Below are 57,671 nucleotides of genomic sequence, written 5' to 3' on the forward strand. Positions count from 1 at the left end.
AGCCCTTTATTTTCAAGGCTTGAAAGCGGTTTTCATCAACACATTTTGTCCTATAACTCTATTTCTGCTTTCTGATTTCAGTTGCAGCTTTAATAAAGCCTTTGAATAAAGGATGTGGACGGTTTGGTCTGGATTTTAATTCCGGATGTGCCTGGGTTGCTACGAACCAAGGGTGTCCAGGAATTTCTACCATTTCTACGATACGTCCATCCGGAGAAAGACCACACAGCTTCATACCGTTTTCAGTAAGAATGTTACGGTAATCATTGTTCACTTCGTATCTGTGACGATGTCGTTCATGAATGGTTTCTTCTCCATAAACCTGATAAGCCAGAGAAGCAGTATCCAGAACACATGGGTAAGAACCAAGACGTAAGGTTCCGCCGATATCTTCAATACCATCCTGATCCGGCATCAGTGCAATAACAGGATGTGTGGTATTCGGGTCTAATTCAATACTGTGGGCATCATTGAGCTTGCAGACATGTCTTGCATATTCAATGATAGCAACCTGCATACCAAGACAAAGTCCTAAGTATGGAATTTTATGTTCTCTTGCATATTTTGCAGCAGTAATCATTCCTTCTACACCACGGTCACCGAAACCACCCGGTACAATAATTCCGTCAGAATTACCAAGAATTTCTTCTGCATTTTCATCATTTAATAATTCGGAATCTACCCAGTTTAAATTAACGGTTGCACGCTCGGCAATTCCACCATGTTTTAATGCTTCTACAACAGAGATATAAGCATCATGAAGCTGTGTATATTTTCCAACTAAGGAGATATTTACTTCCTGAATCGGATTGCGTAATGCTTCAACCATATCGGTCCAGTCTTTTAAATCCGGCTCCGGACATGGAAGATGAAGAGAATCACAGGCAACCTTTGCCAGATTTTCTTTTTCCATGGCAAGTGGTGCTTCGTAGAGATATTCTACGTCCAGATTCTGCAGCACATGGTCATTTGGCACATTACAGAATAAAGCAATTTTATCTTTTAAGCCCTGGTCTAAAGGATGCTCGGAACGGCATACGATAATATCCGGCTGGATACCCATTCCCTGTAATTCCTTTACACTGGACTGTGTCGGTTTGGTCTTTAATTCACCGGATGCCTTGATATAAGGAATCAGTGTTACATGAATCAGAATTGCATTTTCATGTCCGACTTCATGCTGGAACTGTCTGATAGACTCTAAGAAAGGCTGGCTTTCAATATCTCCAACAGTACCACCTACTTCAATGATGGCAATATGGGTATCATTGGAAGTAAAGTTACGGTAGAATCGGCTCTTGATTTCATTGGTAATATGTGGAATTACCTGAACAGTACCTCCACCAAAGTCTCCACGGCGTTCTTTCTGAAGTACAGACCAGTAAACCTTTCCGGTAGTAACGTTAGAATTCTTGGTAAGACTTTCATCAATGAAACGTTCATAATGGCCTAAATCCAGGTCGGTTTCTGCTCCATCATCGGTAACGAAAACTTCACCGTGCTGGATTGGGTTCATGGTACCCGGGTCAATATTGATATACGGGTCAAATTTCTGCATAGTAACCTTGTAGCCTCTGGCTTTTAACAGACGGCCAAGTGATGCAGCAGTAATGCCTTTTCCGAGACCGGAAACAACTCCACCGGTGACAAAGACGTATTTTACAGGCATGGTAGTTCCTCCTTAAATGTGTGTATATGGTTAAAACTTAGATAGACCGACAGTGAATGCGCCGTCGGTCTCATTTTTTCTCAAACTTAGTCTATTATACAACGACAGTAAAAATAAATCCACAAAAATTTATAAAATATTTAGAAAAGAAAGGAAAACTTAACAGAGTTATTATTGATTTATCCGGGCAGATTACATATAATAAGAACTATATTTTGGGAGAGTTTCGAGAATCATATACGGAGGATACAATGGATAACCTGTTTAATAATGGAAATAATAATCAGAATGGTGGAAATAATAACCAGAATAATGGGAATAATAATCAGAACGGCGATAAAAAGGGCGGTAATGGCCAGATGATACTGGCATTTGTTATCATTACTCTTGTGACGCTGTTCTTTATGAGTCTTTTAAACCGTTGCAGTGCAGATATGACTTCCCAGCGGATTACCTATACGGAATTTGTCCAGATGGTAAAGGATGACAAGGTAGAAAAGGTCGAAGTAGGTGCAAACCAGTATAATATCACACCAAAGTCAGATGATAAGACGCTGGTAAAGATGACCTATTATACCGGATTTATTAAAGATGAAAATTTATTAGACCTCTTAAATAAACACAATGTAGAAATTGATGGATATATTCCGAATAATACATCGACATGGGTATTTAATATTTTAAGTATTGTATTGCCTTTGATTATTATCTGGATTATTTTTGGCGCAGTCATGAAGAAGGCCGGCGGCGGAATGATGGGAGTCGGCAAGAGCAATGCCAAAGTATATGTAGAAAAGACAACCGGTGTAACCTTTAAGGATGTTGCCGGACAGGATGAAGCAAAAGAATCTTTACAGGAAGTGGTAGATTTCCTGCATAATCCGAAAAAATACCGTGAAATCGGAGCAAAACTTCCGAAGGGAGCATTGCTTGTAGGACCACCTGGAACCGGTAAAACGCTGCTTGCCAAGGCAGTTGCCGGAGAAGCAAATGTTCCGTTCTTCTCACTGGCCGGTTCTGACTTTGTAGAGATGTTTGTAGGTGTCGGTGCATCCCGGGTAAGAGATTTGTTTAAGGATGCCCAGAAACAGGCGCCATGTATCATATTTATTGATGAGATTGATGCCATCGGCAAGAGCCGTGACAGCAGATTCGGCGGTGGAAATGATGAGCGTGAGCAGACCTTAAACCAGCTGCTGGCAGAGATGGATGGATTTGATACTTCAAAGGGACTTTTGGTTCTGGCAGCAACAAACCGTCCGGAAGTACTGGATAAAGCGTTACTTCGCCCAGGCCGGTTTGACCGTAGAATTATTGTAGACAAACCGGATTTGAAGGGTCGTCTTGAGACGCTGAAGGTACACTCCAAAGATGTGCATATGGATGAATCCGTAGATTTGGAAGCAATTGCTCTGGCAAGTGCAGGACTGGTTGGCTCCGATCTTGCAAATATGATTAATGAAGCTGCTATTAATGCAGTAAAACATAACCGTAAATTTGTAAATCAGAGTGATTTGTTTGAAGCCTTTGAAATCGTGGCAGTTGGTGGAAAAGAGAAGAAAGACCGTGCCATGAGTAATCATGAGAAGAAGATTGTTTCTTATCATGAAGTAGGTCATGCAATGGTTACTGCATTACAGAAGAATACAGAACCGGTACAGAAAATTACTATCGTACCAAGAACCATGGGGGCATTGGGATACACCTTGCAGACACCGGAAGAAGAGAAATTTCTTGAGACCAAGGATGAATTAATTGCCAAGATAACGACTTATATGGCAGGCCGTGCAGCAGAAGAACTGGTATTCCATTCTGCAACCAGTGGAGCAGCAAATGATATTGAAAATGCGACCAAGATTGCAAGGGCAATGATTACACAGTTTGGTATGTCAGATAAATTTGGCATGATGAGTTTGGCTTCTGTAGATAATGCATATCTGGATGGTGCAGCACATTTGAATTGCGGCGATGAGACAGCGGCACAGATTGATGAAGAAGTCCGTACCATGATTCATAACTGCTATCAGGAGGCATATCAGCTCTTAGAAGAGAATCGCGAGGTATTAGACCATATTGCGGATTATTTATATGAACATGAAACCATTACGGGTAAAGAATTTATGAAGATATTCCGTGAGTTAAAAGGGCTGCCGGATCCGGATGAGGAAAAGAAGGAAGAAGAAGACCAAAAAGAAGAGAACGGGAATGACGTTTAATATTAAAGAAGAATTAAAGAAGCTTCCGGATCAGCCGGGGGTCTATATCATGCATGATACCAGTGATGCCATTATCTATGTAGGTAAGGCAGTAAGCCTTCGGAACCGGGTACGTCAGTATTTTCAGGCGTGTCATGACGAAGGAATCAAGAAAGACCAGATGGTAAAGAAGATTACCCGGTTTGAATATATTATCACTGATTCGGAATTAGAAGCACTGGTATTGGAATGCAATTTAATAAAAGAGTACAGACCGAAGTATAATACCATGCTCCGGGATGATAAGACTTATCCCTATATAAAGGTGACTCTGGGGGAAGAATTCCCCAGGGTTCTCTTTTGCCGTCAGCTGAAAAAAGACAAATCCAGATATTTTGGTCCATATACCAGTGCCGGTGCGGTGAAAGATACGATAGATTTGTTGAAAAAAATTTATCATTTAAGAACCTGCAACCGGGTATTGCCAAGAGATATTGGAAAAGAACGTCCGTGCCTTAATTACCATATTCATCAGTGTCAGGCACCCTGTCAGGGGTATATTTCCAAAGAGGAGTACCGGGAGAAAATCAATCAGGCAGTAGATTTCTTAAATGGCAATTATCAGCCGGTTTTAAAAGAATTAGAAGAGCGTATGATGCAGGCATCGGAAAATATGGATTTTGAGCGGGCAATTGAGTACCGGGAACTTTTAAACAGTGTAAAACAGGTGGCACAGAAGCAGAAAATCACCAGTTCCGATGGAGAAGATAAAGATATAATAGCTCTTGCAGCCGATGACCGGGATGCAGTAGTCCAGGTATTCTTTATCCGGAGCGGAAGGCTTATAGGAAGAGAACATTTTTATGTAACTATTGCCAATGAAGACAGTAAGGAACAGATTCTGACGACATTTTTAAAGCAGTTCTATTCCGGAACACCATATATCCCGAAGGAAATCATGCTGCAATATGCAGTTGAGGATGCAGCAGTTATTGAAGACTGGCTGACTAAGAAGCGTGGTCAGAAGGTAGTACTCCGGGTACCGCAGAAAGGAATGAAGGAAAAACTGGTGGAGCTGGCAGAGAAAAATGCCGCACTGGTATTGTCCCAGGACAGGGAAAAACTAAAGCGTGAAGAAGGCAGGACAATCGGTGCAATGAAAGAAATTGCATCCTGGCTGGATTTAGAAAAGTTAGAACGCGTGGAAGCCTATGATATTTCCAATATCAATGGATTTGAAACGGTAGGTTCCATGGTGGTTTATGAAAAGGGAAAACCACAGCGTAGTGATTACCGGAAATTTAAGTTAAGAACTATCACGGGACCGGATGATTATGCATCCATGCACGAGGTTCTGACCCGCAGATTTACCCATGGACAGGAAGAAAGGAAAATTTTACAAAAAAAAGGGCTGGATGACCAATATGGGGGATTTACAAAGTTCCCGGATTTGATTATGATGGATGGTGGAAGAGGTCAGGTAAATATTGCTCTTCAGGTGCTGGATGAACTGCATCTTTCCATACCGGTCTGTGGAATGGTAAAAGATGATCATCACAGGACGAGAGGATTATATTATCAGAATATAGAGATACCGATAGACACTTCCGGTGAAGGATTTCATTTGATTACAAGAATACAGGATGAAGCACATCGGTTTGCTATAGAATATCATCGTTCTTTACGAAGTAAGGAACAGGTACATTCTGTGCTGGATGATATTCCGGGAATCGGTCCGGCACGAAGAAAAGCGCTGATGCGAAGGTTCCAGTCCTTAGACGCAATTCGCAGTGCATCCATAGAAGAATTGTCTGGGACAGAAGCGATGAACGAAAAAGCAGCGGAAGAAGTATTCCGCTTTTTCCACAGGGGAGAGGAAAAATAAAAAGAAAAAGGAGAATCACTATGACCAAAGAAGAAAAATTCAAAAACAAAAGTATCAAGAAAAAAGTTAATGATGCATTTAACATGATATTCAGGCTGTATTTTGCAACAGTAGCACTAGCCAGTCTGGGATTGATTCTGCTGGCAGTGGTGCCGGATGCGTTCCGTATTCCGGTTCTGGTTATCTGCATTGTGATTATGCTGACAATTGTAGTAGTAAGTGTTACTTTAACTGGTCGGGAATCCAAGTGGTTAATTTATTATATTGTAAAACCAATCCGGGAATTAGAAGATGTAGCAGAGCATCTTTCCCATGGAGAATTGCATGAGAAAGTAACTTATCAGTCTGAAGATGAAATCGGAGAACTGGCAAACCGGTTCCGTAATATGGAAGATACTTTACAGAAAATTGTTGGCGATTTACAGAATATTTTAAAAGAATTTGCACAGGGTAATTATACCGTACGTTCTTCATGCAAAGAAGCATATGTGGGAGAATTTGAAACAGTGATGGAAGAACTGGTAAGCACCATCCAGAACGTAAGCAGTACATTATGTCTGATTAAGGAATCATCTAATCAGGTAGCCGCCGGCTCTGAACAGCTTGCAATCAGCTCCCAGGATCTGGCAAAGGGTGCAACAGACCAGTCTATTGCAGTAGATAATCTGGTGGAGAATGTTTCAAAGGTTACAGAACAGGTTGTTGCAAACAGCAAGTCAACAGATATTGTACATGACCGTGCAAAGAGCGTAGGAATAGAAGCAAATGTCAGCCAGAACAAGATGCGGGAACTTATGGAGGCAATGGAACGTATCTCGACAACATCCAAAGAGCTGGAAAGAGTTATTACTGAAATTGATGGTATTGCAAGCCAGACCAACCTTCTTTCCCTGAATGCATCCATTGAGGCTGCAAGAGCCGGAGAAGCAGGAAAGGGATTTGCAGTTGTTGCGGAGCAGATTCGTATGCTGGCTGAAAGCAGTGCAGAATCTGCAGAGACATCCAAGCATTTACTGGAGACAAACCAGGTAGAAGTAGAACATGGAAACGAAGTAACACAGCAGACATCGGAATCATTAAATAAGGTTATTACAGAACTGGATGCTATTATTACAGAAGTTGCTAATATCAGAATTGCATCTGACCGCCAGGCAGTGTCAGTAAAAGAAATTGAAGATGGTGTAAAACAGATTGATGATGTTATTCAGACCAATTCTGCAGCATCCCAGGAAGCATCAGCAACCAGTGAAGAATTGTCTGCAGAGGCAACTTCTTTAGATGAACTGGTAGAACGTTTCAAATTATTAGAACAGTAAAGAATTATAAAAATACAGGGGTGAAGATAAGGAAGGAGTCATGCCATGGAAGGTGTAGGAATTGAGAAAATTGTAAAAAAACTGCAGTTAAAGAAATATATTGAGGATATGGAATTAAAGGGACACCGCATCAGACTTGCGGATGTAAACCGTCCGGCGTTACAGCTGAGCGGATATTTTGAACATTTCGAGCAGTCCCGTGTACAGATTATCGGTATGGTAGAATATACATACCTGCAGCATTTGAATGATTCAGAAAAGGACAGCATTTACAGCCGGTTCTTAAAATATGATATACCATGTGTTATTTTCTGCAGGGATTTACAGCCGGATGACCTGTTCTTACAGAGGGCAAAGGAAAATAATGTTCCGGTATTCGGAACAGGCAGAAGCACATCAGAATTCATGGCGGAGCTGATTTATCTTTTGAGTGAAGAGCTTGCTCCGTGTATTACCATCCATGGTGTGCTGGTAGACGTTTACGGTGAGGGACTTCTGATTACCGGTGAAAGCGGAATCGGTAAGAGTGAAGCAGCACTGGAACTGATTAAGCGGGGACATCGTCTGGTAACAGATGATGTGGTAGAAATCCGTAAAATCAATGAGCATACCTTAACCGGCACATCACCGGATATCACCAGATACTTCATTGAGTTAAGAGGTATCGGAATCATTGATGTAAAGACTTTGTTCGGTGTTGAGTGTGTAAAAGAGAAACAGAATATCGACCTTGTAATAAAACTGGAAGACTGGAAGAAAGATAATGAGTATGACCGCCTTGGCCTTGAGGAAGAATATACAGAGTTACTTGGAAATAAAGTAGTATGTCATTCCCTTCCAATCCGTCCAGGCCGAAATCTGGCAGTTATCTGCGAGGCTGCAGCCGTTAACCACAGACAGAAGAAGATGGGTTACAATGCAGCTCAGGAATTGTATCGTCGTGTACAGGCAAATCTGAACAAGAAGGACGACGAGGAAGAAGAGTAAAAGGAGATTCATTCATATGGAACGAGAAGTAGCATGGAATCATTACAGTGAAGAAGAGAAGAAGAAAGTTTTTGAATTTGCAGAAGAGTATCGTAAATTTATATCAGCATGTAAGACAGAAAGAGAATGTGTACGCACTTTTGTAGAGCGGGCAGAGGCAGCAGGATATCTTGATATAAAGAAAGTGATTGCAGAAGGAATAAAACTGGAATCCGGTGCAAGAGTGTATGCAGATAATAATGGAAAAGCACTTGCTATGTTCATTGTAGGAAAGAAACCAATGGAAGAGGGCATGCGGATTCTCGGCGCACATGTGGATTCTCCGAGAATGGATTTAAAACAGAATCCATTCTATGAAGATACCGGGCTTGCTATGTTAGATACCCATTATTATGGTGGTGTGAAGAAATACCAGTGGGTAACACTTCCGCTGGCATTGCATGGTGTAGTGGCAAAGAAAGACGGAAGTGTAGTAGAGGTAAATATTGGAGATAAGCCGGGAGATCCGGTATTTGGTGTCAGTGATTTACTGATTCATCTTGCCGGTGAGCAGATGGAAAAGAAAGCAGCAAAGGTTATTGAAGGAGAAAACTTAGACCTTCTGATTGGAAGTATTCCGCTTGCAGGTGAAGAAAAAGAAAATGCCAAGGATACGGTAAAAGAAAATATCCTTGGAATCTTAAAAGAGGAATATGAAATTGAGGAAGAAGATTTCCTGTCCGCAGAGATTGAAGTGGTACCAGCCGGAGAAGCAAGAGATTATGGACTTGACCGGAGCATGATTATGGGGTACGGACATGATGACAGAGTCTGTGCGTATCCATCCTTTGAGGCAATGCTGGCAAAAAATGAAACACCGGAATATACCAGTGTATGTCTCCTGGTAGATAAAGAAGAAATCGGCAGCGTGGGAGCAACCGGGATGCAGTCGAGATTTTTTGAAAATATGACAGCAGAAGTGATGGCAGCAGCAGGACAGTATACAGAACTTGCACTGCGTCGTGCATTGCAGAATTCCCATGTATTATCCTCTGATGTCAGTGCGGCATTTGACCCCAATTATCCGTCCGTTATGGATAAGAAAAATGCAGCATATTTTGGAAAAGGAATGGTATTTAATAAATATACCGGTTCCAGAGGAAAGTCAGGTTCTAATGATGCCAGTGCAGAATATGTTGGAAAATTGCGTGCAGTGATGGACGATGGTAATGTATTTTATCAGACTGCAGAATTAGGTAAAGTAGACCAGGGTGGCGGCGGAACCATCGCGTATATTCTGGCAAATTATGGAATGCAGGTAATTGACAGTGGTGTGGCAGTTTTAAATATGCATGCACCATGGGAGATTATCAGTAAAGCAGATTTATATGAAGCATATAAAGGATATGTAGCATTTTTGGCTTCATAGAGAAATAAAAAATGGGAGAAGCAAATTGTGAGAGAAGACTGGATAGAAGCCATTAAGACAATTGTAGATGAAAGCAGAATACGCTTGCAGGAGCCGATGAGCCGTCATACCACATTCCGGATTGGGGGCATGGCAGAGATTTTTCTGATGCCGACCATAAAAGAGGCAGTGGATGTTATCACATTGTGCAGAGCAAAGAAGATTCCGTATACGATTATTGGAAACGGAAGCAATCTTCTGGTGGGCGATAAGGGAATTCCCGGAGTGGTCATTGAATTTGGCGCAAATGCTTCTTCCATTGAAGTAAAGGAAAATATGATCCGTGCTGAAGCGGGAGCATTGCTTTCGAAGGTTGCGCACAAGGCACTGGAAGCATCCTTAGGCGGCATGGAATTTGCAGCAGGAATTCCGGGAAGCATCGGAGGTGCAGTTGTGATGAACGCCGGTGCTTATGGCGGAGAGATGAAGGATATTTTAGTATCTGCGGATCTTTTGACCAAAGATGGTGAAGTGGTAGAAGTTCCGGTAGAAGAGATTTCCTTAAGTTACAGACACAGCCGTGTTATGGAGACCGGGGAAGTAGTGCTGGGTGTAACGTTAAAATTAGTATCCGGAGAAAAAGAGAAAATTGAAGCTGTCATGCAGGAACTCCGCCAGAAACGGCAGGAGAAGCAGCCGTTGGAATTCCCAAGTGCAGGAAGTACCTTTAAGCGGCCGGAAGGCTATTTTGCCGGAAAGCTGATTATGGATGCCGGGTTAAGAGGCTATCGTGTGGGAGATGCCCAGGTATCTGAGAAACATTGCGGCTTTGTTATAAACCGTGGGCAGGCAACTGCAGCAGAAGTGGAAGAGCTGATGCGCAGGGTGCAGGAGAAAGTAGAACAGGAGTTTCAGGTAAGACTGGAGCCGGAAGTAAGAAGGTTAGGAGAATTTTCATGAAACTGGTAATTCTGACAGGAATGTCCGGGGCGGGAAAGAGTACAGCACTTAAGATGATGGAGGATATCGGATTTTATTGTGTCGATAATCTGCCGATTCCGCTGATTGAAAAGTTTATAGAGTTGGCAGATTTAAGAAATACCGAGCTTCAGAAGGTTGCTGTGGGTGTGGATATCCGAAGCGGACAGGCATTGGAAGATTTGCAGGATATTCTTGACCACCTGAGAGGTGAAGGAAAAGAATTTGATGTACTGTTTTTGGATGCAGAGGATGGTGTGCTGGTAAAACGTTATAAAGAAACCAGAAGAAGTCATCCACTGGCAGGAAGCGATCGTGTCGATAAAGGCATCGAAGAAGAAAGAAGAAGATTGGAATTCTTAAAGAAACAGGCAAATTACATTATAGATACCAGTCATCTTCTGACCAGAGAATTAAAAACAGAATTAAATAAAATATTTGTAGAGAATCAGGAATTTAAGAATTTATTTATCACAATTTTATCCTTTGGATTCAAGTATGGAATTCCGGCAGATGCAGATCTGGTGTTTGATGTACGTTTTCTGCCAAATCCGTATTATGTGGAAGGATTACGCCCAAAGAATGGTAATGATAAAGAGATTCAGGATTTTGTGATGCAATATAAGGAAGCCCACGTATTTCTGGATAAATTAGAAGATATGATAAAATTTCTGATACCGAATTACATAACAGAGGGGAAGAGCCAGCTGGTAATTGCCATTGGCTGTACCGGAGGCAAGCATCGTTCCGTAACCCTTGCCAATGAATTGTTTAAACGGTTGGAGAAACAGAAACAGTTTGGAATTAAGATAGAGCATCGTGACATTGAAAAGGATACGATGCGGCACTAGATGGAGATATGAGATGTCTTTTTCGGGAGAAGTAAAGGCGGAACTGGAGAAGCATATAAGTAAAAGCAGACACTGCCAGTTAGCAGAACTTGCAGCAATTATAAGTTTTTCCGGAAGAATGATATTGACGGGAGCAGATCCCAGATTGGAAATTGCAACAGAACATGCCGGATTGGCAAAAAAGTGCTATACGCTTTTGAAGCGGGCATTTGACATCAGTGCAGAGTTATCTGAACAGAATCCGGGTGTGTTATATATAGAAGAACAGGATGCCATGCGCAGGGTATTAATGGCACTTAAATTTTTGGAAGAGGACGGTTCACTGCATCCGTTCCGACAGGCAGTAAATGGAATGTTGCTGCAGAAGTCCTGCTGTAGAAGGACGTTTGTAAGAGGAGCATTTCTGGCTTCGGGTTCCATGAGTGACCCGCATAAATCCTATCATTTTGAAATTGTATGTGCAACGCCACAACAGGCAGAACAGCTCAGGACGGTAATCAGTGACTTTGGCATGGATGCGAAAGTGGTGGAACGTAAGAAGCACCATGTGGTATACTTAAAAGAAGGTGCACAGATTGTGGATATGTTAAATATCATGGAAGCACATGTGGCACTGATGAACCTTGAAAATGTACGCATTTTGAAAGAGATGCGTAACAGTGTAAACCGGCAGGTAAATTGTGAAACTGCCAATATTAATAAGACAGTGAATGCTGCAGTAAAGCAGATTGAAGATATTAAGTTTATCCAGGAAAAGGGACGACTGCAGGAATTGCCGGATAATCTTTACGAGATGGCACAGGTACGTTTGGAGCACCCGGAAGCGCCTCTTAAGGAACTGGGGGCATACTTAAATCCACCGGTGGGAAAATCGGGTGTGAATCACAGGTTAAGAAAGATAAGTGAAATTGCTGAAAACATGAGAGTATGAAAAGGATGAGGAGGAATACATATGATGAAGAAAGAGGTGACCATTAAATTTGTCAATGGTGTCGAAGCAAGTCCCATTGCATTGCTTGTTCAGACTGCAAATCGTTTTTCCAGCAGTATTTATATTGAATCCGGAGATAAAAAAGTAAATGTGAAGAGCATTATGGGTATGATGTCACTGGCAATGAATTATGAGGATATGGTAACAGTTGTTACTGAGGGTGAGGACGAGAAGGAAGCCTTGGATACATTGGAACAGTTCCTGTCTGAGGGCTAGAAGGAAAAGAGAGGTTATGTAAAAAATGAAAAAGAAATTACTTTTTATATTTAATCCACATTCCGGCAAGGGACTGATTAAGAATAAACTGTTAGAAATTGTAGACATTATGGTAAAGGCAGATTATGAAGTAACCATATATCCGACACAGAGCAAAGGGGATGCGCAGAACCATGTCAGAGAAGAAGCGAAGAATTATGATTTGATTGTCTGTAGTGGTGGAGACGGTACTTTAGATGAAGCAGTCAGCGGAATGATGGAAAGTGAAGAAAAGACACTGCTTGGCTATATTCCGGCAGGAAGTACCAACGACTTTGCCAATTCTTTAAGAATACCTAAAAGCATGCTAAAGGCAGCAAATGTAGCGGTAAAGGGAAGACGGTTTCCGGTAGATATAGGATATTTTAATGGAGATTCATTCGTATATGTGGCAGCATTTGGACTGTTTACTGCAGTATCTTATCAGACCAGCCAGCAGTTAAAGAATGTATTAGGACACGCAGCTTATATTTTAGAAGGAATGAAACAGCTTTTAGACATTCCGGTCTATAAGATGCGGGTAGAATATGATGATGAGGTATTAGAGGACGAATTTATCTATGGTATGATTACCAATTCTATTTCTGTGGGGGGATTTAAGAACCTGACAGGTAAAAATGTACTCCTGGATGACGGTGTTTTTGAGGTGACACTGATTAAAGCACCGAAGAATCCACTGGAGTTAAATGAGATTATTGCAGCATTAACCAGCCGCAAGGATGATACCGACCTGGTATACTCATTTAAGAGCAGCAATATTAAGTTTTATCCGGAAGAAATTATTCCATGGACTTTAGATGGTGAGTTTGGGGGAGACCATAAGGAAGTGGAAATAAGAAATATGCACCAGGCTTTGGAGATTATGGTCAAGAATAAAGAAACATCTGTAAAATGATTGTTATATTTTTAACTTTATTTTTGGGAAAAGCCATGGTACAATGAAAAAAAACAATGGAGGAATCAAAATGTTAGTATCAGCAACAGAAATGTTAAAAAAAGCAAAAGCTGGTCATTATGCAGTAGGCCAGTTCAATATCAACAACCTTGAGTGGACAAAATCAATACTGTTAACTGCAGAAGAATTAAAATCCCCTGTAATTCTTGGTGTATCTGAAGGTGCAGGAAAATATATGACAGGTTTTAAGACCGTTGCAGCTATGGTAAAAGCTATGGATGAAGAACTTGGAATCACAGTTCCTGTAGCACTTCACTTAGATCATGGAACATATGAAGGATGTTATAAATGTATCAAAGCTGGATTTACATCTATCATGTTTGATGGTTCTCATTATCCATTTGAAGAGAACCTTGCTAAGTCTACAGAGCTTGTAAATGTAGCTCATCAGCTTGGACTTTCTATCGAGTGTGAGGTTGGTTCCATCGGTGGAGAAGAAGACGGAGTAGTTGGAATGGGCGAGTGTGCAGATCCTAACGAGTGTAAGACAATCGCTGATCTTGGTGTAGATATGCTTGCAGCAGGTATCGGTAATATCCACGGAAAATATCCGGCAAACTGGAAAGGACTTTCCTTCGAGACTCTGGACGCTATCCAGCAGAAGACAGGAACTATGCCATTAGTACTTCACGGTGGTACAGGAATTCCTGCAGATATGATTAAGAAAGCTATCTCTCTTGGCGTATCTAAGATTAATGTAAATACAGAGTGTCAGTTATCTTTCGCAGATGCTACACGTAAATATATTGAAGCTGGTAAGGACTTAGAGGGCAAAGGATTTGACCCACGTAAATTATTAGCTCCAGGTGCAGAAGCAATCAAAGCTACTGTAAAAGAAAAAATGGAATTATTTGGTTCTGTTGGAAAAGCAGAATAAGAATGATTTTTATAAGGGCCGCCCATTAGAGGGTGCAAGTAAGGGATTTTTATCCTTTGAAAAATCGGCATAGTTTCGGAGAAATCCGGCTATGCCATTTTTTTCTTTTGCTTGCAGGAAGATTAACTGCACCAATGCAGTTGTAGATAATTTGGATTTCCTGCTGTCTGCGACCATTCATTTTCTCTGCTTTGAATATAATAATCTTGTCATCGAATTCTCGTATAATCTCAGCATTTAATTCTGTAAATTCAGCATATTTCTTTACTAAGGATAAGAAGTACTGTGCATTGAGGTTTTCTTCCTTAGCCTATGATAAGAATAATTTCAGTTCAGAGACTCTTCATATTCTTTCTTGCCTGAAGTGCCGGAAACCACGGAATGCGTACATTAAAAAGCACAGAAGAGGGTACGGAAAAAGTAGTTGCAGATGAGAATGGATATGCAGTACCGCCTGGCAGCAACTGATTTCGAAACCGGCGATTGATAAAATCGACAAAAAATGTATATTATTTTGCACAAATTTGTAGAATGTATCAAAAATAAAAAAATTATAAACTTTGACTTGATTTTTTAGAAAGTTTCATGTATTTTAGATATAGCAGATGAAATGTGCGTGACGAACAAGGGTGTTCCAAAAGAATTGGAATGCCCTTGTTTCTATATCTGGGGAATTACCGGAGGAGAGAAGTCATACATTGATTGCAGAAAATAAAAATCATATTTCTCAGGGGATTTATGGTGAGAGGCAGAAAGGATGTATAGTATGAGTGAGACAGAATATTTCAATGTAGCAGATATTTTCGGCGAGAACGTATTCAATGATGCAGTAATGCAGGAACGTCTTCCGAAAAAGACCTACAAAAAGTTAAGAGAAGTAATCGAAGAGGGAAAAGAATTAGACCTTGAGACAGCAGACGTAGTGGCACATGAGATGAAAGAGTGGGCAATCGAAAAAGGAGCTACCCATTATACACACTGGTTCCAGCCATTAACAGGAGTAACTGCTGAGAAACATGATTCCTTTATTACAGCACCAATGCCAAATGGTAAAGTTTTGATGAGCTTTTCCGGTAAGGAATTAATCAAAGGTGAGCCGGATGCATCTTCTTTTCCATCCGGTGGATTAAGAGCAACCTTTGAGGCAAGAGGATATACAGCATGGGATTGTACTTCGCCGGCATTCGTAAGACAGGATGCAGCAGGAGCAACTCTTTGTATTCCTACCGCTTTCTGCTCCTACACAGGAGAAGCATTGGACCAGAAGACACCGTTACTTCGTTCCATGGAAGCAATTAATACCCAGTCTCTCCGGCTTTTAAGATTATTTGGAAATACAACATCTAAGAAAGTAACTCCTTCCGTTGGACCGGAGCAGGAATATTTCATCGTAGACAGAGAAAAATATTTAAAGAGAAAAGATTTAATCTTTACCGGACGTACCTTATTTGGAGCAATGCCTCCAAAAGGACAGGAAATGGATGACCATTACTTCGGAATCATCCGTGAGAGAATTGCAGCATACATGAGAGATGTAAATAAAGAATTATGGAAACTTGGTGTATCTGCAAAGACACAGCATAACGAAGTTGCTCCTGCACAGCATGAGTTAGCTCCAATCTACTCCGAAGCAAACGTAGCAGTAGACCACAACCAGTTAGTAATGGAAACCTTAAAGAAGGTTGCCGGCCGTCATGGCTTACAGTGTCTGCTTCATGAGAAGCCATTTGCAGGTGTCAATGGTTCTGGAAAACATAACAACTGGTCTATCACAACAGATGATGGAATTAACTTATTAGAGCCGGGCAAAACACCTCATGAGAACGTACAGTTCTTATTAGTGCTTACCTGTATCTTAAAAGCAGTAGATAAACATGCAGACCTGCTTCGTGAATCTGCAGCAGACGTTGGAAACGACCACAGATTAGGAGCAAACGAGGCACCGCCAGCAATCGTTTCTATCTATCTTGGAGAACAGTTACAGGATGTATTATCACAGCTTATCTGCACCGGAGAAGCTACACACAGTTTAGCTGGTTCTAAATTAGAGACTGGTGTTAAGACATTGCCTGACTTCATGAAAGATGCAACAGACCGTAACAGAACTTCACCATTTGCATTTACCGGAAATAAATTCGAGTTCCGTATGGTTGGTTCCCAGGATTCCATCGCACAGCCTAACGTTGTATTGAATACAATCGTAGCAGAAGCATTTTCTGAGGCGTGTGATGAACTGGAAAAAGCAGACGATTTCGATATGGCAGTACATGATCTGATTAAGAAATATGCAACTGAGCATCAGAGAATCGTATTCAACGGAAACGGATATTCTGATGAATGGGTAGAGGAAGCAGAGCGTCGTGGACTTCCAAACATCAAGTCCATGGTAGATGCAATCCCGGCACTGAATACAGAAAAAGCAGTTTCTTTATTCGAGCGTTTTGGTGTATTTACCAAAGCGGAGCTGGATTCCCGTGTAGAAATCGAATATGAGACTTACGCAAAAGAGATTAACATCGAAGCAAAAGCTATGATTGATATTGCAGGAAAACAGATTATCCCGGCAGTTATCAAATATACAACAGAGCTTGCAACTTCTGCAGCAGCTGTAAAATCTGTATGTGATGCAGACATCAGTGTTCAGACAGAATTACTGGCAGAAGTATCTGACCTCTTATCTGAGACCAAGGTTGCTTTGGCAAAACTGGAAGAAGTAACAGAAAAAGGTGGAACAATGGAAGAGGGAAGAGATCAGGCTGTATATTACAGAGATGTTGTAAAAACAACAATGGATGCATTAAGAGCTCCGGTTGACAAGTTAGAGATGCTTGTTGACAAAGATATATGGCCAATGCCATCTTATGGAGATTTAATCTTCGAAGTATAAAAAAGAACTTTAATTGCAGGGCATTCTCCTTAGAACAGACGGAAAAAAGAGGCATAAAAGGGAGGATGCCAGGCAACTTAAGTTACCTGGCAGATTATGAAAAAGAATATTTAAAGTTATGTTTTTCTTTTGCGTATGACTATACTATATCAGCCTAATTTGAAAAAAGCGTGTTGATAAAGTGAATCATCTTTGAATGCCAGGTGAATAAATTGTGAACAATAATAAGAAGGAGGACGAGATAATATGAAAAAGCTGGAAATTATTATCAAACCGGAAAAGCTTGAAGACTTGAAAGCAGTCTTGGAAAGCAGTGAAGTCAATGGCTTAAACATTGTAAACAGCATGGGATATGGTAATCAGAAGGGTATTATCAAGAATTACCGTGGAGCATCTTATAATGTAACATTACTTCCGAAAATCAAAGTAGAGACTGTTGTCTCAGATGAAGTTGCACCAGGATTAATTGATAAGGTAGTAGATGAGATTAATACCGGTAACTTTGGTGATGGTAAAATCTTTGTGTATGATGTAGAAGATGCCGTTCGTATCCGTACCGGCGAACATGGAGACAAAGCATTATAAAAGATGCAAAGAGGAGTAAGGCGCAGATAGGAATCTGTCTTGTGGATATTGAAAAATGAATATCGCAAATAAATATTATCGAAGGAGATAAGCAGACAAGGAGAGAGCCTTGTTTGATATCTCTATTTTTTTTACTTTAATATTTATTTTGGTAAAGGAGGAAATGATTATGGATATGAGTGTTTGGTTCCTGATGGGAGCAGCGTTAGTATTTTTTATGCAATGTGGATTTGCAATGGTAGAGGCTGGTTTTACCAGATCAAAAAATACAGGTAATATTACAATGAAGAACCTGATGGACTTCTGTATTGGTACCGTTGCATTTTATTTATTAGGATATAATATTCTTTGTGGTGATGGAAAATTTGTAGGATGGGGTTTAAATCCATTGAAGAATTTTGGAACAACAGACTGGTCCAATTTCGTATTTAACCTGGTATTCTGTGCAACAGCTGCAACAATTGTATCTGGAGCAATGGCAGAGCGTACCAAATTCATTACATATTGTATTTACAGTTTTGTAATCAGCCTGATTGTATATCCGGTAGAAGCACACTGGGTATGGGGCGGAACTCCATGGCTTACAGACCTTGGATTTACAGATTTCGCAGGTTCTGCATGTATTCATATGGTAGGTGGAATTACCGCATTTATCGGAGCCGCTTTATTAGGACCTCGTATTGGTAAATATGACAAAGATGGTAAATCAAGACCTATTATGGGTCACAACATTTTAATTGGTGCGTTAGGAGTATTTATTCTCTGGTTTGGCTGGTATGGATTTAATGGTGCAGCAGCAACTGATACCTTACAGCTTTCGCAGATTTTTGCAACAACAACCATTGCACCGGCAGCAGCAACTGTTACAGCAATGATTTATACCTGGATTAAGAATGGTAAACCGGATGTGTCCATGTCCTTAAATGGTTCCCTGGCAGGTCTGGTAGCAATTACAGCAGGATGTGCAAATGTTGATGCAGTAGGAGCATTCATTATCGGTGGTTTAGCTGGTATCCTTTGTACCATGTCAGTATACTTTGTAGAAGACAAATTAAAAGTAGATGATCCGGTTGGTGCTGTATCCGTACACGGTGTCTGTGGTCTTTTTGGAACATTGATGGTAGGTCTTTTCGATTATACAGATGGTCTTTTCTATGGTGGAGGAATTCATCATCTGGCTATTCAGGCACTTGGTGTCGTATGTATCGCAGGCTGGGTAATTGTAACCATGAGCATTATATTTATCGTATTAAAGAAGACAATTGGTCTTAGAGTATCAAAAGAAGAAGAGTTAGAAGGTCTGGATTCTACTGAGCATGGCTTAGAGTCAGCTTACCCGGATTTTGTAACAAGAGAACTTCACTAATCATGTACTAATCTAATTGTGATTAGGTTAGTAATTATCTAATCCCCTTAGTAGTATATACATCAACAACGAAAGTCCTGGCGTATGTCAGGGCTTTTGTTGTTGTCTGTGCCCGGCATCAGATAGAAAAAATAGAAGCTGCCTTTGGCAGCTTCTATAGGTGTCTGATTATAGAATAATGATTTGGTTAATTCGTAGTGTTTCCATCAGAGCCGGTACCGGAACTTCCACCGCCGGTTCCTGTACCACCACCGGTTCCTGTACTGCCGCCGGTTCCTGTACCACCACCGGTTCCTGTACCACCACCGGTTCCTGTATTGCCGCCGGTTCCTGTACCACCATTGGTTCCGGTATCACCACCGGTATTTGTGCTGGTTCCGGTATTACCATGATCTGGTGTAGTATTATCCCCACCACCGGTAAGACTTCCACTGGTTGGATTAGAGGTATCTGTTGTATTAGTAGATGGGGTGGAAGGCTGTGTAACGGAACTTGAAGTGTGTACGTTACAGGTGCTGTTGGATAATTCATCTGTCATAAGATATGGAGAATCATCCGTACCTTCAGAACCGCCAACGATATAGATACCAGTCTGTCTTGTTTCTTCCGGACAATATTCATTTGCAAGCATTCCGGAGGAAGTACAGATTGTTGCACTGACATGATGGTCACATACTTCTGTTGGAACTGTGCCGGTTGCAAAATATTCTGTTTCAACCATGCTGCCACGCGGATCACAGTCACATAAACCTTCTACGGCAAGTTTCCCGGATTTCTTACATACGACAGCAGAAGTAATTCCGCTTGGCATAGTAAAGTCTTTATATTCCAGATTTTCATGAACACGGGACATAACTGCTTTCCAGATTAACTTTGGATATCTGGTGCTGGAAAGTTCGCTGTTATCATCATATCCGCCCCATACACCACAGGTATAATATGGTGTGTATCCTACGAAAAGAGCATCGCGGTCAGAGGTTGTAGTACCTGTTTTACCGGCAATCGGCATAGAACCGAAGTTAACGATTGTACCGGTACCGGAGGTAACAACATCTTCCATGGCATTGGTTAAGAGCCATGCAGTGGTGTCCTTTAATACAGTATGGGTCTGCGGAGTATTGTCAATTAAAACATTTCCGTCATGGTCTAAAATCTTGGTATAGAATCTTGGTTTGGTATAAGTACCGCCATTTGCAACGGTCGCATAGGCGGCAGTTAATTCTAAGTTGGTAACACCTTTATAGATACCTCCAAGGCAGAGAGCCTGATTATTATCGTGTTCAGCATCTAAGGTGGTAAATCCGAAGCTCTGTAAGTAACTGTAACCTAAATCGGTACTGATATCAGTGAGGGTCTTAACGGTTACAATATTGATGGAGTGGCAGATTGCTTCTCTTAAAGTAGTAAATCCACGATACTGGTCATCGTAGTTACGAAGAGAACGTCCATTGGTATAAGAATAAGGAGCATCATCTTCTACAGAGGCTAAGGTCATTCCACCACTGTCAAGAGCAGGTGCATAAGCAGCTAAAATCTTGAAGGTGGAACCCGGCTGTCTGGTGGTATCAGAAGCCCGGTTTAAGGTTTTGTTTGCGGTTTTATCACCACGGCCACCAACTAATGCTTTCACTTCACCGGTAGCCTGATCCATCAGCGTAAGGGAAGCCTGTGGCTGAATCGTAAAGGTAACGGATTCGCCGCTGCCCGGGATGGTATCTCCCTCTTCCATAATATCTGCTTTATACTGGTCAATGGCAGCCTGGGCATCTTCTTTGGAACTGAAGTTGATGTTGTAGCTGTTATTACCGGTTTTTTCACGATAGTAGGTGAGCATGGTCTGTTCACTGTAATTCTGCAGTGTACCATCGGCTTTCTGGATGGAAAGACGATAGGAGAAAGAATATTCCACCTGACCGTTGTAGTTATCTAAGTTATTGACTTCCTCATCACAAATCTGCTGGAGATTAGCATTCTGGGTGGAGTAAATGGTAAGACCACCACCATAGAGTGCATTGAAAGCCTGTGTCTCGGTATAACCTAATTCATTGATTAAGTCATCCATTACCTGGTCGGTAAGGGTATCCACAAAGTAGGAGTTGACATTTGCAGTAGAAGAAGTGCTGTTATCTACAATCTGAATACGGTCGTAGACATTATCTGCTAATGCTTCGTCGTGTTCTTCCTGCGAAATATAACCCTGGTCTAACATATTGTCTAAGACATCTTTACGACGGGATGCGTTGTTGTCCGGGTTAGTAATCGGATTATACTTTGTCGGACTCTTGGTAATCGCTGCAATTACTGCACACTCAGAAAGTGTTAAGTCAGATACATCTTTGTTAAAATATCGTTTGGATGCAGCCTGGACACCAAGGGTATTCTGACCAAGGTTAATGGTGTTTAAGTAATTTTCCAGAATCCAGTTCTTGGATTCTCTTTTTTCAAGCTGTACAGCCAGATACTGTTCCTGTATTTTACGCTCAAACTTATCAGCCATACTGTCTTCGCTTGTCCAATCGGTGAAGACGTTGTTTTTCAGAAGCTGCTGTGTAATTGTGCTGGCTCCCTGATTAAAATGAAAACCGGATGCAATGCCTTTGAAGCCGGCACGGATGATTCCTTTGATATCAATTCCGTTGTGATCGTAAAAACGTTCATCTTCGATGGCTACGAATGCATGCTGAAGATTAATCGGCATCTTATCAATGGTTACCGGATCACGATTTGTACCGGAAGTAACCAGAGTGGCAATTTCATTACCCTCATCGTCAAGAACGGTAGAGAGCTGTCCGGTAGGACTTGCATCAATATCATCTATATCTGGTGCAGAATCAATGATTCCTTTGAAGATTCCGATTCCTGCACAAATACCGACGACAGCTACTAAGAAAAAGCAGATCAGTAGAGTCTTGCAGAAAATTACGGAAAACTTCTTACGGACCATAGTACCTTTGGAAGTGAGCTCTTTTTCCTTCCTGGCGGTACTCTTCTTTCCATAATTCATAATGTGCCTCCTTTGGATTAATAACATTATTTTCTTATTATAGCAAAAAGATACCATATAATAAAGAAAAAAGTAAAAACGCAAGGTTTTGATAAGAAATTCTTAAGGTTTCCTTGCAGGAAAAATGGAAATCATGCTACAATAAGGAAACGAAAAAAGAGGCAGGAGCAATGCAATATGTCAGAAGTTTCAAACGGAAAAGTAATATATGAAGGCGGCAGTGGTGAGATTGAAGAGAAAAAATCGCGGTTTATTGCAAATATTGCACCAGTTACCACAGAAGAGGAAGCGGTAGCATATATCAATACTATGAAGAAAAAATACTGGGATGCAAGACATAACTGCTCCGCATTTATAATAGGAAGAAATCAGGAGCTGACCCGCTGCTCGGATGACGGAGAACCTTCCGGCACGGCAGGCCGTCCGATGTTAGACGTACTTTTACGGGAGGGCATCCGGGATGTAGTGGTAGTAGTAACCCGGTATTTTGGTGGAACACTTCTGGGAACCGGTGGACTGGTGCGTGCTTATCAGGGTGCTGTACAGGAGGGCTTAAAGAATTGTACCATCATTGAAAAGAGACCGGGAAAGCGTCTTAAGATAAGTACGGATTATACAGGACTTGGCAAGATACAGTATCTTCTGGCAGAACAGGGCGTTACGATTATGGATATCGAATATGCAGAAGGTGTGGAACTGGATGCAGCAGTACCGTTAGAACAGTGTCTGGAATTAGAAAAGAAACTTACGGATTCCACCAGTGGAAAGGCAAAGCTGATGTGGGAAGAGACCATTGAATTTGCAGATTTGAACGGTACAATCAAAGTTTTTTGATGACCTGTAAAAACTTTTTGCAAAAAATCGAAAAAAAATCGAAAAAGTGCTTGACGAATGGAATGTTTTCATGTAGAATACCCATTGTTGACACAACAAAGGGCTATCGCCAAACGGTAAGGCAACGGACTCTGACTCCGTCATTTCAAGGTTCGAATCCTTGTAGCCCTGCTCATGAAAACACCACAGCAGCGTGGTGTTTTTTTACTTTACAGGAAATTGCTTTCCCGCAAAGTAAAAACGATCCGCGAGGATGCGCACTGCGACGTATAAGGTAGATGCCGCAAGCGGCCGCCGCAGGCGCGAGAATGTGCCCAGGCACATTTTTTTTAATAGCCAGGCATTTACAAGGAGGACACATCTATGTATTCCATGAAAAGCAGAGTAAGATATAGTGAAGCAGACAGCGGACAGAAGATGACATTTCAGGCATTGACTAATTATCTGCAGGATTGTTGTATATTCCAGTCAGAGGATCTTGGAATTGGCGTGGACTATTTGAAGGAGCATGCACAGGCATGGTTTTTGGCATCCTGGCAGATTGTGGTAGAACGGCTGCCGGTTCTTGGAGAAAAAATAACAGTAAAGACCTGGCCATATAACTTTAAAGGTTTTTATGGTTATCGTAATTTTACCATAGAGGATGCTGAGGGAAAAATCTGTGCTTATGCGGATTCCCAGTGGATTTTTATGGATTTAAAGAGGGAAAGACCGGCACGGATTTCTGATAAGATGTTAGAAGAATATCAGATGGAAGAGCCTTTCAAAATGGACTATGCGGACAGAAAGATAAAACTTCCGGAGAAAATGCAGGAACAGGAAAGCTTTCAGATTCGCCCGGAGCAGATTGATACCAATCATCATGTAAATAATGAACAGTATATTGCCATGGCAAAGAATTATCTGCCTGAGAATTTTAATATCCATAAAATGCGGGCAGAATACCGGAAAGCAGCAGTATTAGGAGACAAGGTATTCCCATTTGTATATGCAGATGATAAAATGTATCTGGTATCACTGGCGGATGAAGAGCAGAAACCATATGCCATTGTAGAATTTGAACAATAGAAAGCAGGAAAATATGAATCTTGGAGAAAAACAGGAACTAACAGCAGTAAAGAAAGTTGAATTTGGAATGTATCTGGCAGAAAATCCGGAGGATGAGACCAGAGTGCTTTTGCCGGCAAAACAGGTGCCGGAGGGACTTTGCATTGGAGATAAAGTAGAAATCTTTTTATACCGGGATTCCAAAGACCGCCTGATTGCAACCACCCATGAACCGAAATTGGTACTGGGACAGCTTGCAGTGCTTCCGGTATTGGAAGTTGGTAAAATAGGAGCGTTTTTAGACTGGGGACTGGAAAAGGATTTATTCCTTCCTTATAAGGAGATGACCCGCAAGGTAAATGCCGGGGATGAAGTCATGGTAACTTTATATATTGATAAGAGTCGCAGACTTTGTGCCAGCATGAAGAATCTTTATGACCTTTTAAGCAAAGATTCTCCATATAAAGCCGGGGATGAAGTAGAAGCAAGAATCTATGAATTCAGTGATAATTTTGGAACCTTTGCAGCGGTGGATGATAAATATTCTGCAATGATTTCCAAGCATGAGGACAGCAGCCATCTTCGGATAGGGGATGTAATTGCTGCCAGGGTAGTCAATGTAAAACCGGATGGCAAACTGGATATTACCCTTCGGGAAAAAGCTTACCTTCAGATGGACAGCGATGCACAGAAGGTAATGGAAGTGATAGATTCCTATGCCGGCGTACTGCCATTTACAGAAAAGGCATCACCGGAAGTAATCATGAGGGAAACCGGACTCAGCAAGGCAGCATTCAAGCGCGCTATAGGCAGACTCTATAAGGAGAGAAAGATAACCCTCAGCGAGCATGCAATCCGTAAAAACAGTTAATTTACGCGAGCAGCCAGAAAAACTGCATGTTTGCATGCAGATTTGGCGAGCACCGCGAATAGTTATTATTTAAATAAAGAAAGAAGGAACGAGACATGAAGAAAGTAATCGCAACAGAAAAAGCACCGGCAGCAATCGGACCATATTCACAGGCAATTGAAGTAAATGGAATGGTATATACTTCTGGTATTATTCCCGTTGTACCGGCAACCGGCGAGATTCCGGAAGGCTCTGTAGCACAGGCAAAACAGGCACTGACCAATCTTTCCAATCTTTTAGAAGCAGCAGGCACAAATATGGACAAAGTGGTTAAGACGACGGTGTTCATCAAAGAGATGAATGATTTCGCAGCAATTAATGAGGTTTATAAGACATTCTTTACCACCGATTTCCCAGCAAGAAGCTGCGTAGAAGTAGCACGTCTGCCAAAAGACGTTATGCTTGAAATCGAAGCAATCGCAATCAAATAGCAGGATGTGAATTTCACTATCTGCGTAAAAAAGAGACTGGAAAGTTGTAATCAGGAAGAATCCAGACTGCAATTTCCAATCTCTTTTTCTGTGATGGCACCTGTAATCTTAGCATGCTGCCCTAATTATACGGAAACATCAAAGTTACCGCCAACGGCAGGATTCACAGATAATTCCATGGCGCGGATCAGACTGTCACTCATACTCTGACTGACATCCAGCTGGTTACTCAGCATTGCAACTCCAATCGCTTCGCTGGTTGGAGTAGAGGCACTGCTGAGTGCGCTTAAAGCAGTATTGTTTAATGCTGCAATATCCATATCAGTCACATCCTTTCTGCTTTGATATGTACTTTCATTATGGCATGGCAGATTAGAAAAAGCAAGGAAACATTCATATATTTTGGAAAAGGTGGTATACTTATCCTACTGAAGAAATGGAGGAGCCACAACATGTATGATGTGATTATAATAGGAAGCGGCCCTGCAGGGCTGTCGGCGGCAATTTATGCAGGAAGAGCAAAATTTGATACACTTATAATAGAAGAAAAGCCAATGAGCGGAGGTCAGATTGTCAATACCAGTGAAGTGGACAACTATCCGGGACTGCCAGGAGTGGGTGGATTTGAACTGGCACAGAAGATGCGGGAGCATGCCCAAAAGAGCGGCGTGACTTTTGTAAAAGAACAGGTCGTATCGGTAGAGGATAAGCAGGAAAAGAAGCTAGTAACAACCAATCAGAACCAGTACGAAGCAAAAGCAGTAATCATTGCATCAGGAGCATCTTACCGGAAGCTTGGGGTACCGGGGGAGGAAAGACTTACCGGTATGGGAGTTTCATATTGTGCTACCTGCGATGGAGCATTTTTCCGGAATCGGACTGTTGCGGTGGCAGGCGGTGGTGATGTCGCGTTAGAGGATGCACTCTTTTTGGCAAGAGGTTGTGAAAAAGTATACCTCATTCACCGGAGAGACAGTTTCCGTGGCGCAAAAGTGTTAGCGGAGCAGGTGCAGACAAATGAAAAAATTGAAATTTTATATGATACCGTAGTAGAGGAAATCTGCGGTGAAGGAATGGTAGAGAAAATCAAAATATTAAATAAGAAGACACAGGAAGAAAAAATGCTTCCGGTAAATGGCATTTTTGTTGCTGTGGGAATGGTGCCGAATACCGTAAAAGTAATACCGCATCTGGCATTGGATGATACAGAATATATCAAAGCCGGAGAGGATGGAAGGAGCAGTGTGCCTGGCATATATGCAGTGGGGGATGTCAGAACCAAACAGCTGCGCCAGGTCGTAACGGCAGTAGCAGATGGCGCCAATGCCATTGCTTCTATGGAAAGTGATGGAATGATTTCGTAAAAGAAAGGAAAGAATGTTGTAAAAAAAGCGGGAATTTTAGGTTGACATGACAGGTTAGCTGCGCTATAATGACTCTGTAATAAATGTAATAAATTTGTAACAAATCGTTAGGTTTGGAGGTTTTTATGTATAAGAAAGCGTTAAGATTAACAGCCTGCGGACTCGCAAGCGCATTATTAATCACTGGAAGCAATGCAACAACATATGCAGCACCAGTCGCAGGTGTTACTTCAGCAATGGAAGTGGGGGCTTCCAATGACACATTAGTAGCAGGTTTTTCTTTGACATTCAGCAATTATATGGCAAGCAGTGAGCTTGTAGCAAAGGCGAATGTGGCAACTGCACAGAATAATGATACACCTGTTGTTACAGAAGGGGATGCAGCGCAGCAGGATACAGCAGAAGAGGCACAGCCGGTAGAAGAAAATCCATTTGCAAATGTGGCAATTGCACAGGTTGATAACTATGTAAATATCAGAAGCGAAGCATCAGAAGACAGTGAGGTGCTTGGTAAGCTTTATAATAATTCAGCAGCAACCGTCCAGCAGACCGTAGATGGCTGGTATCAGATTACATCCGGTACCGTTACCGGTTACGTTAAGAGCGAATATGTAGTAGTCGGCAATGAAGAACTGGCCCGTTCCGTCGGACGTCGTGTGGCAACGGTAAATGAAGATGCAGTTACTTTGTTTGTGAGAACAGAGCCTTCTACCGATTCTAAGAAACTTGGAATGGTTGCAGGACTGGATGATTTGACAGTTACAGATGAGTCCGTAGATGGATGGGTAAAAGTTTCCATCGAAGAGGGCGAGGGATATGTATCCGCTGATTATGTAACATTATCTACTGAATTCGTTCAGGCAGAATCCAAAGAAGAAGAAGCGGCTAGACTTGCAAAAGAAGAGGCTGAAAGAAAAGCAGCAGAAGAAGCAGCAAAGAAAGCAGCAGAAAAAGCTGCTAAGAACAGCAGTTCATCTTCCACTACATCTGGTGGTACATCTACATACAATGCACCATCCGGATCTGATGGAGCAGCAGTTGCAAACTTCGCAAGCCAGTTCGCTGGTAATCCATATGTAGCAGGTGGAACAAGCTTAACAAACGGAGCAGACTGTTCCGGATTTGTAATGAGTGTGTATGCACAGTTTGGAGTATCATTACCACATTCTTCAGGAGCAATGAGAGGCTGCGGATATGAAGTTGGTACAGACCAGATGCAGCCGGGCGATATCGTATGCTACAGTGGACATGTTGCAATTTATGTTGGTAACAACACAATCGTACATGCCAGCACACCGTCATCAGGAATCAAATTTACATCACCGATTGACTATAAGCCAGTTCTTTCTGTAAGACGTATTTTCTAGGATGTCCGGATTTGATTTACGCGAGTAGCGAGAAAAATCGCATGCTTGCATGCAGATTTGGCGAGCGCCGCGATAACTCGAGAAACTCGCAAAGCGTGTTTCTTGTAGTTTATGGTAAAATTAAGGATGAAATAATATTGAAAAGGATAAACAGGGACTGTTGCGGTTGCAACAGTCCTTTTTTTTGCTTTACAGGAAATTGCTTTCCTGTAAAGTAAAAAACGTTCCGCGAGGATGCACACTGCAGGTAGACATTTGGAAAAAAGCAGATATAAAAATTTGATACGTTATTAAAAGATATTCTATTTTTATCTGGAAAAACTGCAATTATAATAAAATCAGCCAATAAAGTGGCGGAGGTGCATTATTATAGAATGAAAGGCAGGTTACCACAGATGGAATATACAGCATCAGAACAAAGATATGAAACCATGAAATACAGAAGAGTAGGAAAGAGCGGATTGTTGTTTCCAATATTGTCCCTTGGTTTCTGGCATAATTTTGGAACCAATGATAATTATGAGAACATGAAAGCAATGTGTTTTACGGCATTTGACCATGGAGTCACACAGTTTGACCTGGCAAATAATTATGGCCCGGAATATGGCAGTGCAGAGAGTAATCTTGGCAGGATCATGCGGGAAGAATTGCATGCCTACCGCGATGAATTGTTAATTACAACGAAAGCAGGTTTTGATATGTGGCCGGGACCTTATGGGGATCATGGCAGCAGGAAGTATCTGATTGCGAGCTTAGACCAGAGCTTAAAACGTATGGGACTTGAATATGTGGACATTTTTTATCATCACAGAATGGATCCGGATACGCCATTGGAAGAAACCATGCTGGCATTAGACCAGATTGTAAGAAGCGGAAAAGCATTATATGTAGGAATATCCAATTATGATGGCGTGCATATGAAACAGGCAGCTGAAATCTTGGAAGATTTAAAGTGTCCGTTTGTGATAAACCAGAACCGCTATAATATCTTTGACCGTACGGTAGAGAATAATGGCTTGCTAGAAGCTGCAAAAGAGAAGGGGAAAGGTGTGATCGCATTTTCTCCACTTGCACAGGGAATGCTGACAGATAAGTATATCGATGGAATTCCGGAGGACAGCCGGATTAAAAGAGATGGCAGATTCCTTCATGCATCCGACCTTACGGAAACAAGAATGCAGCAGATTAAGAGCCTGAATGAAATTGCAAAGCGCCGTGGACAGACACTGGCACAGATGGCATTAAGCTGGATATTAAAGGATGAGACGGTAGCAAGTGTTCTGATTGGCGCATCCCGTCCGCAGCAGATATTAGATAATTTAAAGATTGTAGATGCACCGGCATTTACCACGGAAGAGTTAGAAGAAATCGAAGCTGTCTGCAGAGCCTGAAGCCTGGACGCAGATGCAGTTTTGGAAAAAAGAATAGAAGGAATTGTTCATACAATTTCCCAATCAAAATAGTTATGTGAACGAATATGATATTATGTAAATATACATATGGGGAAGAGGTACTATTTTGAAAAGTGGAAAAGAAATTCATTTGACGGAAAAGAAGTGTAAATTGCAATCAGACAATTTTACACTTCTTTTTTGAAAATATACAATATGCACAAAAAAGAAAAGAACGTCGAAAAAAAGTGCTGGAAATCATAAAAAAGTCCCAAAAGTTATCCACATCGAAAAATGTGGAAATATCGAAAAAAAGGAGTTATACACCAAGTTATACACATTATCCACAGAAAAAAGGAGAAAAATATAGGTTTACATAGCAAAAAATAAGAACGGATGTTTTGTGAACAAATGATAAAGTTGATAACTTTTCAAAAAAATACACAAAATCTATTGACATTGCAATATTGAAAAAATCATATAAAATTGTCTGAAAATGTCAGTTTATTTACAAAAGTGTAAAAAGGCAATCTGAGAAAATTATTACAGAAAATTTGCACAATGGTTGAAAAAAACTGGAGCTTTTGCTATACTACTTGCATAAAAGCGCATGGAAATGCACAGAATAAGACAGGTGTAAGATGTTAAAGAAAATCGATATACTGGGAATAGAAGTAGATAATTATACAGTCCGTGAAGCAATGATGCAGGTGGAAAATTATCTGGATAACACGATAATGAATACCATAGAGACCATAGATATGAAGATGTTAGAACTGGCAGGACAGGATGAAACGGTGCGGGCGTGCATTGAACAGCTGGATCTTGCGGTAATCGGAGAGAAGGAGATTCTGATTGCGGCAGATGTTCATTCCAGCCAGCGGCTCAGTGAGACCATTAATCATGATTTCTTCCGGGAATTCATCAAGCGGATTATCCGTAACCATAAGAGAGTATTTTTGTTGGCAGAAACCATTGCTCAGGAAGAACAGCTGGAGCATTTCCTTGTAGGAAAATACGAACAGATTGAGGTGGCAGGTCATTGTGCGATAGAGGAAAAGTCCAATGACTTTGAAAGTGTGGTAAATGAGATTAACAGTGCCAGTGCAGATGTTATTTTTTCCATTCTGCCGTCTCCGTTACAGGAACAGTTTTTGACAGAAAATAAAAGCAAACTGGATGCTAAAATATGGTATGGGTTGAGCAGTGATTATGCACCGCGTTCCCGTATCAGCAGAATATCCCAGATAGCGGGCAGATTGATTCATAAGAAGAAACTGCAGAGCAAATTACACAAATATAATAAAGATTAAAGGAAACGGATGGTTATGGGTCTGGGATATAAAAGACCGGCCATAGTGGATTATTTGTGTATGACAGCAGGAACCTGCCTTATGGGTATAGCAATTCAGTCCATCTATGACCCGGTAGGAATGGTTGTTGGTGGATTTACCGGAGTTGCAATTCTCATCAGACAACTGACAGTAAAATGGATTCCCGGAGGAATTCCGTTATGGTTTACGAACCTGGCGTTGAATCTTCCGGTTTTTTTATGCGCATGGAGAAGAAAGGGAAAGAAATTTTTGTGGCGGGCATTATATGGAATGGTAATGCTGTCTTTCTGGCTTCTGGTACTGCCTCACTGGAATATAGCCCAGGATGATTATATGCTGGCAGCTATTTATGGCGGATGCATCTCCGGAGCGGGAATCGGTCTGGTTCTGGTGACGAAGTCCTCTACTGGAGGGACAGATATGGTAGCCACTTTATTACAGCGTTTTCTAAAACAATATACCATTGCACAGATTATGCTGGTGTTAGATGGTATTATTGTGTTAAGCGGAATGTTTTTCTTTGGAGTAAAGCCGGCGTTATATGCTGTGGTGGCAATTTTTATAACAACGGAAGTATCGGATGCAATTATGGAAGGTATCAAATATTCCAAGGCGGCGTATATCATTACGGAAGATGCCGCTGAAGTGGCAGATGCACTGATGCACCGGATGAACCGCGGTGTTACGGCGATTCATGCAAAGGGAATGTATTCCGGAAATGAGAAGGACATACTCTTTTGTGCAGTGCCGAAAAAGGAAATTGTAGAGTTAAAAGAGATAGTAATGGAACTTGACGCGAAAGCTTTTGTAATTGTGACGGATGCCCGGGAAGTGCTGGGAGAAGGTTTTTTGGAATATTAGCATAAAAATATTCACATTTCCTCTTTATTTTTTTGACGTTTTGCATTAAAATAAGATTCAAAGAGTTTTATCTTTCACAAAAGGATGCGGATTTTTTGTGAAAGTTGTCCAGTAACTGGGGCGATATTGATAAGAGAAGGAGAAAAAAGTATGATTTCAAATCAGATACTTCAAAACACAATTGACGGTTTGAAAGGGATTACAAGAGTGGATATGTGCATTATCGATACTGAGGGGAAAGTATTGGCAACCACATTTCCTGATGCAGATAATTATATCAATCCTGCATTGGCATTTGTAGAATCTCCGGCAGACAGTCAGGTGATTCAGGGATGCCAGTTCTTTAAAGTTTTTGATGATCATCAGATAGAATATGTTTTACTGGCAAATGGTGACAGTGATGATGTGTATATGGTGGGAAAAATTGCCGGTTTCCAGATTCAGAATCTTCTGGTAGCATATAAGGAACGGTTTGATAAGGACAACTTTATTAAGAATCTTTTATTGGATAATCTTCTTTTAGTAGATATTTATAACCGTGCGAAGAAGCTTCATATTGAGACGGAAGTACGCCGCGTGGTATATGTTGTAGAAACCAACCGGGAAAAGGACGGAAATGAACTGGAAAAAGTACGCAGTATCTTTGGCGGCAAGTCCAAGGATTTTGTGACAGCGGTAGATGAGAAAAATATCATTGTGGTAAAAGAACTTGCAGAAAATGAGACCTATGAGGATTTGGAGAAAACGGCAGAAGTTATCTTAAATCTATTCAAGGCAGATGAAGACTGCGAGGCTTATATCGCATATGGTACCGTAGTAAATGAGATTAAGGAAGTATCTCGTTCTTATAAAGAAGCCCGAATGGCATTGGATGTAGGAAAGATATTCTTTGAAGAGAAGAATATTATTGCGTATTCTGCACTGGGAATTGGACGTCTGATTTATCAGCTCCCGATTCCACTTTGCAAAATGTTTATCAAAGAGATTTTCGATGGAAAATCTCCGGATGATTTTGATGAAGAAACACTTACTACCATCAATAAATTCTTTGAAAACAGCCTGAACGTTTCAGAAACATCCAGACAGTTATACATACACAGAAATACACTGGTATACCGTCTGGATAAACTGCAGAAAAGCACAGGCTTAGACCTTCGGGTATTTGAAGATGCCATTACATTTAAAATTGCGTTAATGGTAGTAAAATACATGAAATATATGGAGACATTGGATTACTAAGCAGTAGTTTTAGGAGGAACACATGATTAAGCTTGAACATGTAAGCAAGTCATATTCGGCAGGAATACCGGCATTAAATGATATCAGTCTTAATATAGAAGAAGGGGAATTTGTTTTTATCGTTGGAAACAGCGGCTCCGGAAAGTCAACACTGATTAAATTATTGTTAAAAGAATTAGAGCCGACCAAAGGGGTTATTACGATTAACAACCGTAATTTAAATGCAATCCGGAGAAAACAGATACCGAAATATCGTCGTAATGTAGGTGTTGTGTTCCAGGATTTCCGCCTTTTAAAAGACAGAAATGTATATGAGAATGTAGCATTTGCCCAGAAGGTAATAGGTACTCCGGCAAGGCTCATAAGAAGCAGTGTACCGACCATGTTATCTATGGTAGGGCTGGCTGCCAAATATAAATCTTATCCAAAACAGTTGTCCGGTGGAGAACAGCAGAGGGTTGCCATTGCAAGAGCACTGGTAAATCAGCCGAAGATTCTTCTGGCAGATGAGCCGACCGGTAATCTTGATAACCATAATGCATGGGAAATCATGAAACTCTTAGAGGAGATTAACCAGAAGGGAACGACAGTAGTCGTTGTTACACATAATCTTGAGATTGTCAAGGCAATGAAGAAACGTGTAATCACAATGAAGAAAGGCGTCATTATCAGTGACGAGAAAGGTGATTGCAGCGATGAGGATTAGTTCGTTTTTCTATTCAATAAAACAGGGTATCAAGAATATCTGGCGTAACAAAATGTTTTCAGTAGCATCTATTGCGACCATGTGTGCCTGTATCTTTTTGTTTGGACTTTTCTATTCGATTGTAGAAAACTTCCAGTCAATGGTAAAAGAGGCAGAGGAAGGCGTTGCAGTATCTGTTTTCTTTAATGAGGGAATCTCGCAGGAACAGATAGATGAGATTGGTAATAAAATTAGTAAGCGTGTGGAAGTTGCCAGCTATGAATTTATTTCCGCAGATGAAGCGTGGGAAAGGTGTAAAGAGACATATTTTGGTGGCTCAGAAGAAGCTGCAGAGGGATTTGCGGAGAATCCACTTGCTAATTCTGCCAGTTATGAAATTTATATGAAAGATGTTTCCATGCAGGATGCACTGGTTACATATTTAGAGTCCTTAGATGGCGTAAGGGAAGTGCATCATTCTGCAGTGGTGGCAAATACATTGTCTGATTTTAATAAACTGATTGCGTATGTTTCCGGAGGCATTATCTTAATCCTGCTTGCGGTTGCTATCTTCTTAATCAGTAATACCGTTACAGTTGGCATCTCGGTACGAAGAGAAGAGATTGCGATTATGAAGCTGATTGGAGCTACGGATTCTTTTGTGCGGGCACCATTTGTAGTAGAGGGTGTGCTGATTGGACTTCTGGGTTCTGCATTGCCACTGATTCTGCTTTACTTCATGTATGGCAAGATTATAGTATATGTAGCGGACAAATTCAGCTTTTTAGATAATATTATGAATTTTATTCCGGTTGCAGAACTGTTTCACAGTCTGGTTCCAATTTCACTGCTGTTGGGAGTGGGAATTGGATTTGTTGGCAGCCGGCTGACTATTAAGAAGCATTTGAAAGTATAAGGACAAAGGGTATCGCCTGTGTACTGGGGCAGTCACGGGGATACCCTGTTTTGAATATATAAAAGGTGATGAGAATAAGATGAAGATACGAAGAAAGGTAACAACCGCAATACTGACAGCTGTGATGTTACTTTCTCCGGTGATGGAGATATCTGCCAGCAGCCTGTCTGATGCACAGAAGGAAAAAGAAAATTTAGAGAAGCAGTTAGAGGAGGCCCAAAGTGTCATTGATGGGCTGAAAGATTCCAAGGCTGATATTCAGACGAAGGTAAAGGAATTAGATCAGCAGCTTACAAGCATTTCTCTTGAAATTACCAATACACAGGCACAGTTAGAGGAAAAGAGTGCCGAGATTACAGACACCCAGAGCGAATTAGAGGATGCCCAGGCGGATGTGGCAAGCCAGGCAGAAGCTATGAGCAAAAGGATTCAGTTCATGTATGAAAATAGTGGAAAAATGTCATATCTGGAAGCATTTTTTCAATCCGGCAGTATGGCAGAATTTTTGAATCAGGCAGAATATATCCGGCAGATTTCAGAATATGATAGAGATATGCTGCAGCAGTACAATGACAGTGTACAGACCGTGGCAGATGCCAAGGAACAGTTAGAACAGGAATATACAGAGCTGGAAGAATTGAAGGCACAGGTAGAATCCCAGCAGCAGACCGTGCAGGCTCTGATGGATGCCAAGGAAGACGAACTGGATAAGGTAAAGAGTGACATTACGGTGGCACAGTCGGATGCAGATGCAGTACAGGCAGAGATTGATGCACAGAATGAAATTATTGCGCAGATTCAGGCAGAGGAAGCCAGAAAAAAAGCGGAAGAAGAGAAACGAAGACAGGAAGCAGAGGAAAATGGAACTACTCCGGATACGACTCCCGGAGATGTATACAGTGGCGGGGCTTTTGTATGGCCGTGTCCGAGCAGTACCAGGGTAACCAGTGATTACGGAACGCGATTATCTCCGACCCAGGGAGCATCCTCTAATCATAAGGGACTGGATATTGGGGCAAGCTATGGTGCGAGTATTGTGGCGGCGGCAGATGGAACGGTTTCCTATGCAGGCTATAATAATGGAATGGGCAACTATGTAATGATCAGCCACGGCAGCGGGCTATATACAGTATATGGGCATGCTTCGGCACTTTTGGTATCCACCGGTGATAAAGTCACGGCGGGACAGACGATAGCCCAGGTAGGAAGTACCGGTATATCTACTGGAAATCATTTACATTTTGGCGTATCCTTAAATGGAAGCTATGTAAGCCCATGGAATTATCTGAGTAAATAGTAAAAGAGGAAGAAAGATGGACGAAATAAGGGAAGAGACAAATTCAGCAGAAGCAATCAGGCAGGAAATAAAGGAAAAGAAAAGAACTTACTGGCGTGGTGCGATTACCGGTGCTGCTTCGGTCATGGCGGTATTGCTGATTGTATTATTGATTGGTATTTACAGTGGTGCTGTGGTAATTGGTGGAAAAGGCGTAACAGGAGGCAGCCAGACGGTAACAGCATCAGATGGTGATCTGCTTTCAAAGGATGTCATCAATAAGCTTGATAATCTGGCAGACCAGATTAATGCAGATTATTATGAAGATGTGGATCAGGAAGACTTGATTAACGGAATGTATAAAGGCTTGTTTGAGGGGATCGGAGACCCGTACAGTGAGTATTATACCCCGGAAGAATATGAAGATATCATGATATCCACCCATGCAAATTATTATGGAATCGGAGCAGGACTTACCCAGGATAAGAATACCATGGAAGTATCCGTTACCCATATTTATGATAATTCTCCGGCACAGGAAGCAGGATTAAAAGAAGGCGATAAGATAGTCAAGGTAGATGATATTGAAGCCACTTCTATGGAATTGTCGGAACTGGTAACCAACATCCGTGGCGAAGAGGGAACCACCGTTCATCTGGTAATTGAAAGAGAAGGGGAATCAGAAAATCTGGAATTTGATGTGTCCCGTGCCAAAGTAGATATTCCAACAGTAGCTTATAAAATGTTAGAAAACAATATCGGATATATACAGGTATCTGAATTTGCAGAGAATACACCAACCCAGTTTTCGGATGCAATTACAGATTTACAGGGTCAGGGTATGGAGAAGCTGGTTATTGATTTACGTGATAATGGCGGCGGAATGGTAGTATCCTGTCAGCAGATGTTGGATATGATTCTTCCGGAAGGAACTGTTGTTTATACGGAAGATAAATATGGCAACCGTCAGGATTATACTTCTGATGCAGAGCATTATCTTGATATGCCGATTGCAGTATTAGTCAATGGCAATTCCGCCAGTGCATCCGAGATATTTGCAGGAGCCATCCGGGATTTTGATTATGGAACACTGATTGGAACCACAACCTTTGGAAAAGGCATTGTGCAGAATATCATGCAGTTAAAGGACGGCAGTGCCATTAAGCTTACGGTAGCAAAATATTATACACCAAACGGTGATAACATCCATGGAACCGGAATTACACCGGATGTTGAAATTGAATATGAGTACACCGGAGATACCGAGGGTACTTATGATGAGATGCAGGATAATCAGATATTAAAAGCCATTGAAGTATTGAACGGAGAAGAATAATGAAGATGAATAACGAAGAGAAGAAAAAACTTATCATTCGCTATGTGGTGGCAGTAATTCTTTTGGTAGTTACCATTCTCGTACTTAAGGGGATGTATCAGGATGCGGAAGAGCATGACAATGCACAGAATACAGAAATTACAACAGAGATAAATCATGAGTGAATTAAATGAAAAGATTCGCCAGCAGTTAATGGAATGGGCAGAACCGGATTTTGGCACCTTTTCCGCCGGATTGATTCCGGGGGAAAAACATGTGCTTGGAGTAAGGTTGCCCTTACTTCGTTCTTATGCAAAAGAATTAGCAAAAGGAGACTGGCAGACTTACCTTTCACAGGCATCGGATGATTCCATGGAAGAGACCATGTTGCAGGGCATGACCTTAGGCTATGTGAAAAGTGATTTCACAGGAATCCGTCCGTATCTTGATGCCTTTCTTCCAAAAATTAAGAACTGGTCGGTATGTGACAGCACCTGTGCAAGTTTAAAAATTGCCAGAAAAGAGCCGGAGGCAGTTTTAGAATATTTACTGCCTTATCTTCGCAGTGATGAAGAATTTTTCATCCGGTTTGGCGTTGTGATGTTATTAGATCATTTTATTACGGAAGACTATATCGACCTTGTCTTAGAAGAGATGGATAAGATTCATCAGGATGCCTATTATGTGAAAATGGCAGTAGCCTGGAATTTGTCCGTGTGTTTTGTGAAGTTCCGGGATAAAACACTTTCCTATCTCAGGACAAATCATCTGGATGACTGGACTTACAATAAGACGATACAGAAAATCAGGGAATCCTATCGCGTGACCAAAGAGGATAAGGAAATGCTCTTAAAAATGAAACGGAAAGCAGAAAAATAGACTTTTCAACCAATATTAAGGAAAATATAATTGATTCGAAGCCGGGAAACCACTATAATGTTTATAGTGGTTTTTCTTACTTTACAGGAAATTGCTTTCCTGCAAAGAAAAAACGCTCCGCGGGGATGCGCACTGCGGCGTATAAGGTAGATGTCGCAAGCGACCGCGCAGGCGCGAGAATGTGCCAAGGCACATTCTTTGTTATACAGAAAATCATAAGAATATAAGAAAGTTGGTGATACTGTGGTTGAATTGGACGCATACCGATACAAATTGGGAACCTATAAGGCTCCACTACAGGAAGTGAGGGATTCACTTTGACTTAGCAGATAAGTCAAAAAAAATCGAAGAATTGGAACGGGAGATGGAAGCACCAGATTTCTGGAATGATGCAGAAGTGTCCCAGCAGAAGATGAAAGAGTTAAAAAGCTATAAGGATGACGTGGCAGTCTGTGCACAGCTGGAAGAGAAACTTTCTGACATTGAAACACTGATTGCGATGGGAGATGAAGAGAATGATGTTTCCCTGATTCCGGAGATTGAAGAAGAGATAAAGGAATACGAAGAAGCGTTTGAAAAGATTCGGATCAAAACCCTGTTATCCGGAGAATATGATAAAGACAATGCAATTGTATCCTTGCATGCAGGAGCAGGCGGAACAGAATCCTGTGACTGGGCATCCATGCTATACCGCATGTATACAAGATGGGCATCCGATAAAGGATTTGCCATTGAAGTACTGGATTCCTTAGATGGAGATGAAGCAGGAATCAAATCCATTACCTTTCAGGTAAACGGAGAAAATGCTTACGGTTATCTGAAATCAGAAAAAGGCGTACACCGTCTGGTGCGGATTTCACCGTTTAATGCGGCAGGAAAGCGTCAGACCTCCTTTGTATCATGTGATGTGATGCCGGATATTGAAGAAGACATTGATATTGAAGTAAAGGATGAAGATATAAGGATTGATACCTACCGTTCCAGCGGAGCCGGTGGACAGCATATCAATAAGACATCTTCAGCAATCCGGATTACCCATTTTCCGACGGGAATTGTAGTAACCTGCCAGAATGAGCGTTCCCAGCACATGAATAAAGACAAGGCAATGCAGATGTTAAAATCCAAGCTGTATTTATTGAAACAGCAGGAAAATGCAGATAAAGCAGCAGATATCCGTGGTGAAGTCACAGAAATTGGCTGGGGAAATCAGATACGCTCCTACGTATTGCAGCCGTATACTATGGTAAAGGATACCAGAACCGGCGTAGAGACGGGAAATACAGATGCAGTATTAGATGGAGATATTGATATTTTCATCAATGGATATTTAAAGTGGCTGTCACTGGGTTGTCCGGAGAAGATGGGAGAGTAAGATGGAAAAAGTAATCATACCACTGGTCATTATTCTTGTCATTGTGGGAGTGATAGCAGGCGTTGTTTTCTATGTGAAAAATAAAGTAAGGAAATTCTCACAGGATCTCTTTGGAACAGATTCTTTAGTGGAAGGCTGGAAGAAACAGGAAGAGGAACTGTCTGTGACACCATGTTCCGTATCCGGAATGACAAGATTATTAGAACCACAGATACAGCGGGATTTCCCGGAATTTAACTGGGTGCAGTTTAAAAATAAGGCAGAAGATGCATTGAAATTGTCATTGATGGCAATTTCCGCACATAGTATAGGAAGGGCAGAGAGCCTGTCGGAAGCACTTAAAGAAGAAGTGGCAGCAAGAATTGAGCAGAATCAGACAGCAGGTGTAAATGAGGTATATGAACGTATCCGTGTTCATCAGACTGAGATTGCCAGATATGAAAAACAAAAGGGTAAATGCATTATTACACTACAGAGTGCAGTGGAGCATATTCACTATAAAGAAAAAGACGGAAAACTGATTTCCGGTAAAAAAGATTTGTTAGAACAGACCAAGTACAACATGGAACTGATGTATATCCAGGATGAGAGCAAAGTCAGTGCTGATAAAGGGGTAGGACTTACCTGCCCGCACTGCGGTGCTCCGGTTACATCCCTTGGAGCGAAATACTGTGAGTTCTGTGGCAGTGAAGTAATACCAATCAATATGCAGGTTTGGTCTCTGCAGCATTTTTACGAAGTTACATACCAAAAGGTGTAATGAAAATATATAACATAAGAAAACAGGAGGTTTGTTATGGGTTTAATTAAAGCAGTAGCACAGGCAGTTGGAGGAAGTTTTGCAGATCAGTGGTTAGAGGTAATCGAGCCGGATGATATGGGAGATCAGACCGTCTTTACCAGAGGTGTGTTGATTCGCCGTGGACAGAATACAAAGGGAACGGATGATACCGTATCTAATGGTTCCATCATCCATGTATATGATAATCAGTTTATGATGTTAGTAGATGGTGGAAAAATCGTAGACTATACTGCAGAACCGGGATATTACAAAGTAGATAATTCTTCTTTGCCATCCCTGTTTAACGGACAGTTAAAGGATACTTTAAAAGATTCCTTCGCACGTATCAAATTTGGTGGTCAGACACCGGATAAACAGAAGGTATTCTTCATAAACCTTCAGGAAATCAAGGGAATCAAATTCGGAACAAGAAATCCGATTAACTATTTTGATAATTTCTACAATGCAGAATTGTTCCTGCGTGCACACGGAACTTATTCCATTAAGATTGTAGACCCGATTCGTTTCTATGCAGAAGCAATTCCAAGAAACAAAGACAGGGTAGAAATCACAGATATCAATGAACAGTATATCTCTGAATTCTTAGAAGCATTACAGACATCTATCAACCAGTTATCTGCAGATGGTGTCCGCATTTCCTATGTATCATCCAAGGGACGCGAGCTGAGTAAATACATGTCAGAAACTCTTGATGAGGAATGGAACCAGATGCGTGGTATGGAGATTCAGGCAGTAGGTATTGCAAGTATCTCTTACGACGAGGAATCCACTAACCTTATCAATCTGCGCAACAAAGGTGCAATGATGGGTAGTGACCCGAATGTAATGCGTGGTATTGCTGTTGGAAATATTACGGAAGGTATCCGTGATGCAGGTTCTAATGCAGCAGGTGCAATGACCGGATTTATGGGTGTTGGAATGGGAATGAATGCATTCAACAGCAGCATGGACAGTTTAAATCAGATGACAGCAGGCATGCAGCAGAACCAGCAGATGAATAATGGAGCACAGATGGCAGGCGGAGCAGCAGGCGTGCAGCAGGCAGCACCGGCTCAACAGGCAGCACCGGCACAGCAGGCAGCATCACCGGCAGGCAATGAGTGGACCTGCGAATGTGGAACAACAAATACCGGAAAATTCTGTTGTAACTGTGGAAAACCGGCTCCGGCTCCGGCAGTAAAGACAGACTGGACCTGTGAGTGTGGAGCAGTAAATACCGGAAAATTCTGTACTAACTGCGGAAAACCGGCTCCGGCTCCGGCAGCAGACTGGACCTGCGAATGTGGAACTGTAAATACCGGAAAATTCTGCAGCAATTGTGGAAAACAGAGACCATAATGGAGGAAGGAGCACTGCATGTCAGTAATTAGTTTTAAGTGCCCGAATTGTGATGGCGAACTGATTTTTGACCCTGCTTCCGGCGCATATAAATGCGAATATTGTGGCTCAAAATTTACACAGGAAGAACTGGATGCCATGAAGCCGGCGGAGGAAAAGGAAAAAACTGCCGGTAGCATGGATGGAAGCCAGGCTTCTGAGAATACAGACGGAACACAGGAAGAGAAGAAAACAGAGGAAGAAGCAGTCATTTATACCTGCCCAAGCTGTGGTGCGCAGATTGTAACAGATGCAACCACGGCGGCAACCTTCTGCTATTATTGCCACAATCCGGTAGTGCTTTCCGGAAGATTATCCGGAAACTATATGCCGAATAAGGTCATTCCGTTTGCAATTGACCGTAAAGAAGCAGAAAAACGTTTTATGGAATATGTAGGCAGGAAAAAGTTTGTTCCAAAGGCATTTTTCAATAAGAAACAAATTGATAAATTATCTGGTGTATACTTCCCGTTCTGGATTTATGATACCAGGATGAACGGTAATCTTTCGGCAGAGGCAACCCGTGTCCGGGTATGGCGTTCCGGGGATGAAGAATATACCGAGACTAAATTCTATGAAGTAGAACGTGGCGGAGATGTATCTCTTTCCAATCTGGAACTGAATGCATTACAGAAAGCCAACAAAGAGCTGGTAGAGGGTGTACTGCCATATCAGTTTGACAAGATGAAGGATTTCTCCATGGGGTATCTTTCCGGCTTCCAGGCAGAGAAGCGTGATATTGAAAAAGAAGGCGTAGCCGAGGAAGCCAGACGAGAGACAAAGGATTATGCAACCAGGCTCTTGCGGGAAAGCGTATCCGGCTACGACGGTGTGAAGGTACATAACTGCGGATTTTCCAATGGCAGTGAGAACTGGAATTATGTGCTTCTTCCAATCTGGACCATCACCTATCGTGCCAATAACGGCAAGATGTATTACTATTCCATGAATGGACAGACCGGAAAAGTATGTGGAGAACTTCCGGTAGATTATAAGAAGCTGACTCTGGTTAGTGGAATCATATCAGCAGCAGTGCTGGTACTTGGATTGTTAGGAGGGCTGCTGATATGGTAAAGAAAAAGATAATCGTACCATTACTGCTTTTATGCAGTATGTTATTTGCTGTTCCTGTTATGGCATCAGAGCCAAAGGCAGACTTCGTCTATGATGACGCAGAGCTTTTTGACCAGAGTGAAGCAGATTCCATCAGTGAAAAAATCAGCGGTTTTTCCAGTGAGACTGGCTGGGAAATTTATGCATTTACCACAGAGGATGCGCAGGGGTATACTTCCCAGGAGTATGGAGAGAATACCTTTGACCAGTATGCCACCGGCATGGATGGCGTTGCTTTTGTCATTGACATGGATAACCGTGAAATCGCAGTGGTTCATTTTGGAGAAGCAAACCGCTATTATACGGATGAAAGAGTAGAAAGTATTCTGGATGAAGGCTTCAATTATATGGGAGATGCAGAGTATGCAGATGCCATGGAGGCAATGATTGATGAGGCAGAATATTATTACGGACAGGGTGTGCCTTCTGGTCAGTATAATTACGATGAAGAAACCGGGGAATATGATTACTACGAGAAAAATACGCTGACCTGGTTTGAAATCCTGATTACCTTACTGGTGGCATTGGGCATCGGTGGTGCATTCTGTGGAATCACCATTGGAAAATATCGCCTGCATTTTGATAAGTATAAATATGATTATCACAAGAACAGCCATGTAAATCTTACAAACCGTACTGACCGTTTTGTAAATCAGGTAGTAACCCATCGTCATATCCAGAGGGAATCTTCTGGTGGAGGCGGAAGTAGTTCCGGCAGAACAACAGTACATACCGGAGCAGGAGGACGAAGCACCGGAGGCGGAAGCCGTAAATTCTAAGAGCTTTCGGATAAGGAAAGCAAATATAAAAATTCGTCAATTTACCCATATGGAATCCGAAAAAGGTTCCATATGGGTACTTTTGTATAAAAAAGAGAAATTTACTTGTAATGGCTGTATATATGTGCTATCATCTTTCTGGTGAGAACAGTTGTGTTTGTACCACAAACAGTCGGAGGGAATATGGCAGAGAATACGAAGTATTTTGTGTTGAAAGAGAAGGCTGTACCGGAGGTATTGCTGAAAGTAGTGGAAGCGAAACGTCTTTTAGAATCCGGACGCGTAACATCTGTACAGGAAGCAGCCGAGCAGGTAGATATCAGCCGGAGTTCATTTTATAAGTATAAAGATGATATTTTTCCATTTCACGACAATGCGAAGGGGAGAACAATTACGATGGTAATCCAGCTGGATGATACGCCGGGATTATTATCAACCGTTTTGAATATTGTGGCAGAGTTTCATGCCAACATATTAACTATCCACCAGTCTATACCGGTAAACGGGATTGCATCCCTGACACTGAGTATTGATATTCTGCCGGAGACAGGAGATTTGTCACAGATGGTAGATAAGATTGAAGGACAGGATGGAATACATTATCTGAAAATATTAGCCAGGGAGTGAAACAACAATGAAAGCAGCAGTAATGGGATATGGAACAATTGGTTCCGGAGTAGTAGAAGTATTAAACATTAATCATGACAGCATTGCAAAACGTGCAGGCGAAGCAATCGAAGTAAAATATGTTTTGGATTTACGGGATTTTCCGGGAGACCCGATTCAGGATAAAATCGTGCATGATTACAAAGTAATTGCAGAAGACCCTGAAATTGGCATGGTAGTTGAGACAATGGGCGGTGTAGAACCGGCATATACTTTTGTCCGTGCCATGTTAGAGGCAGGAAAGCATGTAACAACTTCAAATAAGGCATTAGTAGCAGAGAAAGGTGCAGAACTGATTGCACTTGCCAAAGAGAAAAATGTGAATTTCCTGTTTGAAGCCAGCGTAGGAGGCGGTATCCCGATTATCCGCCCGTTAAATTCCTGCCTGACTGCAGATGTAATCGAAGAGATTACCGGTATCTTAAATGGAACGACCAACTATATGCTTACCAAGATGAGTGTAGAGGGTTCTGAATTTGCAGATGTATTAAAGGATGCACAGGATAAAGGATATGCAGAGAAAGATCCGACTGCCGATGTAGAAGGCTTTGATGCATGCCGTAAGATTGCAATCTTAACTTCTTTAGTATGCGGACAACAGGTAGACTTCAATGACATTCATACGGAAGGAATTACCAAAATCAGTGCAACAGATATCAAATATGCAAAAGCAATGGGTAAAGCCATTAAATTACTGGCAACCAGCCGTAAAGTAGGAGAAAGCTATTGTGCAATGGTATCTCCATGTATGCTTCCACAGGAGCATCCATTGTATCCGGTAAATGATGTATTTAATGCAATTTTTGTACATGGTAATGTATTAGGAGATGCAATGTTCTACGGAAGTGGAGCAGGAAAACTTCCAACCGCCAGTGCTGTTGTGGCTGATATGGTTGAAATTGCAAAATTCAAAGACACCAACCTTCCAATGGAATGGAGACCGGAAAAATTAGAGCTTGCAGATTATAAGATGGTAACCAACCGTTTCTTTGTCCGTACCAAAGCAGACGAAGCAGCAGTAAAGAATGCATTCGGAGCAGTTGAGTTCGTTGCAGCAGAAGGTGTAAACGGAGAACTTGGATTTGTAACAGAAGAAATGACAGAAGCAGCATATGAAGAGAAGGCAGCAAAACTTGCTGATATTCTTCAGATGATTCGTGTAAAATAGTTGCGAAAAACCCTTCTGGAAATTATAATTGTACTAAGGGTATAAATATAATTTCAGGAGGGTATTTTTATGTCAAAATTTATTATGGCGTTAGACGCCGGAACCACCAGCAACCGGTGTATTCTCTTTAATGAAGCCGGTGAAATCTGCAGTATGGCACAAAAAGAATTCCGTCAGATGTTTCCGAATCCAGGATGGGTAGAACATGATGCCAATGAGATATGGTCGACGCAGCTTGGGGTAGCAGTAGAGGCAATGTCTAAGATTGGTGCTACGGCAGCAGATATTGCAGCCATTGGAATCACCAACCAGAGAGAGACGGCAATTGTATGGAACAAAGAGACCGGAGAGCCGGTTTATAATGCAATAGTCTGGCAGTGCCGCCGGACCTCTGATATTGCAGATGCGTTAAAGAAAAAGGGGTTAGAAGATTCCTATCGTAAGAAAACAGGATTGATTATTGATGCCTATTTTTCGGCAACGAAAATTAAATGGATTTTAGATAATGTGAAGGGTGCAAGGAAATTAGCGGAAGAAGGAAAGCTGCTCTTTGGAACGGTAGAGACATGGCTGATCTGGAAACTGACGAAAGGGGAAGCACATGTAACCGATTATTCCAATGCGTCAAGAACCATGCTTTTTAATATAAACACATTAACCTGGGATAAAGATATTCTGGCAGAGCTTGATATTCCGGAGAGCATGCTGCCAAAGCCGATGCCGTCAAGCTGTGTATATGGTTATACAGACCCGGCATATTTTGGAAGTGCGATACCGATTGCCGGTGCAGCAGGAGACCAGCAGGCAGCTTTGTTCGGACAGACCTGCTTTTCCGAAGGAGAAGCGAAGAATACATATGGTACAGGCTGTTTCCTTTTGATGAATACAGGAGAACGTCCGGTATTTTCAGAAAACGGACTGGTCACCACCATTGCCTGGGGGCTGGATGGCAAAGTAAATTATGCACTGGAAGGCTCTATCTTTGTGGCAGGTGCGGCAATCCAGTGGCTGCGTGATGGTATGCGTCTCATTGACTCCGCATCGGATTCAGAGTATATGGCGACCAAAGTAAAAGGAACTCATGGCTGTTATGTGGTTCCGGCATTTACCGGACTGGGTGCACCATATTGGGATCAGTATGCAAGAGGAACAATTGTAGGAATTACCAGAGGAACCAATAAGAATCATATCATCCGGGCAACTCTGGAATCTATTGCTTATCAGGTGGAAGGAGTTATCTCTGCCATGGAAGCGGATGCTGGAATCGAAATCCGTTCCTTAAATGTAGATGGAGGAGCCAGTGCTAATAATTTCCTGATGCAGTTCCAGTCAGACATGATACAGGCACCGGTCAATCGTCCGGCATGTGTAGAGACAACAGCAAAGGGTGCAGCATATCTGGCAGGACTTGCAGTAGACTACTGGAAGACCAAAGAAGATGTGATAAAGAACCAGCAGATAGAGAGGGTATTCCATCCACAGATGGAAGAGGAAGAGAGACAGAAAAAATTAAAAGGCTGGAAGAAAGCAGTAAAATATGCCTTCGGATGGGCAAAAGATACAGAAGAAGAGGAAGAGGCGTAAGCCGCTTCCTCTTCTTCACTTTACAGGAAATTGCTTTCCTGTAAAGTAAAAAACGCTCCGCGAGGATGCGCACTGCGGCGTATAAGGTAGATGTCGCAAGCGACCGGTGGCAGCTCCTTATAGGTTTTGATATATAATACCTTATGATATATGCGTCAGCGGCATAAAATCAATCTGAAAGAATAGAAGAGCCGCATTTTTCACAATGAAATTTATAATAATAATAGCCAGTGCAATCCAAAGAAATACTTCCCGGAAATGCATGCCAATACGAAGCCTTCCCTTAGAGAGCCGTTCAATGGTCTGGGAAATCATAAACCAGGTGCAGAGCACAAAGGCATATGGCACAAAGGGATGATAAACCAGTGAGTGCAGGAAATCCCCATGCAGTAAAAAAGCTACGGCTCTGGTGCCACCGCAGCCAGGACAGTAAAGTCCGGTCAGGCTGTGAAGCACACAGGGGAAAAGATATTTTGAAAGCTGGATATTTGTTGCTTTTATAAAAAGCACCAGCAGAAGAAGTGTGCCTATGATGCACCAGCCGGTGATATATAATCCGTTGTCCATAGCAGTGGACGTTTTTTTCTTTTCCATATAAACCCTCGCAAATCAGTATTCAAACAAAATATAGAATCTGTTGGTAGTATACAATTGTCATAAGGGAAAGTCAAAGTTATTGTGTTTCACCCAAGATATGTGTATAATAAAAAGAGGCACTTTTTTCAGACTTTGGAAGGAGGAGCGGTTTATGCAGATTGATGGATGGAATCCGAAAGATATAGGATATGATACCGGGTACAATCATACATATGGGGTCGGAACTGACGCAGATGCGAAGAGTACCGGGGTGGCAGAGGGCAGCAAAGGCGAATGCCAGACCTGTAAGAACCGGAAATATCAGGATGGTTCCAACGAGAATGTTTCTTTTAAATCAGCTTCCCACATCTCTCCGGAGGCGGCGGGAATCCGTGTGGCAGCCCATGAGGCAGAACATGTTTCCAATGCTTATGCCAAAGCAGCAGAAGGAAATGGTCAGGTGGTATCTGCAAGCGTAACACTTCGTACCGGCGTATGCCCGGAGTGCGGAAGAGTATATGTGGCAGGCGGAGAGACCAATACCACCATTAAGTATCCGAATGAAACAAATCCTTATCAGCAGGAGCGGAAGAGCCAGGATGCGGCAGATCTGACCGGAGCCAGAATCGACACAAGAAAATAAAAACAGGAGCTTGAGATAGATGAAAAGAAAATCAGCAGAAATAAAACGTATTGCAAGAGAAAATCTTACCGGACATTATGGATTGCCAATGGGAGCCATGGTAGTATCGCAGTTAATCGTAACTTTGCCGACCATGTTCTTTTCCTGGAATTTGACACCGTATTCCGGAAAAATGGAGTGGGCAATTTATTATGTGGCAGCATTTGTACTGGCATTGCTGGGGGTTGTTTTAAATATAGGAATTCTCCAGATTGCCCTGCGAATGGGAAGAAAGCAGCCATATAAGTTTACCGATATGTTCTATGGATTCAATCATCATCCGGATAAATACATTCTGGCATATCTTTTATTTATGGTTGTGGTATTAATTCCGATGCTTCCGGCAATCGCAGTCTCTGTTGGAATGTATGTAACTGCCATTTCCGGCAGCATGAAAATCACAGAGGGGATTTTTATTGGCTATGTAGTAGCTATGTGTGTACTTGGAATTGGAGGAGAAGTGATCGCATTTATTCTTTCCTTAAAATATTCCATGCTGTTTTTGATATTGCTTGAGGATAATACCAAGGGAATCCGGCAGGCAATGAGGGAAAGTAAAGCACTGATGCAGGGCAACAAGGGAAGATACTTCTATATCATGTTAAGCTTCCTTGGCTGGTCTTTCCTTGGCCTCCTTTCATTTGGAATTGGCTTCCTGTGGATTGGACCATACTATACGCAGACACAGGTGACATTCTATCGTGACATTACAGGAGAATTAGACCGGACAGAAAACCAGACAGACCCATACGGAACAAAACAGCAGAATCCGCAGTACAGTACGTGGAGTGCTTCGGTATAAAAATAAGAAAAGAAAAATGCCGGGAAATCAGAATTGGTTTCCTGGCATTTTTCTTTTGCATATATTTACTGGTACATCTGATTCATTTCATTAAACTGCCGCATCAGTTCGTTATAATCAGCGGTATTTCCGTTGGACATCTGGTTGATGAAATCGGCGTTGGTAAACATCATGACAATGACGAAAGTATAAAGTGCAATAGTAAGTACAAGACCGATAATTCCAAGGACGATACCGATTTTGCCGGTGGTGGAAAAAGTCATCTCGCCGCCACGGGAAAGAAGTCCTAAAATAATGGCAAGTGCCCCACAAGGCAGTGCTGCATACAGGCAGCAGAAAGTTACAATGGAGACAATGCCAAGAGCAATGGATGCGGTGGCAAGTCCGGTGGAACGTTTGTCCATGTAATTACGTTGCGGTGCCTGGTTCATATTATATGAATAATGGGGATTTGGTTGATAGCCGTTTGGCTGCTGTTGAAAATCCATAAAAAACCTCCTCAAATCGTGGATAAATCCAGTATACCATTTTCTGCCGGAAAAAACAATAAAACCCAAAATCTTCCCTTTTGCAGAAATGCCGGATATGCTATAATGAGCGCAAACGCATCAACAGGAAAGGAAATACAAGATGGACATAACAGCAAAAATTGCCGAAGAACTTGGAATCAGAAAAAATCAGGCACATGCAGCAATTCAGTTAATTGATGAAGGAAATACCATTCCTTTTATTGCCCGGTATCGAAAAGAAGCAACCGGCGCATTAAATGATGAAATATTACGTAACTTATTTGACCGGCTGACTTATCTTAGAAACTTAGAAGAGAAGAAAGAACAGGTCATTGCCAGCATTGAAGAACAGGGCAAGCTGACGGACGAACTGCGGAAACAGATAGAAGAAGCACAGACACTGGTAGTCGTAGATGATTTGTACCGTCCATACCGACCGAAGCGCAGAACCAGAGCAACCATCGCCAAAGAGAAGGGCTTAGAGCCGCTGGCAAATGTAATCAGTCTTCAGATGCTTAAGACTCCAATCTTAGAAGAAGCAGCAAAATATATCAACGAAGAAAAAGAAGTTCATACTGCAGAGGAAGCCTTAGAAGGTGCTAAGGATATTATTGCAGAGCATATTTCCGATGAAGCAGATTATCGTATCCGCATCCGTGACCTTACCGTAAAACATGGTCGGATTGTATCTGCTGCCAAAGATCCGGAAACAGAATCTGTTTATGAAATGTATTATGATTTTGATGAGCCGATTGCAAAAATGGCAGGACATCGTACGCTGGCATTGAATCGTGGAGAGGCAGAGAAAATACTGACAGTAAAAGTAGAAGTGCCGGAAGAACAGATTATTCCGTATTTACAGAAAAAGGTAATAACCAAAGATAATGCCATAACCAGACCTGTTTTGGAAGAAGTAATCGAAGACAGCTATAAGCGTCTGATTGCACCGGCAATCGAGCGTGAGATTCGAAGTGACCTTACGGAAAAGGCAGAAGACGGAGCAATCAAAGTTTTCGGAAAAAACTTAGAGCAGCTTCTGATGCAGCCGCCAATTGCAGGACAGGTTGTGCTTGGCTGGGATCCGGCATTCCGTACCGGATGTAAGCTTGCAGTGGTAGATCCGACCGGAAAAGTATTGGATACGACAGTCATTTACCCGACAGCACCACAGAATAAGGTAGAGGAAGCAAAAGTAGTATTAAAGAAACTGATTTCCAAGTATCATATTACACTGATTTCTCTTGGAAATGGAACAGCATCCCGTGAGTCGGAGCAGATTATTGTGGATTTATTAAAAGAGATTCCGGTAAAAGTACAGTATATTATCGTAAATGAAGCAGGGGCTTCCGTATATTCTGCAAGTAAACTTGCTACAGAGGAATTCCCAAACTTTGATGTGGGACAAAGAAGTGCCACTTCCATGGCAAGACGGTTGCAGGATCCACTGGCAGAGCTGGTTAAAATTGATCCGAAATCCATCGGAGTCGGTCAGTATCAGCATGACATGAACCAGAAAAAATTAAGTGAAGCCTTAGGCGGCGTGGTAGAAGACTGCGTAAACAAAGTTGGTGTAGATTTAAACACCGCATCCGTATCCCTGCTGGAATACATTTCCGGTATCAGCAAAGTAATTGCGAAAAATATCGTGGCATACCGGGAAGAAAATGGAAAATTTGCATCCAGAAGCCAGCTTTTAAAAGTAGCGAAATTAGGACCGAAGGCATATGAACAGTGTGCTGGTTTTCTTCGTATTACCGGTGGAAAGAATCCGTTGGATGCAACCGGCGTGCATCCGGAAAGTTATGAAGCAACCAGAAAGCTTTTGGAAAAATTAGGATATTCAGAAGAAGAGATAACCGGTGGCGGATTAACCGGGATTTCAAAGAAGATTTCAGATTATAAGAAAATGGCAGCAGAATTGGAAGTAGGAGAACTTACTTTACGGGATATTGTAAAGGAACTGGAAAAGCCGGCAAGAGATCCGAGGGAAGATATGCCAAAGCCGATTCTGCGGAGTGACGTACTGGAAATGAAGGATTTGACCCCGGGAATGGTATTAAAAGGAACCGTTCGTAATGTCATTGATTTCGGTGCCTTTGTGGACATCGGAGTACATCAGGATGGACTGGTACACATTTCCCAGATGAGCGAACGCTATATCAAACATCCGCTGGAAGTGGTCAGTGTGGGAGATATTGTAGAAGTAAAAGTAATGAGCGTAGACCTTAAGAAACAGAGAATCCAGCTTACTATGAAACTGTAAATAAAAGGTAACAGATAAAATTGGGTATTGACAAGGAAAAAGTGAAGCTCTACAATAGACCCATAGTAATTGAATAGGAAGTCTTCGGGGCAGGGTGATATGCGAAGCATAGATTCCCGACCGACGGTGATTGTGCATGACACATTAGTCCGTGAACTGCAGTATTGCAGTTGATTTGGTGAAAATCCAAAACCGACAGTATAGTCTGGATGGGAGAAGATAAGTGACCATTAAGGTGATTATTTTGCGTGCCCCGGATAGTTTTATCCGGGGCTTTTATGGTACACCAATACTCCGGACATCCCTTGCAAGAGCTAAAAGTAAAGAAAAAAGGAGTAAAAGAAATGAGTACAAACAGTGTAACAACAAACAGCAACGTAAAAACAGGTGTAAATGCAAGATATCTGACGATGACAGCAATGCTTTCGGCCATTGCGTTCATCCTGATGTTCCTTGATTTTGCAGTTCCGTTTATGCCAAACTTCATCAAACTGGATATTTCAGAACTTCCGGCATTGATTGGAGCATTTTCCATGGGACCGGTCAGCGGAATTGTAATCTGCCTGATTAAAAATCTGATTCATCTGACTATTACAACCACAAGTGGTGTTGGAGAATTGTCCAATTTCATTCTTGGAGTAGCGTTTGTGCTTCCGGCAGGACTGATTTACAAATTTAAGAAGAACCGCAAAGGTGCATTAATCGGTTCTTTAGCAGGAGCGCTTTTCATGGCAGTATTCAGTGTGGTATCAAACTATTTCCTGGTATATCCGTTCTATACAGCATTTATGCCGGAAGATGCCATTATTGGTGCTTACAATGCAATCGCTTCTGCAGTAGGCGGACATATGGATAATTTATTGGAGTGTCTGGTAGTATTTAATATGCCATTCACCTTCTTAAAAGGTATGATTAGTGTTGGAATTACATTTTTGATTTATAAACATATTTCACCAATCATCAAAGGAACCAACAGCCGTAAGAATTAGACGTCCCTTTTTTGCCCGACACAAAATTGATAAAGAGTTTGTCTATTCCCGAAAATAATGCTATACTTCAATCAGAAAAGTAAGCAGGAGGAAAGACAATGCCAATTGAATTTGATGTAAAAATAACAGCGAACGATATGTACCGGTTTAATATGTATCATATATATACCAGTTTTACCGGAATCTTTTCCATCTTGGCAGCGGTGCTTGGATTTGTAGCCGCAGTGGGAACCTATGGAAAGGTAGATACCATGTATACGGTGCTTTACATCATATTTGGCATTGTCTTTCTTTTTTATTTTCCATTAACCTTGAAAATGCGGGCGGCAAGACAGATTTCCATGTCAGAGGCACTGAAAAGTACGCTGCATTATATGTTGGATGATGAAGGTGTCCATGTATCTCTGGGAGAAGAAAATGCCCTGCTGGAGTGGAAACAGATTTATAAAATGGTGTCAACAAAGCATAATGTTCTGATTTACAGCAGCCGCGTAAATGCATATATCCTGCCGATGGAAATTGTAGGCGGACAGTATGCAGCGTTGAAGAAACTGGCAGATAAGAATTTGAAGAAGCACCAGAATTGTATGAAGAAGAGATAGGAAGAAAAGTATATGGTATATGAAACATTTTCGGCAGAAGAAACAGAAAAGTTAGGCGAACAGATTGGACGGGAAGCAAAGCCGGGAGAAGTGTATACATTAATCGGAGATTTGGGAGTAGGAAAAACCGTTTTTACCCAGGGAATAGCCAAGGGTTTGGAGATAACAGAACCTATCTGCAGTCCGACTTTTACTATTGTGCAAGAGTATGAAGAAGGAAGAATGCCATTTTATCATTTTGATGTATACCGGATTGCGGATATTGAGGAAATGGATGAAATCGGCTATGAGGACTATTTTTATGGAAATGGTCTGACCATGATAGAATGGGCAAATCTGATTGAAGAAATTTTACCGGATCATTACCGGCAGATAACAATAGAGAAAGATTTGGAAAAAGGATTTGATTATCGCAGGATAACAATAGAAGAGGTGGAACGATGAAAATATTGGGATTGGACAGCTCCGGACTGGTAGCCAGCGTAGCAGTAGTAGAAGATGATGTGCTGTTGGGAGAATTTACTGTAAATTATAAGAAAACACATTCACAGACCTTGCTGCCAATGTTAGATGAACTTGCGAAGATGATAGAACTGGATTTGGATACATTAGATGCCATTGCAATTGCAGCGGGCCCGGGCTCATTTACCGGACTTCGGATTGGCTCTGCAACAGCAAAAGGATTGGGACTTGCACTGGATAAGCCGCTGATTTCCGTACCGACCGTGGATGCATTGGCATACAACCTCTATGGGCATAGAGATATTATCTGTCCATTAATGGATGCCAGAAGAAACCAGACCTATACCGGTTTATATCAGTTTGAAGACGAAAAAATGCAGGTATTGTGCCCACAGTGCGTTGTGGGAATTGATGAGATTGTAGCAAAGATAAATGAAAACAATGCTCCGGTTGTATTTTTGGGAGATGGTGTCCCTGTATTTACCACTTATATAGAAGAAAACTGTAAAGTGCCATATTCCTTTGCACCGGCACATGTGAATAAGCAGCGTGCAGCAGCTGTTGCAGCTTTAGGAGAAGAATATTACAAAGCAGGTAAATTAGAATCTGCAGAAGAACACAAACCGGAATATCTGCGCCTTTCCCAGGCAGAACGCGAGAGGATGGAACAGCATGGAAATTCGTAGAATGTCAGAGGCAGATGTTTTTGATGTAGCAGCCATAGAGGCAAAAGTCTTTTCGCAACCATGGAGTGGGCAGGGATTTCGCGATGCTCTTGCCATGAACCATGTGATTTTTCTGGTGGCAGAAGAAGCGGGTTCCATCTTAGGATATTGTGGAATGTATATGGCATTAGATGAAGGCGAGATTACCAATGTGGCAGTAAGTGAGGCCTGCAGAAACAGAGGTTATGGGGAACAACTGGTAACAGAACTAATGCAGCAGGGTAGAAAACATGGTATTAGCCGGTATGTTTTAGAGGTAAGGGTATCCAATGAGCCTGCCATTCGCCTGTATCAGAAACTTGGATTCTCTGTACTTGGAACTCGAAAGAATTTTTATGAAAAGCCCTCAGAGGATGCATATATCATGAGCAGGGTCCAGTAATTTCCGCTGCAAATTTATTGGAATGGTTCTATAATGAAAGAGAACCACAAGATAAGAGACGGAGGATGCGAAATGGTTTGCAATTGTTGTGGAAAAGAAATCGAAGAACGAAAACAGGATTATATTTATATAGAAAAAGAATGGAATTATTTTTCTACGAAGGATGGTGTGAAAAGCAAACTGCGTGTATGCGAGTCCTGCTTTGATGAATGGACAAAACAGTTTGTGATACCGCCTTTAATGGAAGAAGTAACAGAAATTGTATAGAGAGCTGAGGAAATAGAATGTTAGATGTCTGTTTATTAGGAACCGGTGGAATGATGCCATTGCCATATCGCTGGCTGACTTCACTGATGACAAGATATAATGGCAGCAGTCTGATGGTTGACTGTGGCGAAGGCACCCAGATTGCAGTAAAAGAAAAAGGCTGGAGCTTTAAGCCGGTGGATATTATGTGCTTTACACATTACCATGCGGACCATATCAGCGGACTGCCTGGAATTCTTCTTACCATGGGAAATGCGGAACGAACGGAGCCGCTGACGATGATTGGACCAAAGGGGCTGGAACGTGTGGTAAATGCACTGCGTGTGATTGCACCGGAACTGCCTTTTGAGATTAAATTTATAGAACTGACGGAACCGGAAGAGACTATAGAATTAAAGGGATATACGATCCATGCTTTCCGGGTGAACCATAATGTTACCTGCTACGGCTATACCTTGGAGATTTCAAGGGCTGGAAGATTTTCAGTGGAACATGCATTAGAACGGCAGATACCGCAGAAATACTGGAGCCGCCTGCAAAAAGGTGAAATTATTGAAGAAGAGGACAAGACCTATCTGCCGGAAATGGTATTAGGCCCGCCAAGAAAAGGCATCAAGCTGACATATTGTACTGATACCCGCCCGACGGAGAGCATTGCAAAAAATGCAAAAGATTCCGATTTATTTATCTGTGAAGGTATGTATGCAGAAAAAGAGAAACTTGCAAAAGCGAAACAATATAAACATATGACTTTTTATGAAGCAGCACATCTTGCCAAGGATGCCGGGGTGAAAGAAATGTGGCTTACCCACTTCAGCCCGTCCCTTGTAAGGGGCGAAGACTATATGGATGCTGTAAGGAAGATATATCCGAATGCATATTTAGGCAAAGATGGAAAGAGTGTTACACTGGATTTTGAGGAGGCGTAAACATGAAGAAACGTACAGCAGGCATAATTAAGACAGTTATTATAGGTGTGATTTGCATTGGAATTGTGGTCGGATTTTATTATTATCTGACAAACCGCTCACCAAGAAGTGTGGAAACAACAGGAGAAACAGATGAGATAACCTCTGTTTTAAGTAAAAATTTAGAGAAGGATTATCCGGCGTCACCTCGTGCTGTAATCAAATATTATAATAGGATTCTGCTCTGCCTTTATAATGAAACTTATGATGATGAGCAGTACCAGAAGCTGTTGGAGAAGATGCGTGCACTGATGGATGAAGAGTTATTGGAAAACAATCCGCAGGATACATTTTCAACCCAGATGCAGAATGACATTGCGGCTTATAAAGCAGAAAGTAAGATTATAGCAACAGCATCTGTCTGCGATACAGATGAAGTGGCTTATAAGAAAGTAGATGGAAGTGATTGTGCCTATGTGACGGCATCTTATTTCCTGCGCTCTACCAAGGCATATAACCGGGCTAACCAGGAATATGTGCTGCGTAAGGATGAGAATGGGGACTGGAAAATATTAGGATTTGTGGCACTGGAAGGAGACAATGGTGATGCAGAAAAATAAAGGAGATATTGCAATTCTTGCAATAGAAAGTTCCTGCGATGAGACTGCGGCGGCAGTTGTAGTAAATGGAAGGGATGTGAGATCGAATATCATTTCATCCCAGATTGCATTACATACCTTATATGGAGGTGTGGTTCCGGAAATTGCATCCCGTAAACATATTGAGAAAATTAATCAGGTAATAACAGAAGCAATGCAGGAAGCACAGGCAGACTGGGCAGATATAGACGCAATCGGTGTAACTTATGGACCGGGATTAGTGGGTGCCCTCCTGGTTGGTGTGGCAGAAGCGAAAGCAATCAGTTATGCAAGAAATATTCCACTGGTAGGTGTGCATCATATTGAGGGACACATCAGCGCAAATTATATTGAAAATAAAGAGTTAGAGCCACCATTTTTATGTCTTGTAGTATCCGGCGGTCATACACATCTGGTAAAAGTACTGGATTATGGAAAATATGAGATACTTGGAAGAACCAGGGATGATGCAGCAGGTGAAGCCTTTGATAAAGTGGCGAGAGCAATCGGATTAGGCTATCCGGGTGGACCAAAGATTGAAAAAGTAGCACATGAAGGAAATCCTCATGCTGTGGAATTCCCAAGACCGAAGATTGCAGATGGGGAGTATGACTTCAGCTTCAGTGGTTTAAAGTCTGCTGTTTTAAACCATCTGAACAGCTGTAAAATGAAAGGTATTGAGATTGTGCAGGCGGATATTGCAGCATCTTTCCAGAAAGCGGTTATTGATGTGCTGGTGGGAAATGCCATGCATGCCATTGAAAAATATCAGATTGATAAATTTGCTATTGCGGGAGGAGTGGCTTCTAATGGAACCTTAAGAGGAGCAATGGAAGAAGAGTGCCGGAAGAGAAATGTGGCATTTTATCATCCGTCGCCGATTCTCTGTACCGATAATGCAGCAATGATAGGTGCAGCAGCATATTATGATTACCGGGCGGGAATCCGTTCCGGACTTGATTTGAATG

At 41.8% G+C, this 57,671-nt stretch carries 55 protein-coding genes, 1 tRNA gene, 1 pseudogene and 1 riboswitch (1 of these 58 running past the window's edge); of the genes and pseudogenes, 51 read left to right on the forward strand and 6 right to left on the reverse strand.

Going from position 1 to position 57,671, the window contains the following annotated elements; genetic code table 11:
* Positions 1-58 precede the first annotated feature (58 nt).
* Complete coding sequence (locus tag DXB39_RS12940) at positions 59-1,669, reverse strand: CTP synthase (protein ID WP_117842220.1); 1,611 nt, start codon at positions 1,667-1,669, stop codon at positions 59-61.
* 251 nt (positions 1,670-1,920) lie between these two features.
* Here DXB39_RS12940 and ftsH point away from each other — a divergent pair, with 251 nt between their 5' ends.
* The 11 genes from ftsH to fba all read left to right on the forward strand — a co-directional run bounded on the left by ftsH (position 1,921) and on the right by fba (position 14,346).
* Positions 1,921-3,885, forward strand: a complete 1,965-nt coding sequence (gene ftsH, locus DXB39_RS12945) for an ATP-dependent zinc metalloprotease FtsH (RefSeq protein ID WP_117696656.1) — start codon at positions 1,921-1,923, stop codon at positions 3,883-3,885.
* A complete protein-coding gene (gene uvrC / locus DXB39_RS12950; protein ID WP_243006048.1) occupies positions 3,875-5,749 on the forward strand; it encodes an excinuclease ABC subunit UvrC in 1,875 nt (624 codons plus the stop codon). The genes ftsH and uvrC overlap by 11 nt, the downstream gene beginning before the upstream one ends.
* A 20-nt stretch (positions 5,750-5,769) precedes the next feature.
* Entirely contained in the window at positions 5,770-7,065 is a 1,296-nt protein-coding gene (locus DXB39_RS12955; protein WP_117842222.1) for a methyl-accepting chemotaxis protein, read from the forward strand.
* A gap of 45 nt (positions 7,066-7,110) precedes the next feature.
* The gene (gene hprK / locus DXB39_RS12960; protein ID WP_022243584.1) at positions 7,111-8,052 is read left to right on the forward strand and encodes an HPr(Ser) kinase/phosphatase; all 942 of its coding nucleotides are present in this window, start codon (positions 7,111-7,113) and stop codon (positions 8,050-8,052) included.
* Between the two features lie 16 nt (positions 8,053-8,068).
* Positions 8,069-9,460, forward strand: a complete 1,392-nt coding sequence (locus tag DXB39_RS12965; protein ID WP_117696662.1) for an aminopeptidase — start codon at positions 8,069-8,071, stop codon at positions 9,458-9,460.
* A 27-nt stretch (positions 9,461-9,487) separates the two neighbouring features.
* Complete coding sequence (gene murB / locus DXB39_RS12970) at positions 9,488-10,399, forward strand: UDP-N-acetylmuramate dehydrogenase (RefSeq protein ID WP_117842223.1); 912 nt, start codon at positions 9,488-9,490, stop codon at positions 10,397-10,399.
* A complete protein-coding gene (gene rapZ / locus DXB39_RS12975; RefSeq protein ID WP_117696668.1) occupies positions 10,396-11,268 on the forward strand; it encodes an RNase adapter RapZ in 873 nt (290 codons plus the stop codon). The genes murB and rapZ overlap by 4 nt, the downstream gene beginning before the upstream one ends.
* Positions 11,269-11,281: 13 nt before the next feature.
* Complete coding sequence (whiA, locus tag DXB39_RS12980; protein WP_022243580.1) at positions 11,282-12,199, forward strand: DNA-binding protein WhiA; 918 nt, start codon at positions 11,282-11,284, stop codon at positions 12,197-12,199.
* 21 nt (positions 12,200-12,220) lie between these two features.
* Positions 12,221-12,475, forward strand: a complete 255-nt coding sequence (locus tag DXB39_RS12985; RefSeq protein ID WP_022243579.1) for an HPr family phosphocarrier protein — start codon at positions 12,221-12,223, stop codon at positions 12,473-12,475.
* A 25-nt stretch (positions 12,476-12,500) separates the two neighbouring features.
* Positions 12,501-13,409, forward strand: a complete 909-nt coding sequence (locus tag DXB39_RS12990; protein WP_117696671.1) for a diacylglycerol/lipid kinase family protein — start codon at positions 12,501-12,503, stop codon at positions 13,407-13,409.
* 70 nt (positions 13,410-13,479) lie between these two features.
* Positions 13,480-14,346, forward strand: a complete 867-nt coding sequence (gene fba, locus DXB39_RS12995; RefSeq protein ID WP_022243577.1) for a class II fructose-1,6-bisphosphate aldolase — start codon at positions 13,480-13,482, stop codon at positions 14,344-14,346.
* Positions 14,347-14,395: 49 nt separating this feature from the next.
* On the opposite strand, the pseudogene DXB39_RS15345 reads toward fba, so the two are convergent.
* Positions 14,396-14,593 (reverse strand): annotated as a pseudogene (locus tag DXB39_RS15345) (DUF4368 domain-containing protein); the annotation flags it as partial.
* A 519-nt stretch (positions 14,594-15,112) separates the two neighbouring features.
* On the opposite strand from DXB39_RS15345, the gene DXB39_RS13005 reads away from it, so the two are divergent.
* The 3 genes from DXB39_RS13005 (at position 15,113) to DXB39_RS13015 (ending at position 19,184) form a co-directional block, all read left to right on the forward strand.
* Positions 15,113-17,233 (forward strand): glutamine synthetase III family protein, encoded by a 2,121-nt coding sequence (locus DXB39_RS13005; protein ID WP_117842224.1) that lies wholly within the window; start codon positions 15,113-15,115, stop codon positions 17,231-17,233.
* A gap of 246 nt (positions 17,234-17,479) precedes the next feature.
* Positions 17,480-17,818: a P-II family nitrogen regulator gene (locus DXB39_RS13010; protein WP_022243575.1), complete on the forward strand. Its 339-nt coding sequence runs from the start codon at positions 17,480-17,482 to the stop codon at positions 17,816-17,818.
* A 169-nt stretch (positions 17,819-17,987) separates the two neighbouring features.
* Positions 17,988-19,184, forward strand: a complete 1,197-nt coding sequence (locus DXB39_RS13015) for an ammonium transporter (RefSeq protein WP_117842248.1) — start codon at positions 17,988-17,990, stop codon at positions 19,182-19,184.
* A 187-nt stretch (positions 19,185-19,371) separates the two neighbouring features.
* Here DXB39_RS13015 and DXB39_RS13020 read toward each other — a convergent pair whose 3' ends face one another.
* Entirely contained in the window at positions 19,372-22,188 is a 2,817-nt protein-coding gene (locus DXB39_RS13020) for a transglycosylase domain-containing protein (RefSeq protein ID WP_117842225.1), read from the reverse strand.
* Between the two features lie 177 nt (positions 22,189-22,365).
* Here DXB39_RS13020 and DXB39_RS13025 point away from each other — a divergent pair, with 177 nt between their 5' ends.
* The 5 genes from DXB39_RS13025 to DXB39_RS13045 all read left to right on the forward strand — a co-directional run bounded on the left by DXB39_RS13025 (position 22,366) and on the right by DXB39_RS13045 (position 25,410).
* Positions 22,366-23,022 (forward strand): YigZ family protein, encoded by a 657-nt coding sequence (locus tag DXB39_RS13025; RefSeq protein WP_117842226.1) that lies wholly within the window; start codon positions 22,366-22,368, stop codon positions 23,020-23,022.
* Positions 23,023-23,121: 99 nt separating this feature from the next.
* A tRNA-Gln gene (locus DXB39_RS13030) sits at positions 23,122-23,193 on the forward strand.
* 192 nt (positions 23,194-23,385) lie between these two features.
* Positions 23,386-24,090, forward strand: coding sequence for an acyl-[acyl-carrier-protein] thioesterase (locus tag DXB39_RS13035; protein WP_117842227.1), 705 nt, complete (start codon positions 23,386-23,388; stop codon positions 24,088-24,090).
* A 13-nt stretch (positions 24,091-24,103) separates the two neighbouring features.
* The gene (locus DXB39_RS13040) at positions 24,104-24,940 is read left to right on the forward strand and encodes a CvfB family protein (RefSeq protein WP_117842228.1); all 837 of its coding nucleotides are present in this window, start codon (positions 24,104-24,106) and stop codon (positions 24,938-24,940) included.
* Between the two features lie 95 nt (positions 24,941-25,035).
* Positions 25,036-25,410, forward strand: a complete 375-nt coding sequence (locus DXB39_RS13045) for a RidA family protein (protein WP_117842229.1) — start codon at positions 25,036-25,038, stop codon at positions 25,408-25,410.
* A gap of 125 nt (positions 25,411-25,535) precedes the next feature.
* Here the strand turns inward: DXB39_RS13045 and DXB39_RS13050 are convergent, their stop codons facing one another.
* Positions 25,536-25,730, reverse strand: a complete 195-nt coding sequence (locus DXB39_RS13050) for a YjfB family protein (protein ID WP_117842230.1) — start codon at positions 25,728-25,730, stop codon at positions 25,536-25,538.
* A gap of 39 nt (positions 25,731-25,769) precedes the next feature.
* Between DXB39_RS13050 and trxB the strand changes: the two genes are divergently transcribed.
* The 20 genes from trxB (at position 25,770) to glpK (ending at position 46,898) form a co-directional block, all read left to right on the forward strand.
* Positions 25,770-26,774, forward strand: a complete 1,005-nt coding sequence (gene trxB / locus DXB39_RS13055; RefSeq protein ID WP_117842231.1) for a thioredoxin-disulfide reductase — start codon at positions 25,770-25,772, stop codon at positions 26,772-26,774.
* 125 nt (positions 26,775-26,899) lie between these two features.
* Positions 26,900-28,141 (forward strand): C40 family peptidase, encoded by a 1,242-nt coding sequence (locus tag DXB39_RS13060; protein WP_117842232.1) that lies wholly within the window; start codon positions 26,900-26,902, stop codon positions 28,139-28,141.
* Positions 28,142-28,536: 395 nt separating this feature from the next.
* The gene (locus DXB39_RS13065) at positions 28,537-29,532 is read left to right on the forward strand and encodes an aldo/keto reductase (protein ID WP_117842249.1); all 996 of its coding nucleotides are present in this window, start codon (positions 28,537-28,539) and stop codon (positions 29,530-29,532) included.
* Between the two features lie 641 nt (positions 29,533-30,173).
* Positions 30,174-30,845 (forward strand): WecB/TagA/CpsF family glycosyltransferase, encoded by a 672-nt coding sequence (locus DXB39_RS13070; RefSeq protein ID WP_117842233.1) that lies wholly within the window; start codon positions 30,174-30,176, stop codon positions 30,843-30,845.
* A gap of 60 nt (positions 30,846-30,905) precedes the next feature.
* On the forward strand, positions 30,906-31,727 hold the full coding sequence (locus tag DXB39_RS13075; RefSeq protein WP_330416554.1) for a YitT family protein: 822 nt from the start codon (positions 30,906-30,908) through the stop codon (positions 31,725-31,727).
* A gap of 150 nt (positions 31,728-31,877) precedes the next feature.
* Positions 31,878-32,966 carry a PucR family transcriptional regulator gene (locus DXB39_RS13080; protein WP_117696702.1) on the forward strand — a complete coding sequence of 363 codons (1,089 nt, stop codon included), beginning with the start codon at positions 31,878-31,880 and terminating at the stop codon, positions 32,964-32,966.
* 22 nt (positions 32,967-32,988) lie between these two features.
* Positions 32,989-33,672 (forward strand): cell division ATP-binding protein FtsE, encoded by a 684-nt coding sequence (ftsE, locus tag DXB39_RS13085; protein ID WP_022243561.1) that lies wholly within the window; start codon positions 32,989-32,991, stop codon positions 33,670-33,672.
* Positions 33,662-34,567, forward strand: coding sequence for a permease-like cell division protein FtsX (ftsX, locus tag DXB39_RS13090; protein ID WP_117842235.1), 906 nt, complete (start codon positions 33,662-33,664; stop codon positions 34,565-34,567). The genes ftsE and ftsX overlap by 11 nt, the downstream gene beginning before the upstream one ends.
* A gap of 79 nt (positions 34,568-34,646) precedes the next feature.
* A complete protein-coding gene (locus tag DXB39_RS13095; protein WP_117842236.1) occupies positions 34,647-35,864 on the forward strand; it encodes a murein hydrolase activator EnvC family protein in 1,218 nt (405 codons plus the stop codon).
* A gap of 16 nt (positions 35,865-35,880) precedes the next feature.
* Positions 35,881-37,179 carry a S41 family peptidase gene (locus DXB39_RS13100; protein ID WP_117842237.1) on the forward strand — a complete coding sequence of 433 codons (1,299 nt, stop codon included), beginning with the start codon at positions 35,881-35,883 and terminating at the stop codon, positions 37,177-37,179.
* Positions 37,179-37,343, forward strand: coding sequence for a hypothetical protein (locus tag DXB39_RS14805; protein WP_022243557.1), 165 nt, complete (start codon positions 37,179-37,181; stop codon positions 37,341-37,343). Before DXB39_RS13100 ends, DXB39_RS14805 begins: the two co-directional genes overlap by 1 nt.
* The gene (locus DXB39_RS13105; protein WP_117842238.1) at positions 37,336-38,037 is read left to right on the forward strand and encodes a DNA alkylation repair protein; all 702 of its coding nucleotides are present in this window, start codon (positions 37,336-37,338) and stop codon (positions 38,035-38,037) included. The genes DXB39_RS14805 and DXB39_RS13105 overlap by 8 nt, the downstream gene beginning before the upstream one ends.
* Before the next feature lie 243 nt (positions 38,038-38,280).
* Positions 38,281-39,409, forward strand: a protein-coding gene (gene prfB / locus DXB39_RS13110; protein WP_117696719.1) for a peptide chain release factor 2 whose coding sequence is annotated in 2 segments (ribosomal slippage) — positions 38,281-38,355 and positions 38,357-39,409 — 1,128 coding nt in all. Because the reading frame shifts where the segments join, the coding sequence is not laid out codon by codon here.
* 1 nt (position 39,410) lies between these two features.
* Complete coding sequence (locus DXB39_RS13115; RefSeq protein ID WP_117696722.1) at positions 39,411-40,169, forward strand: TIM44-like domain-containing protein; 759 nt, start codon at positions 39,411-39,413, stop codon at positions 40,167-40,169.
* Positions 40,170-40,205: 36 nt separating this feature from the next.
* Positions 40,206-41,549: an SPFH domain-containing protein gene (locus tag DXB39_RS13120; protein ID WP_117842239.1), complete on the forward strand. Its 1,344-nt coding sequence runs from the start codon at positions 40,206-40,208 to the stop codon at positions 41,547-41,549.
* 18 nt (positions 41,550-41,567) lie between these two features.
* Complete coding sequence (locus tag DXB39_RS13125) at positions 41,568-42,662, forward strand: TFIIB-type zinc ribbon-containing protein (RefSeq protein WP_117842240.1); 1,095 nt, start codon at positions 41,568-41,570, stop codon at positions 42,660-42,662.
* Positions 42,656-43,480 (forward strand): TPM domain-containing protein, encoded by an 825-nt coding sequence (locus DXB39_RS13130; protein WP_117842241.1) that lies wholly within the window; start codon positions 42,656-42,658, stop codon positions 43,478-43,480. The genes DXB39_RS13125 and DXB39_RS13130 overlap by 7 nt, the downstream gene beginning before the upstream one ends.
* A gap of 183 nt (positions 43,481-43,663) precedes the next feature.
* Positions 43,664-44,107, forward strand: coding sequence for an ACT domain-containing protein (locus tag DXB39_RS13135; RefSeq protein WP_022243550.1), 444 nt, complete (start codon positions 43,664-43,666; stop codon positions 44,105-44,107).
* A 7-nt stretch (positions 44,108-44,114) separates the two neighbouring features.
* Positions 44,115-45,314 (forward strand): homoserine dehydrogenase, encoded by a 1,200-nt coding sequence (locus tag DXB39_RS13140; RefSeq protein ID WP_117696733.1) that lies wholly within the window; start codon positions 44,115-44,117, stop codon positions 45,312-45,314.
* Between the two features lie 69 nt (positions 45,315-45,383).
* Complete coding sequence (gene glpK / locus DXB39_RS13145) at positions 45,384-46,898, forward strand: glycerol kinase GlpK (RefSeq protein WP_117842242.1); 1,515 nt, start codon at positions 45,384-45,386, stop codon at positions 46,896-46,898.
* A gap of 141 nt (positions 46,899-47,039) precedes the next feature.
* Here glpK and DXB39_RS13150 read toward each other — a convergent pair whose 3' ends face one another.
* Positions 47,040-47,492 (reverse strand): DUF2752 domain-containing protein, encoded by a 453-nt coding sequence (locus tag DXB39_RS13150; RefSeq protein WP_117842243.1) that lies wholly within the window; start codon positions 47,490-47,492, stop codon positions 47,040-47,042.
* A gap of 154 nt (positions 47,493-47,646) precedes the next feature.
* Between DXB39_RS13150 and DXB39_RS13155 the strand changes: the two genes are divergently transcribed.
* Positions 47,647-48,117, forward strand: a complete 471-nt coding sequence (locus DXB39_RS13155) for a hypothetical protein (protein ID WP_242986237.1) — start codon at positions 47,647-47,649, stop codon at positions 48,115-48,117.
* Positions 48,118-48,136: 19 nt separating this feature from the next.
* Positions 48,137-48,958: a DUF975 family protein gene (locus DXB39_RS13160; RefSeq protein ID WP_117698933.1), complete on the forward strand. Its 822-nt coding sequence runs from the start codon at positions 48,137-48,139 to the stop codon at positions 48,956-48,958.
* A 65-nt stretch (positions 48,959-49,023) separates the two neighbouring features.
* Here DXB39_RS13160 and DXB39_RS13165 read toward each other — a convergent pair whose 3' ends face one another.
* On the reverse strand, positions 49,024-49,446 hold the full coding sequence (locus DXB39_RS13165) for a DUF4190 domain-containing protein (protein WP_117842244.1): 423 nt from the start codon (positions 49,444-49,446) through the stop codon (positions 49,024-49,026).
* Between the two features lie 142 nt (positions 49,447-49,588).
* Here DXB39_RS13165 and DXB39_RS13170 point away from each other — a divergent pair, with 142 nt between their 5' ends.
* The 10 genes from DXB39_RS13170 to tsaD form a co-directional block, all read left to right on the forward strand.
* Entirely contained in the window at positions 49,589-51,730 is a 2,142-nt protein-coding gene (locus DXB39_RS13170) for a Tex family protein (protein WP_117842245.1), read from the forward strand.
* 76 nt (positions 51,731-51,806) lie between these two features.
* A riboswitch (FMN riboswitch) is annotated at positions 51,807-51,955 on the forward strand.
* Positions 51,956-52,074: 119 nt separating this feature from the next.
* Positions 52,075-52,719: an ECF transporter S component gene (locus DXB39_RS13175; protein WP_022243542.1), complete on the forward strand. Its 645-nt coding sequence runs from the start codon at positions 52,075-52,077 to the stop codon at positions 52,717-52,719.
* A gap of 98 nt (positions 52,720-52,817) precedes the next feature.
* Positions 52,818-53,321 carry a YcxB family protein gene (locus tag DXB39_RS13180; RefSeq protein WP_117698931.1) on the forward strand — a complete coding sequence of 168 codons (504 nt, stop codon included), beginning with the start codon at positions 52,818-52,820 and terminating at the stop codon, positions 53,319-53,321.
* 12 nt (positions 53,322-53,333) lie between these two features.
* Complete coding sequence (tsaE, locus tag DXB39_RS13185) at positions 53,334-53,765, forward strand: tRNA (adenosine(37)-N6)-threonylcarbamoyltransferase complex ATPase subunit type 1 TsaE (RefSeq protein WP_022243540.1); 432 nt, start codon at positions 53,334-53,336, stop codon at positions 53,763-53,765.
* Positions 53,762-54,469 (forward strand): tRNA (adenosine(37)-N6)-threonylcarbamoyltransferase complex dimerization subunit type 1 TsaB, encoded by a 708-nt coding sequence (tsaB, locus tag DXB39_RS13190; protein WP_022243539.1) that lies wholly within the window; start codon positions 53,762-53,764, stop codon positions 54,467-54,469. The genes tsaE and tsaB overlap by 4 nt, the downstream gene beginning before the upstream one ends.
* Complete coding sequence (rimI, locus tag DXB39_RS13195) at positions 54,456-54,890, forward strand: ribosomal protein S18-alanine N-acetyltransferase (protein WP_117698930.1); 435 nt, start codon at positions 54,456-54,458, stop codon at positions 54,888-54,890. Before tsaB ends, rimI begins: the two co-directional genes overlap by 14 nt.
* A gap of 72 nt (positions 54,891-54,962) precedes the next feature.
* Positions 54,963-55,157: a hypothetical protein gene (locus DXB39_RS13200; protein ID WP_117698929.1), complete on the forward strand. Its 195-nt coding sequence runs from the start codon at positions 54,963-54,965 to the stop codon at positions 55,155-55,157.
* 17 nt (positions 55,158-55,174) lie between these two features.
* Positions 55,175-56,086, forward strand: coding sequence for a ribonuclease Z (locus DXB39_RS13205; protein ID WP_117698928.1), 912 nt, complete (start codon positions 55,175-55,177; stop codon positions 56,084-56,086).
* Between the two features lie 2 nt (positions 56,087-56,088).
* Entirely contained in the window at positions 56,089-56,685 is a 597-nt protein-coding gene (locus DXB39_RS13210) for a DUF6715 family protein (protein ID WP_117842246.1), read from the forward strand.
* On the forward strand, positions 56,672-57,671 hold the 5' portion of the coding sequence (tsaD, locus tag DXB39_RS13215; RefSeq protein WP_022243534.1) for a tRNA (adenosine(37)-N6)-threonylcarbamoyltransferase complex transferase subunit TsaD. It continues 32 nt past the right edge of the window; 1,000 of the gene's 1,032 nt are visible here — the first part of the coding sequence; the start codon lies at positions 56,672-56,674; the stop codon falls past the right edge of the window. The genes DXB39_RS13210 and tsaD overlap by 14 nt, the downstream gene beginning before the upstream one ends.

It is taken from the genome of Roseburia sp. OM03-7AC (assembly GCF_003462625.1).
Lineage (GTDB): Bacteria > Bacillota > Clostridia > Lachnospirales > Lachnospiraceae > Roseburia_C > Roseburia_C amylophila.

Excerpts from the sequence above, each read along its gene's own strand:
- glpK (WP_117842242.1), top strand. The coding sequence starts at position 45,384 with ATGTCAAAATTTATTATGGCGTTAGACGCCGGAACCACCAGCAACCGG.
- DXB39_RS13045 (WP_117842229.1), top strand. The coding sequence starts at position 25,036 with ATGAAGAAAGTAATCGCAACAGAAAAAGCACCGGCAGCAATCGGACCA.
- uvrC (WP_243006048.1), top strand. The coding sequence starts at position 3,875 with ATGACGTTTAATATTAAAGAAGAATTAAAGAAGCTTCCGGATCAGCCG.
- tsaB (WP_022243539.1), top strand. The coding sequence starts at position 53,762 with ATGAAAATATTGGGATTGGACAGCTCCGGACTGGTAGCCAGCGTAGCA.
- DXB39_RS13175 (WP_022243542.1), top strand. The coding sequence starts at position 52,075 with ATGAGTACAAACAGTGTAACAACAAACAGCAACGTAAAAACAGGTGTA.
- whiA (WP_022243580.1), top strand. The coding sequence starts at position 11,282 with ATGTCTTTTTCGGGAGAAGTAAAGGCGGAACTGGAGAAGCATATAAGT.
- DXB39_RS13050 (WP_117842230.1), bottom strand. The coding sequence starts at position 25,730 with ATGGATATTGCAGCATTAAACAATACTGCTTTAAGCGCACTCAGCAGT.
- DXB39_RS13040 (WP_117842228.1), top strand. The coding sequence starts at position 24,104 with ATGAATCTTGGAGAAAAACAGGAACTAACAGCAGTAAAGAAAGTTGAA.
- rimI (WP_117698930.1), top strand. The coding sequence starts at position 54,456 with ATGGAAATTCGTAGAATGTCAGAGGCAGATGTTTTTGATGTAGCAGCC.
- DXB39_RS13130 (WP_117842241.1), top strand. The coding sequence starts at position 42,656 with ATGGTAAAGAAAAAGATAATCGTACCATTACTGCTTTTATGCAGTATG.
- DXB39_RS13125 (WP_117842240.1), top strand. The coding sequence starts at position 41,568 with ATGTCAGTAATTAGTTTTAAGTGCCCGAATTGTGATGGCGAACTGATT.
- DXB39_RS13180 (WP_117698931.1), top strand. The coding sequence starts at position 52,818 with ATGCCAATTGAATTTGATGTAAAAATAACAGCGAACGATATGTACCGG.
- trxB (WP_117842231.1), top strand. The coding sequence starts at position 25,770 with ATGGCATGGCAGATTAGAAAAAGCAAGGAAACATTCATATATTTTGGA.
- DXB39_RS13020 (WP_117842225.1), bottom strand. The coding sequence starts at position 22,188 with ATGAATTATGGAAAGAAGAGTACCGCCAGGAAGGAAAAAGAGCTCACT.
- DXB39_RS13010 (WP_022243575.1), top strand. The coding sequence starts at position 17,480 with ATGAAAAAGCTGGAAATTATTATCAAACCGGAAAAGCTTGAAGACTTG.
- DXB39_RS13075 (WP_330416554.1), top strand. The coding sequence starts at position 30,906 with ATGACAGCAGGAACCTGCCTTATGGGTATAGCAATTCAGTCCATCTAT.
- DXB39_RS13095 (WP_117842236.1), top strand. The coding sequence starts at position 34,647 with ATGAAGATACGAAGAAAGGTAACAACCGCAATACTGACAGCTGTGATG.
- DXB39_RS13080 (WP_117696702.1), top strand. The coding sequence starts at position 31,878 with ATGATTTCAAATCAGATACTTCAAAACACAATTGACGGTTTGAAAGGG.
- DXB39_RS13035 (WP_117842227.1), top strand. The coding sequence starts at position 23,386 with ATGTATTCCATGAAAAGCAGAGTAAGATATAGTGAAGCAGACAGCGGA.
- DXB39_RS13105 (WP_117842238.1), top strand. The coding sequence starts at position 37,336 with ATGAGTGAATTAAATGAAAAGATTCGCCAGCAGTTAATGGAATGGGCA.
- DXB39_RS12955 (WP_117842222.1), top strand. The coding sequence starts at position 5,770 with ATGACCAAAGAAGAAAAATTCAAAAACAAAAGTATCAAGAAAAAAGTT.
- DXB39_RS13115 (WP_117696722.1), top strand. The coding sequence starts at position 39,411 with ATGGAAAAAGTAATCATACCACTGGTCATTATTCTTGTCATTGTGGGA.
- DXB39_RS13135 (WP_022243550.1), top strand. The coding sequence starts at position 43,664 with ATGGCAGAGAATACGAAGTATTTTGTGTTGAAAGAGAAGGCTGTACCG.
- DXB39_RS13170 (WP_117842245.1), top strand. The coding sequence starts at position 49,589 with ATGGACATAACAGCAAAAATTGCCGAAGAACTTGGAATCAGAAAAAAT.
- ftsH (WP_117696656.1), top strand. The coding sequence starts at position 1,921 with ATGGATAACCTGTTTAATAATGGAAATAATAATCAGAATGGTGGAAAT.
- DXB39_RS12990 (WP_117696671.1), top strand. The coding sequence starts at position 12,501 with ATGAAAAAGAAATTACTTTTTATATTTAATCCACATTCCGGCAAGGGA.
- tsaE (WP_022243540.1), top strand. The coding sequence starts at position 53,334 with ATGGTATATGAAACATTTTCGGCAGAAGAAACAGAAAAGTTAGGCGAA.
- DXB39_RS13165 (WP_117842244.1), bottom strand. The coding sequence starts at position 49,446 with ATGGATTTTCAACAGCAGCCAAACGGCTATCAACCAAATCCCCATTAT.
- hprK (WP_022243584.1), top strand. The coding sequence starts at position 7,111 with ATGGAAGGTGTAGGAATTGAGAAAATTGTAAAAAAACTGCAGTTAAAG.
- DXB39_RS12985 (WP_022243579.1), top strand. The coding sequence starts at position 12,221 with ATGATGAAGAAAGAGGTGACCATTAAATTTGTCAATGGTGTCGAAGCA.
- DXB39_RS13200 (WP_117698929.1), top strand. The coding sequence starts at position 54,963 with ATGGTTTGCAATTGTTGTGGAAAAGAAATCGAAGAACGAAAACAGGAT.
- DXB39_RS12965 (WP_117696662.1), top strand. The coding sequence starts at position 8,069 with ATGGAACGAGAAGTAGCATGGAATCATTACAGTGAAGAAGAGAAGAAG.
- DXB39_RS13210 (WP_117842246.1), top strand. The coding sequence starts at position 56,089 with ATGAAGAAACGTACAGCAGGCATAATTAAGACAGTTATTATAGGTGTG.
- DXB39_RS12940 (WP_117842220.1), bottom strand. The coding sequence starts at position 1,669 with ATGCCTGTAAAATACGTCTTTGTCACCGGTGGAGTTGTTTCCGGTCTC.
- DXB39_RS13060 (WP_117842232.1), top strand. The coding sequence starts at position 26,900 with ATGTATAAGAAAGCGTTAAGATTAACAGCCTGCGGACTCGCAAGCGCA.
- DXB39_RS13100 (WP_117842237.1), top strand. The coding sequence starts at position 35,881 with ATGGACGAAATAAGGGAAGAGACAAATTCAGCAGAAGCAATCAGGCAG.
- DXB39_RS13140 (WP_117696733.1), top strand. The coding sequence starts at position 44,115 with ATGAAAGCAGCAGTAATGGGATATGGAACAATTGGTTCCGGAGTAGTA.
- DXB39_RS13070 (WP_117842233.1), top strand. The coding sequence starts at position 30,174 with ATGTTAAAGAAAATCGATATACTGGGAATAGAAGTAGATAATTATACA.
- DXB39_RS14805 (WP_022243557.1), top strand. The coding sequence starts at position 37,179 with ATGAAGATGAATAACGAAGAGAAGAAAAAACTTATCATTCGCTATGTG.
- DXB39_RS13205 (WP_117698928.1), top strand. The coding sequence starts at position 55,175 with ATGTTAGATGTCTGTTTATTAGGAACCGGTGGAATGATGCCATTGCCA.
- DXB39_RS13025 (WP_117842226.1), top strand. The coding sequence starts at position 22,366 with ATGTCAGAAGTTTCAAACGGAAAAGTAATATATGAAGGCGGCAGTGGT.
- DXB39_RS13155 (WP_242986237.1), top strand. The coding sequence starts at position 47,647 with ATGCAGATTGATGGATGGAATCCGAAAGATATAGGATATGATACCGGG.
- DXB39_RS13120 (WP_117842239.1), top strand. The coding sequence starts at position 40,206 with ATGGGTTTAATTAAAGCAGTAGCACAGGCAGTTGGAGGAAGTTTTGCA.
- DXB39_RS13065 (WP_117842249.1), top strand. The coding sequence starts at position 28,537 with ATGGAATATACAGCATCAGAACAAAGATATGAAACCATGAAATACAGA.
- DXB39_RS13160 (WP_117698933.1), top strand. The coding sequence starts at position 48,137 with ATGAAAAGAAAATCAGCAGAAATAAAACGTATTGCAAGAGAAAATCTT.
- rapZ (WP_117696668.1), top strand. The coding sequence starts at position 10,396 with ATGAAACTGGTAATTCTGACAGGAATGTCCGGGGCGGGAAAGAGTACA.
- ftsE (WP_022243561.1), top strand. The coding sequence starts at position 32,989 with ATGATTAAGCTTGAACATGTAAGCAAGTCATATTCGGCAGGAATACCG.
- fba (WP_022243577.1), top strand. The coding sequence starts at position 13,480 with ATGTTAGTATCAGCAACAGAAATGTTAAAAAAAGCAAAAGCTGGTCAT.
- DXB39_RS13015 (WP_117842248.1), top strand. The coding sequence starts at position 17,988 with ATGGATATGAGTGTTTGGTTCCTGATGGGAGCAGCGTTAGTATTTTTT.
- DXB39_RS13150 (WP_117842243.1), bottom strand. The coding sequence starts at position 47,492 with ATGGAAAAGAAAAAAACGTCCACTGCTATGGACAACGGATTATATATC.
- ftsX (WP_117842235.1), top strand. The coding sequence starts at position 33,662 with ATGAGGATTAGTTCGTTTTTCTATTCAATAAAACAGGGTATCAAGAAT.
- DXB39_RS13005 (WP_117842224.1), top strand. The coding sequence starts at position 15,113 with ATGAGTGAGACAGAATATTTCAATGTAGCAGATATTTTCGGCGAGAAC.